At 54.1% G+C, this 56,781-nt stretch carries 45 protein-coding genes (1 of these 45 cut by a window edge); 30 read left to right on the top strand and 15 right to left on the bottom strand.

From position 1 onward, the window contains the following. Positions 1-133: 133 nt before the first annotated feature. The 10 genes from livK to ugpQ all read left to right on the top strand — a co-directional run bounded on the left by livK (position 134) and on the right by ugpQ (position 10,183). On the top strand, positions 134-1,243 hold the full coding sequence (gene livK / locus NNO04_RS06910; RefSeq protein WP_271444042.1) for a high-affinity branched-chain amino acid ABC transporter substrate-binding protein LivK: 1,110 nt from the start codon (positions 134-136) through the stop codon (positions 1,241-1,243). 47 nt (positions 1,244-1,290) lie between these two features. Next, positions 1,291-2,217: a high-affinity branched-chain amino acid ABC transporter permease LivH gene (livH, locus tag NNO04_RS06905; protein ID WP_271444041.1), complete on the top strand. Its 927-nt coding sequence runs from the start codon at positions 1,291-1,293 to the stop codon at positions 2,215-2,217. Next, positions 2,214-3,491: a branched chain amino acid ABC transporter permease LivM gene (gene livM / locus NNO04_RS06900; protein ID WP_271444040.1), complete on the top strand. Its 1,278-nt coding sequence runs from the start codon at positions 2,214-2,216 to the stop codon at positions 3,489-3,491. Before livH ends, livM begins: the two co-directional genes overlap by 4 nt. Then, positions 3,488-4,255, top strand: a complete 768-nt coding sequence (gene livG, locus NNO04_RS06895) for a high-affinity branched-chain amino acid ABC transporter ATP-binding protein LivG (RefSeq protein ID WP_192614236.1) — start codon at positions 3,488-3,490, stop codon at positions 4,253-4,255. Before livM ends, livG begins: the two co-directional genes overlap by 4 nt. A 1-nt stretch (position 4,256) precedes the next feature. Next, positions 4,257-4,970: a high-affinity branched-chain amino acid ABC transporter ATP-binding protein LivF gene (livF, locus tag NNO04_RS06890; RefSeq protein ID WP_192614237.1), complete on the top strand. Its 714-nt coding sequence runs from the start codon at positions 4,257-4,259 to the stop codon at positions 4,968-4,970. 248 nt (positions 4,971-5,218) lie between these two features. After that, entirely contained in the window at positions 5,219-6,535 is a 1,317-nt protein-coding gene (gene ugpB, locus NNO04_RS06885; RefSeq protein WP_271444039.1) for a sn-glycerol-3-phosphate ABC transporter substrate-binding protein UgpB, read from the top strand. A 100-nt stretch (positions 6,536-6,635) separates the two neighbouring features. Next, complete coding sequence (gene ugpA / locus NNO04_RS06880; RefSeq protein ID WP_203359696.1) at positions 6,636-7,523, top strand: sn-glycerol-3-phosphate ABC transporter permease UgpA; 888 nt, start codon at positions 6,636-6,638, stop codon at positions 7,521-7,523. Continuing rightward, complete coding sequence (ugpE, locus tag NNO04_RS06875) at positions 7,520-8,365, top strand: sn-glycerol-3-phosphate ABC transporter permease UgpE (protein ID WP_271444038.1); 846 nt, start codon at positions 7,520-7,522, stop codon at positions 8,363-8,365. Before ugpA ends, ugpE begins: the two co-directional genes overlap by 4 nt. A 1-nt stretch (position 8,366) precedes the next feature. Then, positions 8,367-9,437, top strand: a complete 1,071-nt coding sequence (locus NNO04_RS06870) for a sn-glycerol-3-phosphate import ATP-binding protein UgpC (protein WP_271444037.1) — start codon at positions 8,367-8,369, stop codon at positions 9,435-9,437. Continuing rightward, complete coding sequence (gene ugpQ / locus NNO04_RS06865) at positions 9,434-10,183, top strand: glycerophosphodiester phosphodiesterase (RefSeq protein WP_271444036.1); 750 nt, start codon at positions 9,434-9,436, stop codon at positions 10,181-10,183. The genes NNO04_RS06870 and ugpQ overlap by 4 nt, the downstream gene beginning before the upstream one ends. On the opposite strand, the gene NNO04_RS06860 is transcribed toward ugpQ, so the two are convergent. Then, the gene (locus NNO04_RS06860; RefSeq protein ID WP_271444035.1) at positions 10,164-10,544 is read right to left on the bottom strand and encodes a DUF2756 family protein; all 381 of its coding nucleotides are present in this window, start codon (positions 10,542-10,544) and stop codon (positions 10,164-10,166) included. The genes ugpQ and NNO04_RS06860 overlap by 20 nt on opposite strands. 121 nt (positions 10,545-10,665) lie before the next feature. On the opposite strand from NNO04_RS06860, the gene ggt reads away from it, so the two are divergent. After that, positions 10,666-12,411 carry a gamma-glutamyltransferase gene (gene ggt, locus NNO04_RS06855; RefSeq protein WP_271444034.1) on the top strand — a complete coding sequence of 582 codons (1,746 nt, stop codon included), beginning with the start codon at positions 10,666-10,668 and terminating at the stop codon, positions 12,409-12,411. An 81-nt stretch (positions 12,412-12,492) separates the two neighbouring features. Here ggt and yhhY read toward each other — a convergent pair whose 3' ends face one another. Further along, a complete protein-coding gene (yhhY, locus tag NNO04_RS06850; protein ID WP_271444033.1) occupies positions 12,493-12,981 on the bottom strand; it encodes an N-acetyltransferase in 489 nt (162 codons plus the stop codon). A gap of 488 nt (positions 12,982-13,469) precedes the next feature. On the opposite strand from yhhY, the gene NNO04_RS06845 reads away from it, so the two are divergent. From NNO04_RS06845 to gntU, 5 genes are all read left to right on the top strand, one after another. Continuing rightward, positions 13,470-14,507, top strand: a complete 1,038-nt coding sequence (locus NNO04_RS06845; protein ID WP_271444032.1) for an oxidoreductase — start codon at positions 13,470-13,472, stop codon at positions 14,505-14,507. Positions 14,508-14,630: 123 nt separating this feature from the next. Further along, positions 14,631-15,326 carry a quercetin 2,3-dioxygenase gene (gene yhhW / locus NNO04_RS06840; protein WP_271444031.1) on the top strand — a complete coding sequence of 232 codons (696 nt, stop codon included), beginning with the start codon at positions 14,631-14,633 and terminating at the stop codon, positions 15,324-15,326. 134 nt (positions 15,327-15,460) lie between these two features. Continuing rightward, entirely contained in the window at positions 15,461-16,456 is a 996-nt protein-coding gene (gene gntR, locus NNO04_RS06835) for a gluconate operon transcriptional repressor GntR (RefSeq protein WP_271444030.1), read from the top strand. Positions 16,457-16,596: 140 nt separating this feature from the next. After that, a complete protein-coding gene (gene gntK, locus NNO04_RS06830) occupies positions 16,597-17,124 on the top strand; it encodes a gluconokinase (RefSeq protein ID WP_271444029.1) in 528 nt (175 codons plus the stop codon). A 3-nt stretch (positions 17,125-17,127) separates the two neighbouring features. Next, the gene (gene gntU / locus NNO04_RS06825; RefSeq protein WP_271444028.1) at positions 17,128-18,468 is read left to right on the top strand and encodes a gluconate transporter; all 1,341 of its coding nucleotides are present in this window, start codon (positions 17,128-17,130) and stop codon (positions 18,466-18,468) included. Positions 18,469-18,573: 105 nt separating this feature from the next. Here the strand turns inward: gntU and yhgN are convergent, their stop codons facing one another. Then, entirely contained in the window at positions 18,574-19,167 is a 594-nt protein-coding gene (yhgN, locus tag NNO04_RS06820) for an NAAT family transporter YhgN (protein ID WP_162380655.1), read from the bottom strand. Positions 19,168-19,358: 191 nt separating this feature from the next. On the opposite strand from yhgN, the gene asd reads away from it, so the two are divergent. The 6 genes from asd (at position 19,359) to glgP (ending at position 30,105) form a co-directional block, all read left to right on the top strand. Continuing rightward, a complete protein-coding gene (gene asd, locus NNO04_RS06815; protein WP_271444027.1) occupies positions 19,359-20,465 on the top strand; it encodes an aspartate-semialdehyde dehydrogenase in 1,107 nt (368 codons plus the stop codon). Positions 20,466-20,735: 270 nt separating this feature from the next. Beyond that, entirely contained in the window at positions 20,736-22,922 is a 2,187-nt protein-coding gene (glgB, locus tag NNO04_RS06810; RefSeq protein ID WP_271444026.1) for a 1,4-alpha-glucan branching enzyme, read from the top strand. Beyond that, positions 22,919-24,892 carry a glycogen debranching protein GlgX gene (glgX, locus tag NNO04_RS06805; protein WP_271444025.1) on the top strand — a complete coding sequence of 658 codons (1,974 nt, stop codon included), beginning with the start codon at positions 22,919-22,921 and terminating at the stop codon, positions 24,890-24,892. The genes glgB and glgX overlap by 4 nt, the downstream gene beginning before the upstream one ends. A 17-nt stretch (positions 24,893-24,909) precedes the next feature. After that, the gene (glgC, locus tag NNO04_RS06800) at positions 24,910-26,205 is read left to right on the top strand and encodes a glucose-1-phosphate adenylyltransferase (protein ID WP_271444024.1); all 1,296 of its coding nucleotides are present in this window, start codon (positions 24,910-24,912) and stop codon (positions 26,203-26,205) included. Further along, complete coding sequence (glgA, locus tag NNO04_RS06795; protein WP_271444023.1) at positions 26,205-27,638, top strand: glycogen synthase GlgA; 1,434 nt, start codon at positions 26,205-26,207, stop codon at positions 27,636-27,638. The genes glgC and glgA overlap by 1 nt, the downstream gene beginning before the upstream one ends. A gap of 19 nt (positions 27,639-27,657) precedes the next feature. Beyond that, on the top strand, positions 27,658-30,105 hold the full coding sequence (gene glgP, locus NNO04_RS06790; RefSeq protein ID WP_271444022.1) for a glycogen phosphorylase: 2,448 nt from the start codon (positions 27,658-27,660) through the stop codon (positions 30,103-30,105). 138 nt (positions 30,106-30,243) lie between these two features. Here glgP and glpD read toward each other — a convergent pair whose 3' ends face one another. Continuing rightward, on the bottom strand, positions 30,244-31,752 hold the full coding sequence (gene glpD, locus NNO04_RS06785) for a glycerol-3-phosphate dehydrogenase (protein ID WP_271444021.1): 1,509 nt from the start codon (positions 31,750-31,752) through the stop codon (positions 30,244-30,246). A 187-nt stretch (positions 31,753-31,939) separates the two neighbouring features. On the opposite strand from glpD, the gene glpE reads away from it, so the two are divergent. The 3 genes from glpE to NNO04_RS06770 all read left to right on the top strand — a co-directional run bounded on the left by glpE (position 31,940) and on the right by NNO04_RS06770 (position 33,973). Continuing rightward, complete coding sequence (gene glpE, locus NNO04_RS06780; RefSeq protein WP_271444020.1) at positions 31,940-32,266, top strand: thiosulfate sulfurtransferase GlpE; 327 nt, start codon at positions 31,940-31,942, stop codon at positions 32,264-32,266. Between the two features lie 44 nt (positions 32,267-32,310). After that, a complete protein-coding gene (glpG, locus tag NNO04_RS06775; RefSeq protein WP_271444019.1) occupies positions 32,311-33,141 on the top strand; it encodes a rhomboid family intramembrane serine protease GlpG in 831 nt (276 codons plus the stop codon). Between the two features lie 73 nt (positions 33,142-33,214). Next, positions 33,215-33,973: a DeoR/GlpR family transcriptional regulator gene (locus NNO04_RS06770; protein ID WP_162383311.1), complete on the top strand. Its 759-nt coding sequence runs from the start codon at positions 33,215-33,217 to the stop codon at positions 33,971-33,973. Between the two features lie 55 nt (positions 33,974-34,028). Here NNO04_RS06770 and malT read toward each other — a convergent pair whose 3' ends face one another. After that, a complete protein-coding gene (malT, locus tag NNO04_RS06765; RefSeq protein ID WP_271444018.1) occupies positions 34,029-36,734 on the bottom strand; it encodes an HTH-type transcriptional regulator MalT in 2,706 nt (901 codons plus the stop codon). 633 nt (positions 36,735-37,367) lie between these two features. On the opposite strand from malT, the gene malP reads away from it, so the two are divergent. After that, positions 37,368-39,761 (top strand): maltodextrin phosphorylase, encoded by a 2,394-nt coding sequence (gene malP / locus NNO04_RS06760; protein WP_271444017.1) that lies wholly within the window; start codon positions 37,368-37,370, stop codon positions 39,759-39,761. 9 nt (positions 39,762-39,770) lie between these two features. After that, positions 39,771-41,858, top strand: coding sequence for a 4-alpha-glucanotransferase (gene malQ / locus NNO04_RS06755; RefSeq protein WP_271444016.1), 2,088 nt, complete (start codon positions 39,771-39,773; stop codon positions 41,856-41,858). Positions 41,859-41,911: 53 nt separating this feature from the next. On the opposite strand, the gene gntT is transcribed toward malQ, so the two are convergent. The 3 genes from gntT to gntX all read right to left on the bottom strand — a co-directional run bounded on the left by gntT (position 41,912) and on the right by gntX (position 44,862). Beyond that, a complete protein-coding gene (gene gntT / locus NNO04_RS06750) occupies positions 41,912-43,228 on the bottom strand; it encodes a gluconate transporter (protein WP_162383307.1) in 1,317 nt (438 codons plus the stop codon). Positions 43,229-43,544: 316 nt separating this feature from the next. Next, on the bottom strand, positions 43,545-44,120 hold the full coding sequence (gene nfuA, locus NNO04_RS06745) for a Fe-S biogenesis protein NfuA (protein ID WP_271444015.1): 576 nt from the start codon (positions 44,118-44,120) through the stop codon (positions 43,545-43,547). A 58-nt stretch (positions 44,121-44,178) separates the two neighbouring features. Beyond that, the gene (gene gntX, locus NNO04_RS06740) at positions 44,179-44,862 is read right to left on the bottom strand and encodes a DNA utilization protein GntX (protein ID WP_271444014.1); all 684 of its coding nucleotides are present in this window, start codon (positions 44,860-44,862) and stop codon (positions 44,179-44,181) included. A 37-nt stretch (positions 44,863-44,899) separates the two neighbouring features. Between gntX and bioH the strand changes: the two genes are divergently transcribed. Continuing rightward, on the top strand, positions 44,900-45,670 hold the full coding sequence (bioH, locus tag NNO04_RS06735; protein WP_271444013.1) for a pimeloyl-ACP methyl ester esterase BioH: 771 nt from the start codon (positions 44,900-44,902) through the stop codon (positions 45,668-45,670). A gap of 51 nt (positions 45,671-45,721) precedes the next feature. Here bioH and feoC read toward each other — a convergent pair whose 3' ends face one another. From feoC to greB, 5 genes are all read right to left on the bottom strand, one after another. Beyond that, a complete protein-coding gene (gene feoC, locus NNO04_RS06730; protein WP_271444012.1) occupies positions 45,722-45,958 on the bottom strand; it encodes a [Fe-S]-dependent transcriptional repressor FeoC in 237 nt (78 codons plus the stop codon). Between the two features lie 11 nt (positions 45,959-45,969). After that, positions 45,970-48,288, bottom strand: coding sequence for a Fe(2+) transporter permease subunit FeoB (gene feoB / locus NNO04_RS06725; protein ID WP_271444011.1), 2,319 nt, complete (start codon positions 48,286-48,288; stop codon positions 45,970-45,972). 18 nt (positions 48,289-48,306) lie between these two features. Next, complete coding sequence (gene feoA, locus NNO04_RS06720; protein WP_162380549.1) at positions 48,307-48,534, bottom strand: ferrous iron transporter A; 228 nt, start codon at positions 48,532-48,534, stop codon at positions 48,307-48,309. A gap of 487 nt (positions 48,535-49,021) precedes the next feature. Then, on the bottom strand, positions 49,022-51,346 hold the full coding sequence (locus tag NNO04_RS06715) for a Tex family protein (RefSeq protein ID WP_271444010.1): 2,325 nt from the start codon (positions 51,344-51,346) through the stop codon (positions 49,022-49,024). Between the two features lie 97 nt (positions 51,347-51,443). Next, positions 51,444-51,917, bottom strand: coding sequence for a transcription elongation factor GreB (greB, locus tag NNO04_RS06710; RefSeq protein ID WP_162380547.1), 474 nt, complete (start codon positions 51,915-51,917; stop codon positions 51,444-51,446). Positions 51,918-52,144: 227 nt separating this feature from the next. Between greB and ompR the strand changes: the two genes are divergently transcribed. Together ompR and envZ are read left to right on the top strand one after the other, a co-directional pair. Then, positions 52,145-52,864 carry an osmolarity response regulator transcription factor OmpR gene (gene ompR, locus NNO04_RS06705; RefSeq protein ID WP_001157751.1) on the top strand — a complete coding sequence of 240 codons (720 nt, stop codon included), beginning with the start codon at positions 52,145-52,147 and terminating at the stop codon, positions 52,862-52,864. Continuing rightward, entirely contained in the window at positions 52,861-54,213 is a 1,353-nt protein-coding gene (envZ, locus tag NNO04_RS06700) for a two-component system sensor histidine kinase EnvZ (RefSeq protein WP_271444009.1), read from the top strand. The genes ompR and envZ overlap by 4 nt, the downstream gene beginning before the upstream one ends. Positions 54,214-54,332: 119 nt before the next feature. Here the strand turns inward: envZ and pckA are convergent, their stop codons facing one another. Both pckA and hslO read right to left on the bottom strand, forming a co-directional pair. After that, positions 54,333-55,952, bottom strand: a complete 1,620-nt coding sequence (pckA, locus tag NNO04_RS06695) for a phosphoenolpyruvate carboxykinase (ATP) (protein ID WP_271444008.1) — start codon at positions 55,950-55,952, stop codon at positions 54,333-54,335. A gap of 389 nt (positions 55,953-56,341) precedes the next feature. Then, positions 56,342-56,781: the 3' portion of an Hsp33 family molecular chaperone HslO gene (gene hslO, locus NNO04_RS06690; protein WP_271444007.1), read on the bottom strand. It continues 439 nt past the right edge of the window; 440 of the gene's 879 nt are visible here — the last part of the coding sequence; the start codon falls outside the window, past its right edge; the stop codon is at positions 56,342-56,344.

The raw sequence follows: 56,781 nt of genomic DNA, 5'->3' as shown, positions 1-56,781 counted from the left end.
GCATTTTCTTAAAATACATCGCTAAACCATTAATGGGATTGATAAAAGTAGCGAAGTTCAAAAAAAGCACAGACTGCTTTTTGACCATATAAATACAAAATATAAATCACATCACAAATGGGGATTCTCAGAAATGAAACGGAATGCGAAAACGGTCATCGCAGGGGTTATTGCATTAGCGATATCGCATGCAGCAATGGCTGAGGATATTAAAGTGGCGGTCGTCGGGGCGATGTCCGGACCGGTGGCGCAATGGGGAGACATGGAATTTAATGGTGCGCGTCAGGCCATTAAAGACATCAATGCCAAAGGCGGCATCAAAGGCGACAAGCTGGTCGGCGTTGAGTATGACGATGCCTGCGATCCGAAACAGGCCGTGGCGGTGGCGAATAAGATCGTCAACGACGGCATTCAGTATGTTATTGGCCACCTGTGTTCTTCTTCCACTCAGCCTGCGTCTGACATCTATGAAGAAGAAGGCATTCTGATGATCACCCCAGGGGCGACGAACCCGGAGCTGACGCAGCGCGGCTATGAACACATCATGCGTACGGCGGGGCTGGACTCTTCTCAGGGGCCGACTGCCGCCAAATACATTCTTGAAACCGTGAAGCCGCAGCGTATTGCCATCATTCACGATAAGCAGCAATACGGCGAAGGGCTGGCGCGTTCGGTGCAGGATGGCCTGAAAGCGGGCAACGCCAATATTGTCTTCTTTGACGGGATCACGGCCGGCGAGAAAGATTTCTCTGCGCTGATTGCGCGTCTGCAAAAAGACAACATCGACTTCGTCTATTACGGCGGTTACTACCCGGAAATGGGCCAGATGCTGCGCCAGGCGCGTGCTGTCGGCCTGAAAACGCAATTTATGGGACCGGAAGGCGTGGGCAATGCGTCATTGTCTAACATCGCGGGTGAGGCGGGCGAAGGCATGCTGGTGACGATGCCAAAACGCTATGACCAGGACCCGACAAACAACGCTATCGTCGCTGCGCTGAAAGCGGAGAAGAAAGATCCTACGGGTCCGTACGTGTGGATCACCTACGCTGCGGTTCAGTCACTGGCGACGGCCCTGGAGCGTAGCGGCAGCAAAGAGCCGCTGGATTTGGTGAAAGATCTGAAAGCACACGGGGCTGATACCGTGATTGGGCCGCTGAAATGGGACGAAAAAGGCGATCTAAAGGGATTTGAATTTGGTGTCTTCCAGTGGCACGCCGACGGGTCTTCCTCGGTAGCCAAATAATTATCCCACCGCCCGGCGTTGCCGGGCGGCATGAGAAAGGTAGTCTTATGTCCGAGCAGTTTCTCTATTTTCTGCAGCAGATGTTTAACGGCGTCACGCTGGGAAGCACCTATGCGCTGATCGCTATCGGTTACACGATGGTGTACGGCATTATCGGCATGATCAACTTCGCCCACGGCGAGGTGTACATGATCGGCAGTTACGTCTCTTTTATGATCATTGCCGCGCTAATGATGATGGGCATTGATACCAGCTGGCTGCTGGTGGCCGCCGGGTTTGTTGGCGCCATTGTGATCGCCAGCGCCTATGGCTGGAGTATTGAGCGGGTGGCCTACCGGCCCGTGCGCAACTCCAAGCGCCTGATTGCGCTGATTTCCGCCATCGGGATGTCTATCTTCCTGCAAAACTACGTCAGTCTGACCGAAGGGTCGCGCGACGTGGCGCTGCCAAGCCTGTTCAACGGTCAGTGGGTTGTCGGGTCCAGCGAGAACTTCTCTGCCAGTATCACCACCATGCAACTGGTTATCTGGATTGTCACCTTCGTGGCGATGTTGGCATTGACGCTGTTCATTCGTTATTCCCGTATGGGCCGCGCCTGCCGCGCCTGTGCAGAAGACCTGAAAATGGCGAGTCTGCTAGGGATCAATACCGACCGTGTGATTGCGCTGACCTTTGTGATCGGCGCAGCGATGGCGGCGGTCGCGGGTGTACTGCTCGGACAATTTTACGGCGTCATCAACCCGTACATCGGCTTTATGGCCGGGATGAAAGCCTTCACCGCGGCGGTACTGGGCGGTATCGGCAGCATTCCTGGCGCGATGATCGGCGGCCTGATCCTTGGCGTTGCCGAGGCGCTCTCTTCTGCCTACCTGAGCACTGAATACAAAGATGTGGTGTCGTTTGCCCTGCTGATTCTGGTGCTGTTAGTGATGCCAACCGGCATTCTGGGTCGTCCGGAGGTAGAGAAAGTATGAAACCGATGCATTTTGCGATGGCGCTGCTCTCTGCCGCGATGTTCTTCGTGCTGGCGAGCGTTTTTATGGGCGTCCAGTTAGAGCTGGATGGCACTAAGCTGGTGGTAGACACCGCAGGTGATATCCGCTGGCAGTGGGTGTTCATCGGCACGGCGGTGGTCTTTTTCTTCCAGATGCTGCGCCCGACATTCCAGAAGAGCCTGAAGAGCGTCTCCGGGCCGAAATTCATTCTGCCGGCGATTGACGGTTCAACCGCCAAGCAGAAGCTGTTCCTTGTGGCATTGCTGGTTATCGCCGTGGCGTGGCCGTTTATGGTGTCGCGCGGGACGGTCGATATCGCCACCCTGACCATGATTTATATCATCCTCGGTCTCGGGCTGAACGTCGTAGTGGGGCTTTCCGGTCTGTTGGTGCTGGGCTATGGCGGTTTTTATGCTATCGGCGCTTACACCTTCGCACTGCTGAACCACTATTACGGCCTCGGCTTCTGGACCTGTCTGCCGCTGGCGGGGCTGGTTTCTGCGGCGGCGGGCTTCCTGCTCGGTTTCCCGGTGCTGCGTCTGCGCGGTGACTATCTGGCGATTGTGACGTTAGGCTTCGGCGAAATCGTCCGTATCCTGCTGCTTAATAACACCGAAGTGACCGGTGGCCCGAACGGGATCAGCCAGATCCCGAAACCGACCTTCTTTGGCCTGGAGTTCAGTCGCACCGCCCGTGAAGGCGGCTGGGACACCTTCAGTAACTTCTTCGGCATGAAGTATGACCCGTCCGACCGCGTGATTTGGCTCTACCTGGTGGCGCTGTTGCTGGTGGTGTTCTCCCTGTTTGTGATTAACCGTCTGCTGCGTATGCCGCTGGGCCGCGCATGGGAAGCGCTGCGCGAAGATGAAATCGCCTGCCGTTCGCTGGGGTTAAACCCGACGCGCATCAAGTTGACGGCCTTTACCATCAGCGCCGCGTTTGCTGGTTTTGCCGGAACGTTGTTCGCCGCGCGCCAGGGCTTTGTCAGTCCGGAGTCGTTCACGTTTGCCGAATCGGCGTTTGTGCTGGCGATTGTGGTTCTGGGTGGGATGGGGTCGCAGTTTGCGGTGATTCTGGCGGCGATTCTGCTGGTGGTTTCGCGCGAGCTGATGCGTGACTTCAACGAATACAGCATGTTGATGCTGGGTGGCTTGATGGTACTGATGATGATCTGGCGTCCGCAGGGCCTGCTGCCGATGACCCGTCCACAGTTGAAGCTGAAAAACGGGCAACCGAAAGGAGAGCAGGCATGAGTCAGCCATTATTATCTGTTAACGGCCTGATGATGCGCTTCGGCGGTTTGCTGGCGGTGAATAACGTCAACCTGGAGCTGCACCCGCAGGAAATCGTCTCTCTGATTGGTCCGAACGGTGCGGGCAAAACCACGGTCTTTAACTGTCTGACCGGTTTTTATAAACCCACGGGCGGCACGATCACCTTACGTGACCAGCATCTGGAAGGGCTGCCGGGACAGCAAATTGCTCGTATGGGCGTGGTGCGTACCTTCCAGCATGTGCGTCTGTTCCGTGAAATGACGGTGATTGAAAACCTGCTGGTGGCGCAACATCAACAGCTGAAAACCGGCGTTTTTTCGGGGTTGTTCAAAACGCCATCTTTCCGCCGCGCCCAGAGCGAAGCGCTGGATCGTGCGGCGAGCTGGCTGGAGCGTATCGGTTTGCTGGAGCACGCGAACCGCCAGGCCAGTAACCTGGCGTATGGCGATCAGCGTCGTCTGGAGATCGCTCGCTGCATGGTGACGCAACCGGAGATCCTGATGCTTGACGAACCGGCGGCGGGCTTAAACCCGAAAGAGACCAAAGAACTGGACGAGCTGATTGCCGAACTGCGTAACCATCACAACACCACGATTTTGCTGATTGAACATGATATGAAGCTGGTGATGGGCATCTCTGATCGCATTTATGTGGTGAATCAGGGAACGCCGCTGGCGCACGGGACGCCGGAGCAAATTCGAAACAACCCGGACGTGATCCGCGCATACCTTGGTGAGGCATAAGATGGAAAAAGTCATGTTGTCTTTTGACAAAGTCAGCGCCCACTACGGCAAAATTCAGGCGTTGCACGAGGTGAGCCTGCACATTAATCAGGGTGAAATCGTCACCCTGATTGGCGCGAACGGCGCAGGGAAAACCACTTTGCTGGGGACGCTGTGCGGCGATCCGCGGGCGACCAGCGGGCGGGTGGTGTTTGATGGCAAAGATATTACCGACTGGCAGACGGCGAAAATCATGCGGGAAGCGGTGGCGATTGTCCCGGAAGGGCGTCGTGTCTTCTCACGCATGACCGTCGAGGAGAACCTGGCGATGGGCGGTTTCTTTGCCGAACGCGACCAGTTCCAGCAGCGCATCAAATGGGTGTACGAACTGTTCCCCCGTTTACATGAGCGTCGCATTCAGCGTGCGGGCACCATGTCCGGCGGTGAACAGCAGATGCTGGCGATTGGTCGTGCGCTGATGAGCAATCCGCGCCTGCTGCTGCTGGATGAACCGTCGCTGGGGCTTGCGCCAATCATCATTCAGCAAATCTTCGACACCATCGAACAACTGCGCGAGCAGGGGATGACCATCTTCCTCGTTGAGCAGAACGCCAACCAGGCGCTGAAGCTTGCCGATCGCGGTTATGTGCTCGAAAACGGTCATGTGGTGCTTTCCGATACCGGCGATGCGTTGCTGGCGAATGAAGCGGTAAGAAGCGCCTATCTGGGCGGGTAATACCGCGATGTCCTGAATCCCTGGCCGGGTAAGGTGATGTCACCACCCGGCTTTTTATTTGACTTATACGTGCCTCAGCTCCCATTTTCCTGTCACCGTGCCTTCATCGTCTTGCCATCCCACTGACGTCTTACTATCTTTTTTTTGTAATCAAAACGTTATTTTTTTGTAATTCGAGCATGTCATGTTACTTCCGCGAACATAAAACGCGTGAAATCGCGCATTCGAAACAACAAGAGAGATAATCAATGAAACCGTTACGACATACAGCCTTAGGACTGGCGCTCAGCCTGGCATTGGCTGGCCAGGCACTGGCAGTGACCTCTATTCCGTTCTGGCACTCAATGGAAGGTGAGTTAGGTAAAGAAGTTGATTCTCTGGCGCAACGTTTCAATGCTGCCAACCCGGATTACAAAGTGGTGCCCGTCTACAAGGGCAACTACGAACAGAACCTGAGTGCAGGTATTGCGGCATTCCGTACCGGCAACGCTCCGGCGATTTTGCAGGTCTATGAAGTCGGCACCGCCACCATGATGGCGTCGAAAGCGATTAAACCGGTCTATGAAGTGTTTAAAGATGCGGGCATTAGCTTTGATGAAACGCAGTTTGTACCGACAGTGTCCGGTTACTACACCGATGGTAAAAGCGGGCACCTCCTTTCACAGCCGTTCAACAGCTCGACTCCGGTGCTCTACTACAACAAAGATGCCTTCAAAAAAGCGGGCTTAGATCCGGAGCAGCCGCCGAAAACCTGGCAGGATCTGGCGGCGTACACCGAGAAGCTGAAAGCGGCTGGCATGAAGTGTGGCTACGCCAGCGGCTGGCAGGGTTGGATCCAACTGGAAAACTTCAGCGCCTGGAACGGTTTGCCCTTTGCGACCAAAAACAATGGCTTTGACGGCGCGGATGCGGTGCTGGAGTTCAACAAGCCGGAGCAGGTGAAACATATTGCGCTGCTGCAGGAGATGAACAAGAAGGGCGATTTCAGCTATGTGGGTCGCAAAGATGAGTCCACCGAGAAGTTCTACAACGGGGATTGCGCCATTACGACGGCCTCCTCCGGGTCGCTTGCCAACATCCGCCAATATGCCAAATTCAATTACGGCGTCGGCATGATGCCCTACGACGCAGACGTAAAAGGCGCGCCGCAAAACGCCATTATTGGCGGGGCGAGCCTGTGGGTGATGCAGGGTAAAGACAAAGAGACTTATGCCGGTGTAGCGAAATTCCTCAACTTCCTGGCGCAGCCGGAAAATGCGGCTGAGTGGCACCAGAAGACCGGCTATCTGCCGATCACCACCGCAGCGTATGACCTGACCCGCGAGCAGGGATACTACGACAAGAACCCCGGCTCAGATATCGCGACGCGCCAGATGCTGAACAAACCGCCATTGCCGTTCACCAAAGGGCTGCGTCTGGGCAATATGCCGCAAATCCGCACCATTGTGGATGAAGAGCTGGAAAGCGTGTGGACCGGCAAGAAAACCCCTCAGCAAGCGCTGGACTCCGCCGTTGAGCGCGGGAATCAGCTGCTACGTCGTTTTGAACAATCGACTAAATCGTAATGTGAAATGCCGGGTGGCGGCTTCGCCTTACCCGGCCTGGAAATGCGCGTAGGCCGGATAAGCGTAGCGCTATCCGGCGCTGTTCAGGAATCAAACCTCAATGTCCTCATCCCGTCCGGTGTTCCGCTCGCGTTGGTTACCCTATTTGCTGGTCGCTCCGCAGTTGGTTATCACCCTTATTTTCTTTATCTGGCCTGCGGGTGAAGCGCTGTGGTATTCCCTGCAAAGCGTTGATCCGTTTGGTTTCTCCAGCCGGTTCGTAGGACTGGAGAACTTCGTCGCGCTGTTTCATGACAGCTACTACCTCGACTCTTTCTGGACGACGATAAAATTCAGCACTCTGGTCACCGTCAGCGGCCTGCTGGTCTCGTTGTTCTTCGCGGCACTGGTGGAGTACATCGTGCGCGGTAGCCGTATCTATCAAACGCTGATGTTGCTGCCTTATGCTGTTGCGCCCGCGGTGGCCGCCGTGCTGTGGATCTTCCTGTTTAACCCCGGTCGCGGACTGATCACCCATTTTCTTGCTGAGTTTGGTTACGACTGGAACCACGCGCAATACAGCGGACAGGCAATGTTCCTTGTGGTGTTCGCCTCTGTCTGGAAGCAGATTAGTTACAACTTCCTGTTCTTCTATGCCGCGCTGCAATCCATTCCCCGTTCGCTGATTGAAGCGGCGGCTATTGATGGCGCTGGCCCGATTCGCCGTTTCTTTAAGCTTGCCCTGCCGCTGATTGCGCCAGTGAGTTTCTTCCTGTTGGTGGTCAATTTGGTGTACGCCTTCTTCGACACGTTCCCGGTGATCGACGCGGCCACCGCCGGTGGACCGGTGCAGGCGACGACGACGCTGATCTATAAGATCTACCGTGAAGGTTTTACCGGGCTGGATCTCTCGGCCTCCGCCGCACAGTCGGTGGTGCTGATGTTCCTCGTCATTGTGCTGACCGTGGTGCAGTTCCGCTATGTTGAAAGTAAGGTGCGCTATCAATGATTGAGAACCGTCCGTGGCTGACCATATTCAGCCATACCATGTTGATTCTGGGGATCATGGTGATCCTCTTCCCACTGTACGTCGCTTTTGTGGCGGCGACGCTGGATGACCAGGCGGTGTTTGCCGCGCCGATGACGCTGATCCCCGGCAGGCATCTGCTGGAAAATATGCACACTATCTGGATCAACGGGGTCGGCGTTAACAGCGCGCCGTTCTGGCGGATGATGCTCAACAGCTTTGTGATGGCGTTCAGTATCACGGTGGGTAAAATCACGGTCTCGATGCTCTCGGCGTTCGCCATCGTCTGGTTCCGTTTTCCGCTGCGTAACCTGTTCTTCTGGATGATCTTTATCACCCTGATGCTGCCGGTTGAAGTCCGTATTTTCCCGACGGTGGAAGTGATCGCCAACCTGAAAATGCTCGACAGCTATGCCGGTCTGACGCTGCCGCTGATGGCGTCGGCCACCGCGACCTTTCTGTTTCGCCAGTTTTTTATGACGTTACCGGATGAGCTGGTGGAGGCGGCGCGCATCGACGGCGCTTCGCCGATGCGCTTCTTTCGCGACATCGTCTTCCCGTTGTCGAAAACCAATCTTGCGGCGCTGTTCGTGATCACCTTTATCTACGGCTGGAACCAGTATCTGTGGCCGCTGCTGATTATCACCGATGTTGATCTTGGTACCGCCGTGGCGGGCATTAAGGGAATGATCGCCACCGGCGAAGGCACGACCCAGTGGAACCATGTGATGGCGGCGATGTTATTAACGCTTATTCCACCGGTGGTGGTTGTTTTAGTGATGCAGCGTGCCTTCGTACGCGGTTTAGTGGACAGTGAGAAATAAGATGGCAGGACTGAAATTACAGGCAGTAACCAAAAGCTGGGATGGTAAAACCCAGGTCATTAAACCGCTGACGCTGGAGGTGGCAGACGGTGAATTTATCGTGATGGTGGGTCCCTCCGGCTGTGGGAAATCGACGCTGTTGCGGATGGTCGCCGGGCTGGAGCGGGCGACCAGCGGCGATATCTGGATCGACGGCCAGCGAGTCACCGAAATGGAGCCGAAAGATCGCGGCATTGCGATGGTATTCCAGAACTATGCGCTTTATCCACACATGAGCGTGGAAGAGAACATGGCGTGGGGGCTGAAGATCCGCGGAATGGACAAAGGTCAGATTGCCGAACGCGTTAAAGAGGCTGCCCGAATTCTGGAGCTGGACGGTCTGCTTAAACGCCGCCCGCGCGAGCTTTCCGGCGGCCAGCGCCAGCGTGTGGCGATGGGGCGCGCCATTGTGCGTGACCCGGCGGTTTTTCTGTTTGATGAGCCGCTCTCCAACCTCGATGCCAAACTGCGCGTGCAGATGCGTCTTGAACTGCAACAACTGCACCGTCGCCTGAAAACTACCTCGCTGTACGTCACCCATGACCAGGTGGAGGCGATGACCCTCGCCCAGCGGGTGATGGTGATGAACAACGGTATTGCCGAGCAAATCGGTACGCCGGTGGAAGTCTACGAAAAGCCCGCCAGCCTGTTTGTGGCGAGCTTTATCGGCAGCCCGGCGATGAATCTGCTGGCGGGGCGACTCAACGGTGAAGGCACTCACTTTGAACTGGACGGCGGTCCCGTACTGCCGCTTAACGGCGAGCATCGCCAACACGCCGGGCGTAAAATGACCCTCGGTATCCGCCCGGAGCATATTGCGCTAAGCTCGCAGGCAGAAGGCGGCGTGCCGCTGGTGGTGGAGACGCTGGAGATGCTGGGTGCGGACAACCTTGCGCATGGTCGCTGGGGCGAGCAAAAGCTGGTGATGCGCCTGACGCATCAGGAGCGCCCAACCGCAGGCAACACGCTGTGGCTCCATCTGCCGGACAATCATTTGCATCTTTTTGATGGTGAAACAGGACAACGACTATGAGTAACTGGCCTTACCCCCATGTTGCTGCCCATCGCGGCGGCGGCAAACTGGCACCGGAAAACACCCTGGCGGCCATTGACGTGGGGGCGCGTTATGGGCACACCATGATCGAATTTGACGTTAAATTGTCGAAAGACGGCGAAATCTTCCTGCTGCATGACGACAATCTCGAGCGAACCAGCAACGGCTGGGGGATTGCGGGTGAGTTGGCCTGGCAGGACCTCTTGCGTGTGGATGCGGGCGGTTGGTTCAGCGGCGAGTTCAAAGGCGAACCGTTGCCGCTGCTCGCGCAGGTGGCGGAGCGCTGTCGGAAATACGGCATGATGGCCAATATCGAAATCAAACCCACCACCGGCACCGGGCCATTGACGGGCAAAGCGGTGGCGCTGGCGGCGCGTGAACTGTGGACGGGTATGACGCCGCCGCTACTCTCTTCTTTTGACATTGATGCGCTGGAAGCCGCACAACGGGCTGCGCCGGAACTGCCGCGTGGGCTGTTGCTGGATGAGTGGCGTGATGACTGGCGTGAACTGACTACGCGACTGGAGTGTGTCTCCATTCATCTTAATCATCATCTATTAAATGAAGCGCGGGTCGAAAGTCTGCGCGAGGCGGGGCTAAAGATTCTGGTTTATACCGTCAACAAACCCCAGCGCGCCGCACAATTGCTGCGCTGGGGGGTGAACTGTATTTGCACCGATGCTATCGATGTTATTGGCCCGGACTTCACCGCTGCGAGTTATTAAGCATATCGCCATTCTGACGCGGCGGCAGCATATGCTGCTGACCGCTATCCTGACGTGTTCCGCTGTTCAGCATGCCGCCGTTGGTATTCGGTAACGGTTGTTCACGTACCTGACCTTGCTGAACCCGTTGCGTATTATTGTTCATCTGCGTTTGCAGATGCTGCTGCTGAAGTTGAGTTTGTGTTTTCAGCTGTTGGTTGAGCATCCCTTTCTGCTGGATCTGCTGCGACTGCATTTGCGTCTGCATGCGTTGCTGACTGGGGATCTGATAACCTTGCTGGTTCGGGTTATTCATGGTGTTGATGGGCTGTGCAAAGACAGCAAACGGCAGTAGCGCCGCCAAAATAAAGAACCGTTTCATCGTCTTTCCTCCTCTGGGGGGATCTCTTAAGTTTACCTCTTTCTTACCCGTCACGATGGTTATTTCAGAGTTATGCACCAGGATTAGTGGGGGGCTGACCCCGAACTTCTGGAGAATCATAATGATGAAACCGACGTTTTTTCGCCGGGTGGCGCTTGCTGCTCTGCTGTCAGGAAGCTGTTTTAGTGTTATTGCTGCACCGCCAGCGCCCTCTCCGGTGTCATACGGCGTTGAAGAGGATGTGTTCCATCCTGTGCGGGCGAAGCAGGGGATGGTGGCCTCAGTAGATGCGATGGCCACCCAGGTGGGGGTCGATATTCTTAAGCAGGGCGGTAATGCCGTGGATGCCGCAGTGGCGGTTGGCTACGCGCTGGCCGTCACCCATCCTCAGGCCGGAAATCTGGGTGGTGGCGGATTTATGCTGCTGCGCACCAAAGACGGTAATACCACGGCGATCGATTTTCGTGAAATGGCGCCCGCTGGCGCCACCCGTGACATGTTCCTCGACGAACAGGGCAATCCCGACAGTAAAAAATCGCTGATCTCACATCTGGCTTCCGGTACGCCAGGGACGGTCGCGGGCTTCTCGCTGGCGCTGGAGAAATACGGCACGATGCCGCTTAACAAAGTGGTGCGCCCGGCCATGAAACTGGCGGAAGAAGGATTCATCGTTAACGATGCGCTGGCTGACGATCTGAAAACCTACGGCAGCGAAGTGCTCCCCAATCATGAGAACAGTAAAGCGATTTTCTGGAAAGACGGTGAGCCGCTGAAAAAAGGCGACAAGCTGGTGCAAAAAGATCTGGCGAAAAGTCTGGAGATGATTGCGGAAAACGGCCCGGATGCCTTTTATAAAGGGGCGATAGCAGACCAGATTGCACAAGAGATGCAGAAAAACGGCGGGTTAATGACCAAAGACGATCTAGCGGCCTATAAAGCGGTGGAACGCACGCCGATCAGCGGCGACTATCGTGGTTATCAGGTCTTCTCCATGCCGCCACCGTCCTCCGGCGGTATTCATATCGTGCAGATCCTGAATATCCTTGAAAATTTCGATATGAAGAAATACGGGTTCGGCAGCGCGGACGCGATGCAGGTGATGGCGGAAGCTGAAAAACATGCCTACGCCGATCGCTCGGAATATCTCGGCGACCCGGATTTTGTGAAGGTGCCGTGGCAGGCCTTGACGAATAAGGCGTATGCCAAATCTATTGCTGATCAGATAGATATCAACAAAGCTAAACCGTCCAGTGAAATAAAACCGGGTAAACTTGCGCCGTACGAAAGTAACCAGACCACCCACTTCTCGGTGGTGGATAAAGACGGTAACGCCGTGGCGGTGACCTACACCCTGAACACCACGTTTGGCACCGGGATTGTGGCTGGAAACAGCGGGATTTTGCTCAATAACGAGATGGACGACTTTTCTGCCAAACCGGGTGTGCCAAACGTCTACGGTCTGGTGGGCGGCGATGCTAATGCGGTGGGGCCGAAGAAACGCCCGCTGTCATCCATGTCGCCAACCATCGTAGTGAAAGATGGCAAAACCTGGCTGGTGACCGGTAGCCCTGGTGGTAGCCGGATTATCACGACTGTGCTGCAAATGGTGGTCAACAGTATCGATTTTGGAATGAACGTCGCTGAAGCAACCAATGCGCCGCGTTTCCATCATCAGTGGTTACCGGATGAGTTGCGCGTGGAGAAAGGGTTTAGCCCGGATACTCTCAAATTGCTGGAACAAAAGGGGCAGAAAGTCGCGCTGAAAGAGGCGATGGGTAGCACCCAGAGCATTATGGTCGGGCCGGACGGCGCGCTGTATGGCGCATCTGACCCGCGTTCAGTCGATGATTTAACGGCAGGGTATTAATATTAAATGCCCGGTGGCGTGACGCCAACCGGGCAACACATCAGAGTGAGTCGGATAAGGCGCTGCGCCATCCGGTAAATATCATTTCACCCGCGCCATATAATATGCATCGACATACTCGCCATTGCGTAGACCGTATTTCTTCCCGGTGCCTTCAATCTCGAAGCCATGCTTTTTGTACACCGCAATCGCTGGGGCGTTATCAACAAACACCGTTAATTCGATGCGATCCACCCGCAGCCAGTTGTCGCACATGTCGATCATGGCACGAACCAGCGCGCTGGCAACGCCGCGATTTTGCCACTGCGCGCCGACGCAAATACCAAAATCGGCGACATGGCTACGGCGCGGGCGCTGGGCGACATCAATGGTGAGATGCCCTGTCACAATATCATCAATGCAGGCAACCAGTTGTTTGATGCCAGGTCGATCGGCCAGCCGTTCCTGCCACATCTCCATAGAAGGATGAGGAACCTGTAGCGTGTTGTGATACACCTCTGGCTGGGCATGGATTTGACGGATTGCGTCGTAATCTCTCGGTTCTGCATGGCGTATCACAATGTCATTCATTCCTTCGTCCTCTGTCGTGTATATGTCCTTTTAAACATCATTGACTTTGAAATTTGAGTCAACCGTCTTTTTTTGCAAAAAGTATTGGACAGGTGCGAATGATAATGATTATTATTGACGTGCGTTCAGGGAAACCCATGCGGAGAACCTGAAAGCACGACATTGCTCACATTGCTTCCAGTATTATTTTAGCCAGCGTATCGCTGGCTTTTTTTTTGAGTGTGTTTCGGGCTAGTTTGCTTGCCAGCTTAATCCCGGGCTGTGCTCGCAATCCTCACGTACTCTATGTACGCTCCGGTTGCTGCGCGCAGGCCGTGAATAATCTGCCTGCGCCACTGACGCCCGAGGCGTGGGCATTTGTGAAAGTGGTGTGTGGGCATCTGTGTTTTGTAGACCGGATGGCGCTTATCCAGCCTACAACGTTCAATGTTTTGTCTCCCTCCTCTTTGCGCTATGGTGTAGGCAATCACCTTCAAAAGGACGTTTTCATGACCTTACACTGCGCATTCATCGGGTTCGGTAAAAGTACCACTCGCTACCACCTTCCGTATGTTCTCCATCGTAAAGACAGCTGGCACGTTGCGCATATCTATCGCCGCAGCGCGAAGCCGGAGGAGCAGCATCCGCAGTATTCTCACATCCATTTCACCAGTGATCTCGACGACGTGTTCAACGATCCGCAGGTGACGCTGGTGATTGTATGTACCCACGCTGACAGCCACTTCGATTACGCCAGACGTGCGCTGGAAGCCGGGAAAAACGTCCTGGTTGAAAAACCGTTTACCCCGACGCTGGCGCAAGCGAAATCGCTGTTTGAACTGGCAAAGAGCAAAGGGCTGACCGTTACGCCGTACCAGAATCGTCGTTTTGATTCCTGTTTCCTGACCGCCAAAAAAGCGATCGAAAGCGGCAAACTGGGTGACATCGTGGAAGTCGAAAGTCACTTTGACTACTATCGCCCGGTGGTGGAAACCAAACCTGGCCTGCCGCAGGACGGTGCGTTTTACGGTCTCGGCGTGCATACCCTGGACCAAATCATCTCGCTGTTCGGCCGACCGGATCATGTGGCCTACGACATCCGTAGCGTGCGGAACCACGCTAACCCGGATGACACCTTTGAAGCGCAGCTTTTTTACGGCAACCTCAAAGCTATCGTCAAAACCAGTCATCTGGTGAAAATCGAGTATCCGAAGTTTATCGTCCACGGGACGAAAGGCTCGTTTGTGAAATACGGTATCGACCAGCAGGAAACCAGCCTGAAGGCCAATATCATGCCCGGCGAACCCGGATTTGCGGCTGATGATTCCGTGGGGCAACTGGAGTATGTGAACGAAGACGGCGTCACCGTCAAAGAAGAGATGACGCCGGAGTTCGGTGACTACGGGCGCGTCTATGATGCGTTGTATGAGACGTTAACCACCGGCACACCGAACTACGTCAAGGAATCTGAAGTTCTCACCAACCTGGAAATCCTCGAACGCGCATTTGAGCAGGCTTCTCCAGCGACGATTGCCCTCGCCAGATAAGTAAAATCGGCTCCTCTGTGTTTGTTCATAATTTTTGAACAGAGGAGTCAATTTTCACCCTCTATGATCGCAGAAGGATTGGGTCCACACTGAGTCCATCGAAAACATCTGGGGGTGAATACAATGATCTACTTACGCAAAGCAAATGACCGCGGCCACGCCAATCATGGTTGGCTGGATTCCTGGCATACCTTCTCGTTTGCCAACTATTACGACGCGAATTTTATGGGCTTCTCGGCGCTGCGTGTCATTAACGATGACGTGATTGAGGCCGGTCAGGGTTTTGGGACTCATCCCCATAAAGACATGGAAATCCTGACGTATGTTCTGGAAGGCGCGGTTGAACATCAGGACAGTATGGGCAATAAAGAGCAGGTTCCGGCAGGCGAGTTTCAGATCATGAGCGCTGGGACGGGGATCCGTCATTCTGAATACAACCCGAGCGCCACCGAGCGTCTGCGTTTGTACCAGATCTGGATCATGCCGCAGGAAAACGGGATTACGCCGCGTTACGAACAGCGCCGTTTTGACGCGGTCCAGGGCAAACAACTGGTGCTGTCACCGGATGCGCGCGACGGTTCGCTGAAGGTGAATCAGGATATGGAACTGTATCGCTGGGCGTTGCTGAAAGATGAGCAGTCAGTGCATCAGATCTCCGCTGAGCGCCGCGTGTGGATCCAGGTGGTAAAAGGCAATGTCACCATTAACGGCACGAAAGCGTCGACCAGCGATGGTCTGGCGATTTGGGATGAGCAGGCGATCTCCATCCATGCCGACAGCGACAGTGAAGTACTGTTGTTTGATCTGCCGCCAGTTTAAATCAGTGTCATAACCTTCCCCAGGCCGGATAAAACGTGTGAACGTAGTCATCCGGCCTTTCATCGTTTGTCATTAATTTTGCATGTCCGTGATAAACTCAGGGGAATGATCCCCTTTGTGTACCTTTCAGGACGATGAAAAAGAAAAGACCCGTACTTCAGGATGTAGCCGACCGCGTGGGCGTGACTAAAATGACGGTCAGCCGTTTTTTGCGTAACCCGGAGCAGGTCTCTGTTGCGCTGCGCGGCAAAATTGCTGCTGCACTTGATGAACTGGGTTATATTCCCAATCGTGCTCCTGATATCCTTTCTAACGCCACCAGCCGTGCAATTGGCGTGCTGTTACCCTCTCTCACCAACCAGGTTTTTGCCGAAGTATTACGCGGCATTGAGGCCGTCACGGACGCCCACGGTTATCAGACCATGCTGGCGCACTATGGCTATAAACCCGAGATGGAACAGGAGCGTCTGGAATCGATGTTGTCGTGGAATATCGATGGTCTGATCCTCACCGAACGTACCCACACGCCGCGCACTCTGAAGATGATTGAAGTGGCGGGGATCCCGGTTGTGGAACTGATGGATAGTCAGTCTCCGTGCCTCGACATTGCCGTGGGTTTTGACAACTTTGAAGCCGGGCGTCAGATGACTGCCGCGATTATTGCGCGTGGTCATCGCCATATCGCCTATCTGGGGGCGCGTCTCGACGAACGTACTATCATCAAGCAGAAGGGCTATGAACAGGCGATGCTGGATGCCGGTCTGGTGCCTTACAGTGTGATGGTGGAACAGTCTTCTTCTTACTCTGCCGGTATTGAGCTGATCCGTCAGGCGCGGCGCGAATATCCGCAACTGGATGGCGTGTTCTGTACCAACGATGACCTGGCTGTCGGTGCGGCGTTTGAGTGCCAGCGTTTAGGACTCAAAATACCGGACGATATAGCGATTGCTGGTTTCCACGGACATGATATCGGTCAGGTGATGGAACCCCGTCTCGCCAGCGTGCTCACGCCGCGTGAGCGGATGGGCAGCATCGGCGCAGAACGCCTGCTGGCACGCATTCGTGGTGAAACGGTTACGCCTAAAATGTTAGATTTAGGTTTCACCTTGTCACCGGGTGGATCTATTTAACCCAACAAGTTTGAAGTAGCTCACACTTATTCACTTCTGGCACGAATGGATATTGCTTCTCTATTTGTCCGGCTGGACAATGTTACCGATAACAGTTACCCGTAACAATTCTCTGAACCTTGTACTGTGGGGGCACCGCTTTGAGCACGACTAACCATGATCACCACGTTTACGTTCTGATGGGCGTATCAGGCAGTGGCAAATCCGCTGTCGCAAGCGAAGTGGCGCATCGACTGCATGCCGCGTTTCTTGATGGCGATTTTCTCCATCCGCGCTGCAACATCACGAAAATGGCTTCCGGTGAGCCGCTGAATGACGAAGACCGTAAGCCGTGGTTACAGGCGCTGAATGATGCTGCGTTCGCGATGCAGCGTACCAACAAGGTTTCGCTAATCGTCTGTTCCGCCTTGAAAAAACATTACCGTGACCTGTTGCGTGACGGTAACCCGAACCTCTCTTTCATCTATCTGAAAGGGGACTTTGAGGTGATCGAAAACCGTCTGAAGGCGCGTAAAGGCCACTTCTTTAAAACGCAGATGTTGGTGACCCAGTTTGAAACACTGGAAGAACCGGGCGCTGATGAGGGCGATGTTCTGGTGGTGGATATCGATCAGCCGCTGGAAGATGTTGTCGCAAGCACCGTTGAGGTCATAAATAAAAGGCAGTAAGTTTTGAGTACATTAACGTTAGTTTTAACAGCAGTAGGGTCTGTTTTACTGCTGTTGTTTTTAGTAATGAAGGCGCGTATGCACGCCTTCGTTGCTTTGATGGTGGTGTCTATTGGTGCAGGTCTCTTTTCCGGTATGCCGCTCGACAAAATCGCAGCGACGATGGAAAAGGGCATGGGGGGAACCCTTGGCTTCCTGGCGATTGTGGTCGCGCTGGGAGCCATGTTCGGCAAGATTTTGCATGAGACGGGGGCGGTCGATCAGATCGCCGTCAAAATGCTCAAATCTTTCGGCCATAGCCGGGCGCATTATGCGATTGGTCTGGCGGGTCTGATTTGCGCGCTGCCGTTATTCTTTGAGGTAGCGATCGTCCTGCTGATTAGCGTCGCGTTTTCTATGGCGCGCCACACCGGCACCAACCTCGTGAAATTGGTGATCCCGCTGTTTGCCGGCGTTGCAGCTGCGGCCGCGTTTCTGCTGCCGGGGCCTGCGCCGATGCTGCTGGCCTCTCAAATGCATGCCGATTTCGGCTGGATGATCCTGATTGGCCTGTGCGCGGCAATCCCTGGCATGATTATCGCCGGGCCGCTGTGGGGCAATTTCATCAGCCGTTATGTCGAACTGACTATTCCTGACGACATTACCGAACCGCATTTGGGCGAAGGCAAAATGCCTTCCTTCGGCTTTAGCCTATCGCTGATCCTGCTGCCGCTGGTGCTGGTCGGGTTGAAAACCATCGCTGCACGCTTTGTGCCGGTCGGTTCTGACGCTTACCAATGGTTTGAATTTATTGGTCATCCGTTCACCGCGATTCTGGTGGCGTGTCTGGTGGCGATTTATGGCCTGGCAATGCGTCAGGGCATGCCGAAAGACAAAGTGATGGAAATTTGTGGTCATGCGCTGCAACCGGCGGGGATTATTCTGCTGGTGATCGGTGCAGGCGGCGTGTTCAAGCAGGTGCTGGTCGATTCTGGCGTCGGTCCTGCTTTGGGCGAAGCGTTGACCGGTATGGGCTTACCGATTGCCATTACCTGCTTCGTGCTGGCGGCGGCGGTACGTATCATTCAGGGCTCTGCGACGGTTGCCTGCTTAACGGCGGTCGGTCTGGTGATGCCGGTGATTGAACAACTGAACTTCTCCGGTGCGCAGATGGCGGCATTGTCTATCTGTATCGCGGGCGGTTCGATTGTGGTCAGTCACGTGAATGACGCCGGTTTCTGGTTGTTCGGGAAGTTTACCGGAGCAACGGAAGCGCAAACGCTGAAGACCTGGACGATGATGGAAACGATCCTCGGCACCGTTGGCGCGCTTGTCGGTATGATTGCGTTCCAGCTTCTGAGCTGAGTCTGATTGCCCGGTGGCGCTTGCGCTTACCGGGCCTGCACACAAGCACAGATCGACACCGTAGGCCGGGTAAGCGTTAGCGCCACCTGGCGTGAAACGAGTACATTACCCCTTCATCCACATCCGTACACCGTCCAGGAACATCTGGGTCGCCATCATCACCAAAATCAGCCCCATCAGGCGCTCCAGCGCGTTAACCCCTTTCTCGCCCAGCAGGCGTAAAAACAGCGACGATTGCAGTAAAATCACAAACGTACCGCCCCAGGCGATCAGTAGCGCAATCACCAGATGTCCCATCTGATTCGGGTATTGATGCGATAACAGCATCAACGAAGCAAGGATTGTTGGACCTGCCACCAGCGGAATCGCCAGCGGCACGATAAACGGTTCTTCGCCTGCCGGAAGGCCGGTGCTGTTGCCCGACGCACTGGGGAAAATCATCTTGATGGCGATTAGGAACAGAATGATGCCGCCGGAGATCGACACGGTTTCCGCGCGCAGGTTAAGAAATGCCAGAATTTTCTCGCCCGCGAACAGGAATATAAACATCACCAAAAGGGCAATGAACAGCTCGCGAACCATAATCGCGCGACGGCGTTTTGGTTCGGTATGTTTCAATACGGACATGAAAATGGGCAGATTTCCGAGCGGATCCATAATCAAGATCAATAAAACTGCCGCTGAAATGATTTCATTCATAAGTCAAATTCCCTGATAATCAATGCGGATTTTCTGCTTGCTTTGGCAGCGGGATAAGTCGCATTACTGATGGCTTCGCTATCATTGATTAATTTCACTTGCGACTTTGGCTGCTTTTTGTATGGTGAAGGATAGGCCAGTAGGATACTGGTTAGCATACACAGCACACATCTTTGCAGGAAAAAAACGCTATGAAAAATGTTGGTTTTATCGGCTGGCGCGGTATGGTCGGCTCTGTACTCATGCAACGCATGGTTGAAGAGCGCGACTTCGACGCCATTCGCCCTGTTTTCTTTTCGACTTCCCAACTTGGGCAGGCGGCACCGACGTTCGGTGGTACCACGACCGGCACACTTCAGGACGCTTTTGATCTGGAGGCGCTGAAGGCACTCGACATTATTGTGACCTGTCAGGGCGGCGATTATACCAACGAAATCTATCCAAAGCTCCGCGAAAGCGGTTGGCAGGGTTACTGGATTGACGCAGCCTCTTCGCTGCGTATGAAAGACGATGCCATTATTATTCTCGACCCGGTTAACCAGGGTGTCATCACCGACGGCTTAAACAAAGGCGTTAAGACCTTCGTCGGCGGCAACTGCACCGTGAGTTTGATGCTTATGTCTCTGGGCGGTCTGTTCGCCAACGATCTGGTTGACTGGGTTTCTGTCGCTACCTACCAGGCGGCATCTGGCGGCGGCGCACGTCATATGCGCGAATTGCTGAACCAGATGGGGCATTTGTATGGTCATGTGGCTGAGGAACTGGCAACCCCTTCTTCTGCTATTCTCGATATCGAACGCAAAGTCACTTCCCTGAGCCGGAGCGGTAATCTGCCGGTTGATAACTTTGGCGTGCCGTTGGCGGGCAGTCTGATCCCGTGGATCGACAAACAGCTTGATAACGGTCAGAGCCGCGAAGAGTGGAAAGGCCAGGCAGAGACCAACAAAATTCTCAACACCGCTTCCGTGATCCCGGTAGATGGTCTGTGCGTGCGTGTCGGCGCGCTGCGCTGCCACAGCCAGGCCTTCACCATTAAACTGAAAAAAGATGTTTCTATCCCGACCGTGGAAGAACTGCTGGCAGCTCACAATCCGTGGGCGAAAGTGGTGCCAAACGATCGTGATATCACGATGCGTGAGTTAACCCCGGCTGCCGTGACTGGCACGCTGATCACGCCAGTGGGTCGCTTACGTAAGCTGAACATGGGACCAGAATACCTGTCAGCCTTTACCGTTGGCGATCAACTGCTATGGGGTGCAGCAGAACCGCTGCGCAGAATGCTGCGTCAGTTGGCATAACCGTTAGTTAAAAACTCAGGGGTGCTGAGTCACCCCTTTTTTGCGTAATACAGGAGTAGACGCGATGTTTCATTATTTACCAGGAGTTAGATAAAGCATTGGCTATTATTTAAGGGTGGCTAAATACACTGATGTATTTAGATCTTACCTGGAGGTAGGACGGCGTAGAAAGGATGCACATTGTGCTATGCCGTTCAGGTCAAAGAAGTGTCGCTACCTGATGTCGAAGATCAGTTGGAAGGGGCGGCACCATAAAACAGGATGACAACCATGTCCGTTCGTATCGATAGAGACGTGATTAATGCGCTTATTGCAGGCCACTTTGCGGATCCTTTTTCCGTACTCGGTATGCATCAAACTGACGCTGGACTTGAGGTCCGGGCCCTATTACCTGACGCCACCGAAGTGTGGGTGATCGAACCTAAAACCGGACGTAAAGTCGGCAAGCTGGAATGCCTCGACTCACGCGGTTTTTTCTGCGGCGTAATGCCCCGGCGTAAAAATGTCTTCCGCTATCAACTCGCTGTTGTCTGGCATGGGCAACAGAATCTGATCGATGATCCCTATCGCTTTGGCCCTCTGATACAAGAAATGGATGCCTGGTTATTGTCTGAAGGCACCCATCTGCGCCCGTATGAAACCCTGGGGGCGCATGCGGATACGATGGACGGAGTGACCGGCACGCGTTTCTCCGTCTGGGCGCCAAACGCCCGGCGCGTCTCGGTAGTCGGGCAGTTTAACTACTGGGATGGGCGTCGCCACCCGATGCGCCTGCGCAAAGAGAGCGGCATCTGGGAGTTATTCATCCCCGGTGCGCAAAATGGTCAACTGTATAAATACGAGATGATCGACGCGCATGGTCACCTGCGCATCAAAGCCGACCCCTATGCGTTTGAAGCGCAAATGCGCCCGGAGACGGCATCGCTCATTTGTGGTTTGCCGGAAAAAGTTGTTCAGAGCGAGGCGCGCAAAAAGGCCAATCAGTTCGACGCGCCCATCTCCATTTATGAGGTGCATCTTGGATCCTGGCGTCGTCACACCGACAATAATTTCTGGCTCAGTTATCGTGAGCTGGCAGATCAGTTAATTCCTTACGTGAAGTGGATGGGCTTCACGCATATCGAACTACTGCCTGTTAACGAGCACCCTTTTGACGGCAGTTGGGGCTACCAGCCTACCGGCCTGTATGCGCCGACGCGTCGTTTTGGTACGCGTGACGACTTCCGCTACTTCGTTAATGCCGCGCATCAGGCGGGTCTGAACGTCATTCTCGACTGGGTGCCGGGGCATTTCCCGTCTGACGACTTTGGTTTGGCGGAGTTTGACGGCACCGCTCTGTACGAACACAGTGACCCGCGCGAAGGCTACCATCAGGACTGGAACACGCTGATCTACAACTATGGTCGCCGCGAAGTCAGTAACTTTCTGGTCGGCAACGCCCTGTACTGGATTGAACGTTTCGGGATTGATGCTCTGCGAGTAGACGCCGTTGCGTCGATGATTTATCGCGATTACAGCCGCAAAGAGGGGGAATGGATCCCCAACGAATATGGCGGTCGCGAGAACCTCGAAGCGATCGAATTCTTACGCAATACCAACCGTATTCTGGGTGAACAAGTGCCCGGCGCGGTCAGTATGGCGGAAGAGTCTACGGATTTTGCAGGGGTTTCTCGTCCACAGGACATGGGAGGGCTGGGCTTCTGGTACAAATGGAACCTCGGCTGGATGCATGACACGCTCGACTATATGAAGCTGGATCCGGTTCATCGTCAGTATCATCACGATAAGCTGACGTTCGGCATGCTGTACAACTACACCGAAAACTTTGTTCTGCCGCTGTCGCATGACGAAGTGGTCCACGGCAAAAAATCCATTCTGGATCGCATGCCTGGCGATGCCTGGCAGAAATTTGCCAACCTGCGTGCTTATTACGGCTGGATGTGGGCCTTCCCCGGTAAGAAGTTACTGTTTATGGGCAACGAGTTTGCCCAGGGGCGCGAATGGAACCACGACGCCAGCCTTGACTGGCATCTGCTGGAAGGTGATGACAACTGGCATCACGGCGTCCAGCGGCTGGTTCGCGATCTGAACCACACTTACCGTCACCATAAAGCGCTGCATGAGCTCGATTTTGATGGATATGGATTCGAATGGCTGGTGGTGGACGACAACGAACGTTCGGTGCTGATTTTTGTCCGTCGGGACAAAGCGGGCAACGAAATTATTGTCGCCAGCAACTTTACACCGGTCCCGCGTCCTGGCTATCGCTTCGGTATTAATCAGCCGGGGAAATGGCGCGAGATAATGAATACAGACTCCATGCACTATCACGGCAGTAATGCCGGTAATGGTGGGGCTGTACACAGCGATGAAATTGCCAGTCACGGTCGCCAGCACTCGCTGAGCCTCACATTGCCGCCGTTAGCCACCATCTGGCTGATGCGGGAGGGGGAATGAGCCCACTGGCCATCGGCAACGCCACGCCGCATGGCGCGACTTACGATGGTCGTGGCGTTAACTTTACGCTCTTTTCAGCACATGCAACGCGCGTAGAACTGTGCGTTTTCGATGCGCAGGGGGGCGAGCAGCGCTATGAGCTACCGGGGCGGAGCGGCGATGTCTGGCACGGTTATCTGGCCGATGCCAGACCCGGTCTGCGTTACGGCTATCGTGTGTATGGTCCGTGGAAACCTGAGCAAGGGTTGCTTTTCAATCCGGCGAAATTGCTGATTGACCCTTACGCTCGCCGGGTGGAAGGCGAACTGAAAGATCATCCCGAGTTGCATGGCGGATATGATGCGCCGGATCGCCGTGACAGCGCCTCCTTCGCGCCAAAATGCGTGGTGGTGGCCGACCATTATGACTGGGAAGATGATGCCCCACCGCGTACGCCGTGGGGCAATTCGGTGATCTATGAAGCGCATGTGAAGGGGCTGACGTATCTGCATCCGGGTATCCCTAAGGAGATCCGCGGCACCTACAAAGCGCTCGGTCACCCGGTGATGGTCGCCTATTTCAAACAGTTGGGGGTAACCGCCCTGGAGTTGTTACCGGTGGTGCATTTCGCCAGTGAACCGCGTTTACAACGGCTGGGGCTGTCGAACTACTGGGGTTATAACCCAATGGCCATGTTCGCGCTTCATCCGGCATATGCCTGCTCCCCGGACACTGCGCTCGATGAGTTTCGCGACGCGGTAAAAGCGCTGCATAAAGCCGGAATTGAAGTCATTCTCGACATCGTTCTTAACCATAGTGCGGAGCTGGATCTCGACGGTCCGTTCTTCTCCCTGCGCGGAATCGACAACCGTAGCTATTATTGGATTAAGGAGGATGGTGATTACCACAACTGGACCGGTTGTGGTAACACGCTCAACTTAAGCCATCCTGGCGTGGTGGAGTATGCGTGCGAGTGCCTGCGTTACTGGGTTGAGACGTTCCATATTGATGGTTTTCGTTTTGACCTGGCCTCCGTCATGGGACGTACGCCTGAGTTTCGTCAGGATGCGCCCCTGTTTAACGCCATCAAAAGCTGTCCGTTGCTTTCAAATATCAAGCTTATTGCTGAGCCGTGGGATATCGGTGAAGGGGGATATCAGGTCGGTAATTTCCCGCCGCCGTTTGCCGAGTGGAACGATCATTTCCGCGACGCCGCCCGGCGTTTTTGGTTGCAACGCAATTTATCGCCTGGCGATTTTGCGCAGCGTTTTGCCGCCTCCAGCGATGTGTTTAAACGCAATGGCCGTAAACCCAGCGCAACAGTAAATCTGATTACTGCGCATGACGGATTTACGCTCAGAGACTGTGTTTGTTTCAATCAGAAACACAATGAGGCAAACGGTGAGGAAAATCGCGACGGCACCAACAATAATTATAGTAACAATCATGGTAAAGAAGGATTAGGCGGTACGTTAGATCTGATTGAGCGGCGACGCGACAGCATTCATGCCCTGCTGACGACGTTGTTGCTCTCTCAGGGCACGCCGATGTTGCTTGCGGGTGATGAGCATGGTCACAGCCAGCATGGCAACAACAATGCTTACTGTCAGGATAATGTTTTAACCTGGCTGGACTGGCAGCAGGCGAACAGTGGGTTAGCCCTGTTCACTGCCGCGTTGATTCATCTTCGCCAGAAGATCCCTGCGTTAACCCGGGACAACTGGTGGGAAGAGAACGACGGCAATGTTGAGTGGCTTAATCAGTACGCACAACCCTTGAGTGCGGATGAGTGGCAAAACGGGCCGAAACAGATGCAAATTTTGCTGTCGGGTCGTTTTCTGATCGCGATAAATGCCACGCTTGAGGTAACAGATATCGTTTTACCTGAAGGGGAATGGCACGCTATTCCCCCATTTGCTGGAGAGGATAATCCAGTGATTACGGCTGTCTGGCAGGGACCTGCGCACGGACTGTGTGTGTTCCAAAGATGATAAAAAAGGAGTTAGTCATGGTGAGTTTAGAGAAAAACGATCGTTTAATGTTGGCGCGCCAGCTGCCATTGAAATCTGTTGCCCTGATCCTGGCCGGTGGACGTGGTTCACGTCTGAAAGACTTAACCAACAAACGCGCCAAGCCAGCCGTTCACTTTGGCGGCAAATTCCGCATTATCGATTTTGCTTTATCCAATTGCATAAACTCTGGGATCCGCCGTATTGGCGTCATCACGCAGTATCAGTCCCATACCCTGGTGCAGCATATTCAACGTGGCTGGTCATTCTTCAGTGAAGAGATGAACGAGTTTGTTGACTTGCTACCCGCTCAGCAAAGGATGCAGGGCGAAAACTGGTATCGCGGCACGGCGGATGCCGTCACCCAAAACCTGGACATCATTCGACGCTATAAAGCGGAATATGTGGTGATCCTCGCGGGCGATCATATCTATAAGCAAGATTACTCTCGCATGCTGATAGACCATGTTGAGAAAGGGGCGCGTTGCACCGTGGCATGTATGCCGGTGCCTATCGAAGAAGCCAGCGCATTTGGCGTGATGGCTGTTGATGAGAGCGACAAAATTATCGAGTTCGTGGAAAAACCGGCAAATCCGCCGGCGATGCCAAACGATCCGACCAAGTCCCTTGCCAGTATGGGCATCTATGTTTTTGATGCCGATTACCTCTACGAACTGCTGGCGGAAGATGATGAGAATGACGCCTCCAGCCACGACTTCGGCAAAGATATTATTCCGAAAGTGACCAAAGCTGGCCTGGCTTATGCACATCCATTCCCCTTGTCCTGCGTGCAGTCTGACGCCGATGCCGAACCGTACTGGCGCGATGTCGGAACCCTGGAAGCGTACTGGAAAGCAAACCTCGATCTGGCTTCTGTCACGCCAGAGCTCGATATGTACGACCAGGAATGGCCGATCCGTACGCATATGGAACCGTTGCCGCCTGCGAAATTTGTGCAAGACCGTTCAGGTAGTCACGGGATGACGCTCAACTCGCTGGTTTCCGGCGGCTGTATTATTTCCGGTTCGGTGGTGGTGCAGTCGGTTCTGTTCCCGCGGGTGAGGGTGAATTCGTTCTGTAACATTGATTCGGCAGTCTTATTGCCAGAAGTTTGGGTCGGGCGTTCCTGCCGTTTGCGCCGTTGCATCATCGATCGCGCTTGTGTGATCCCTGAAGGCATGGTGATTGGTGAGAACGCGGAAGAGGATGCGCGTCGTTTCTACCGCTCAGAGGAAGGCATTGTGCTGGTTACGCGTGAGATGCTGCGCAAATTGCAGGTCAATCAGGAGCGATAATGCAGGTTTTACATGTATGTTCAGAGATGTTCCCCCTGTTGAAAACCGGGGGACTGGCGGATGTGATTGGCGCATTGCCAGCAGCACAAATTGCCGATGGCGTGGATGCCCGCGTATTGCTTCCTGCATTTCCTGACATTCGTCGGGGGGTAACCGATGCACAGGTGGTCACCCGACGCGACACCTTCGCAGGAAGGATCACGCTGCTGTTCGGGCATTACAATGGTGTCGGTATCTACCTGATTGATGCCCCCCATTTGTATGACCGTCCCGGTAGCCCGTATCACGACACCAACTTATTTGCCTACACCGATAACGTACTGCGTTTTGCGTTGCTGGGTTGGGTTGGATGTGAAATGGCCTGCGGCCTTGATCCATTCTGGCGCCCGGATGTGGTGCATGCGCACGACTGGCATGCAGGTCTGGCACCGGCTTATCTGGCTGCGCGCGGCCATCCGGCGAAATCGGTGTTCACCGTACACAACCTGGCCTATCAAGGCATGTTTTATGCAAAGCATATGGATGACATCCAATTGCCGTGGTCGTTCTTTAATGTGCACGGACTGGAATTTAACGGACAGATTTCATTCCTGAAGGCGGGTCTGTATTACGCCGATCATATTACGGCGGTTAGCCCGACCTACGCGCGTGAAATCACCGAAGCGCAATTTGCCTACGGAATGGAAGGTTTATTGCAGCAGCGGCATCGTGAAGGACGTCTTTCCGGCGTGCTGAACGGCGTGGACGAGAATATCTGGAGCCCGGAAACCGATCTCCTGCTGGCGTCGCGCTACACGCGTGATTCACTGGAAGAGAAAGCGGAAAACAAACGGCAGTTGCAGATTGCGATGGGGTTAAAGGTTAATGACAAGGCCCCGTTGTTTGCAGTCGTCAGCCGCCTGACCAGCCAGAAAGGCCTGGATCTGGTGCTGGAAGCCTTACCCGGTTTGTTAGAGCAGGGCGGGCAACTGGCGTTGCTTGGCGCAGGCGACCCGATACTGCAGGAAGGATTTCTTGCCGCGGCCGCAGAACATCCGGGGCAAGTCGGCGTGCAGATTGGCTATCATGAGGCGTTCTCACATCGCATTATGGGTGGCGCGGATGTCATTCTGGTGCCAAGCCGTTTTGAACCGTGCGGCTTAACGCAGTTATATGGTTTGAAGTACGGTACGCTGCCCCTGGTGCGGCGCACTGGTGGGTTGGCTGATACCGTGTCGGACAGTTCTCTGGAGAACCTGGCAGACGGCATAGCCAGTGGTTTTGTATTTGAAGATAGTAATGCCTGGTCGCTGCTCCGGGCGATCCGACGTGCTTTTGTATTGTGGTCCCGGCCTTCGCTCTGGCGTTTTGTCCAACGGCAGGCAATGGCTATGGATTTTAGCTGGCACGTGGCGGCGAAGTCATACCGCGAGCTTTACTATCGTTTGAAATAGTTATCCAGGAATCACTTATATGAATGCTCCATTTTCTTATGCATCGCCCACACTCAGCGTAGAGGCTCTTAAGCATTCTATTGCCTATAAGCTGATGTTTACGATTGGCAAAGATCCGGTCATTGCCAATAAACATGAGTGGCTGAACGCTACATTGTTCGCGGTGCGCGATCGTCTCGTGGAGCGCTGGCTGCGTTCTAACCGTGCTCAACTGTCACAGGAAACCCGTCAGGTGTATTACCTGTCGATGGAGTTCCTGATTGGCCGCACCCTTTCCAATGCGCTGTTATCGTTAGGTATTTATGATGACGTTAAAAATGCTCTGGAAGGCATGGGGCTGGACCTTGAAGAACTGATTGATGAAGAGAACGACCCGGGCCTCGGTAACGGCGGTCTCGGGCGTCTGGCCGCGTGTTTCCTTGACTCGCTGGCAACGCTGGGTCTGCCAGGGCGTGGATACGGTATTCGCTACGACTACGGCATGTTCCGACAGAACATTGTCGATGGGCGACAGAAAGAGTCTCCGGACTACTGGCTGGAATACGGTAATCCCTGGGAGTTCAAACGTCATAACAAGCGTTATAAAGTGCGTTTTGGCGGGCGTATCCAGCAGGAAGGCAAGAAGACGCGCTGGATTGAGACCGAAGAGATTCTGGCCGTTGCCTATGACCAGATCATTCCGGGTTACGACACCGATGCCACCAACACGCTGCGCTTGTGGAATGCGCAGGCCAGTAGCGAAATCAACCTCGGTAAATTTAACCAGGGTGACTACTTTGCGGCGGTGGAAGACAAAAACCATTCCGAGAACGTTTCCCGCGTCCTCTATCCGGACGATTCGACCTACTCGGGGCGTGAGCTGCGTTTGCGCCAGGAGTACTTCCTGGTCTCTTCGACGATACAGGACATCCTGAGTCGCCACTACCAGTTGCACAAAACCTACGACAATCTGGCGGATAAAATTGCTATCCACCTCAACGACACCCACCCGGTGCTGTCGATTCCTGAAATGATGCGTCTGCTGATCGACGATCACAAATTCAGTTGGGATGACGCGTTTGAAGTGTGCTGCCAGGTCTTCTCTTACACCAACCACACGTTGATGAGTGAGGCGCTGGAAACCTGGCCGGTGGATATGCTGGGTAAAATTCTCCCGCGTCACTTGCAGATAATCTTTGAGATTAACGACTACTTCCTGAAAACGTTGCAGGAGCAGTATCCCAACGATACCGCTCTGTTAGGACGCGCGTCGATCATTGATGAGTCTCATGGTCGTCGCGTGCGTATGGCGTGGCTGGCGGTGGTGGTGAGTCACAAAGTGAATGGTGTCTCCGAGCTGCACTCCAACCTGATGGTACAGTCGCTGTTTGCCGATTTTGCGAAGATCTTCCCGACGCGATTCTGCAACGTCACCAACGGTGTGACGCCACGTCGCTGGCTGGCGCTGGCAAACCCGGCTCTCTCCGATGTACTCGATGAGAACATTGGTCGTACCTGGCGCACGGATCTCAGCCAGTTGAACGAACTTGAGCAACACTGCGATTTCCCGCTGGTGAACCATGCGGTGCGTCAGGCGAAGCTGGAGAATAAAAAACGTCTGGCAGCGTTGATAGCTCAGAATCTGAATGTGGTTGTGAATCCGAAAGCGCTGTTTGATGTGCAGATCAAACGTATTCACGAGTACAAACGTCAATTGATGAATGTGCTGCATGTGATCACCCGTTACAACCGTATTAAGGCAGAGCCGGATGCAGAGTGGGTGCCGCGTGTGAATATTTTCGCGGGGAAAGCGGCATCCGCTTACTACATGGCGAAGCACATCATTCACCTGATCAACGATGTCGCGAAAGTGATCAACAACGATCCGCAGATTGGCGACAAGCTGAAGGTGGTGTTTATCCCTAACTACAGCGTCAGCCTGGCGCAGGTGATCGTTCCTGCCGCCGACTTGTCTGAGCAGATTTCACTGGCGGGGACGGAAGCTTCCGGCACCAGTAACATGAAATTTGCTCTCAACGGCGCGCTGACGATCGGGACGCTGGACGGCGCCAACGTTGAGATGCTGGAGCATGTGGGTGCGGAAAATATCTTCATCTTTGGTAATACGGCGGAAGAGGTGGAAGCGCTGCGTAGCAAGGGCTACAAACCTCGCGAGTATTACGAGAAGGACGAAGAGCTGCATCAGGTGCTGACGCAAATTGGCAGCGGTGTGTTCAGTCCGGAAGAACCTACGCGATACCGTGACCTGGTGGACTCGCTGATCAACTTTGGCGACCACTATCAGGTGCTGGCGGATTACCGCAGTTATGTTGACTGTCAGGATAAGGTCGACAAACTGTACCTGCGTCCGGAAGAGTGGACCGCGAAGACCATGCTCAACATCGCCAATATGGGGTATTTCTCCTCTGACAGGACGATCAAAGAGTATGCCGACACCATCTGGCATATTGATTCGGTGCGGTTGTAATACACGATGCCGGGGGCGCTTCGCTTGCCCGGCCTACGGTTATGCACGCTTGTAGGCCGGATAAGGCGTTAGCCGCCATCCGGCAAAAGGCCCGGTGGCGATGACGCTTACCGGGCCTACAGTTTTATAGCGTGTGTCTTAAGAAGCTAACGACAGCTGGCGTTTATCCATATACTCCGCCAGCCAGTGGGTGATACGGGACTGCTGTTCGGCGTTGAGCCACATCCCTTCTTTGGTACGACGCCACAGTGCATCTTCCGCACGACGTACCCACTCATGCTCGACCAGGTACTTCAGTTCCGCTTCGTAGAATTCGTGACCGAAATCTTCGCCTAAGTCAGCAACAGACGTTGCTTCACCCAAGATCCACTCCGTATTACTGCCGTAGGTGCGTGAGTAGTGGCGCGCCAGCGATTCCGTAAGGAAAGGGTAGCGACGGCGCAGTTTTGCTGCGTAATCTTCACGATCATTGCCAATTTCACCGCCCGGCAGGATGCACTCTTTGGTCCAGGCCGGGCCAATACCCTGATAGTAAGATGCCAGTTTTTCCACCGCGTGTTCAGCCAGCTTGCGATAGGTGGTCAGCTTGCCGCCAAACACAGACAGCAGCGGGGCTTTGCCGTTTTCGTCGTGAATATCCAGCGTGTAGTCGCGGGTGATGGCCTGCGGCGAATCGGATTCGTCATCACACAGCGGACGTACGCCAGAGTAAGTCCAGACGATATCGTCGCGTCCCAGTTGTTTCTTAAAGTGCGCGTTGTAAACCTTCAGCAGGTAATTGATTTCACTTTCGTCAATTTTCACCGCTTTCGGGTCGCCGTTATATTCAACGTCGGTGGTGCCGATAATCGAGAACTCATCCATCCACGGGATCACAAACACAATACGTTTGTCTTCATTTTGCAGGATGTAAGCCTGCTTCTGAGTGTGGACGCGTGGCACCACGATGTGGCTGCCCTTGATCAGGCGGATACCGTACGGTGAAGGCAGATGCATGCCGTCGTCGAAGAACTGCTTCACCCACGGGCCCGTCGCGTTGACCAGACCCCGCGCCTGCCAGGTGTATTTTTTACCGGTATCGATGTCTTCCGCTTCCACAATCCACAGACCGTTTTCGCGGCGGGCGGAGGTCGCGCGGGTACGGGTTAACACTTCTCCCCCTTTGCGAACCACCATTTGGGCGTTTGCCAGAACCAGTCGCGCATCGTCTACCCAGCAGTCAGAATATTCGAAACCGCGCACGATCTCAGGTTTCAGCACAGAATCTGCGCCAAAACGCAAACCGGTTGAACCGGGTAAACTGGTGCGTTTGCCCAGGTGATCGTACATAAAAAGACCAACGCGGATCATCCACGCCGGACGCAGGTGCGGGCGGTGCGGTAGACGAAAACGCATTGGGAAGGCGATATGCGGCGCCATTTTCAACAGCACTTCACGCTCGGCCAGCGCTTCGCTGACCAGGCGGAATTCGTAGTGTTCCAGGTAGCGTAAGCCACCGTGAATGAGTTTAGAACTGGCAGAGGAGGTGGCGCAGGCTAAATCCTGCGCTTCCAGCATCAGCACGGATAAACCGCGTCCAGCGGCGTCTGCCGCGATACCGGCACCATTAATGCCCCCGCCTATCACAATCAGATCTTTGGTTTCCATGCTGTCCTCTGCGCTTTCGTTATAGCTCAAAAATGTTCGTTATCGAAAATAATAGCAAATAAACGCGCCATTGGTAACATCGAAAAAACATTTTAGAGTGATACATATAACATTATGGTGTTTACCTGCCGTCTGAACGTACACTGAGCGGTAATATGGCTTATCGGCAATGAAAGAAAGAGAATCTATGGAACAGTTTGAATGTATTAACGTTGAAGAAGCCCACCAGAAACTGCATCACGGAAAGGCGGTACTGGTCGATATCCGTGATCCGCAAAGCTATGCAATGGGACATGCACCGCAAGCGTTTCATCTGACCAATGACTCGCTGGGCACGTTTATGCGTGAGCATGACTTCGATAGCGTAGTGATGGTGATGTGCTACCACGGAAATAGCAGCAAAGGGGCGGCGCAGTATCTGCTCCAGCAAGGCTATGACGCGGTCTACAGTATTGATGGCGGTTTTGATGCCTGGCACCGCCATTTTCCCTCAGAGGTGGCATACGGCTCGTAAGCCTTTATACTGTCCTCTTTTGTGTGGACGAAGCGACAGCAACGATGTTGATGATTACCTCTTTTGCTAACCCCCGCGTGGCGCAGGCATTTGTTGATTATATGGCGACGCAGGGCGTTATCCTGACGATTCAACAACATAACCAAAGCGACGTTTGGCTGGCGGATGAATCTCAGGCCGCACGCGTACAGGCGGAGCTGGCGCGATTTCTCGAAAATCCGGGCGATCCGCGTTATCTGGCGGCGAGCTGGCAGTCCGGTCATACCGACAGCGGGCTCCACTACCGCCGTTTTCCTTTTATTGCCACGCTGCGTGAACGGGCAGGTCCCGTCACCTGGCTGGTCATGGCGGCATGTATACTGGTGTTTCTCGCGATGAACATCATGGGCGATCAGACGGTGATGCTTTGGCTGGCCTGGCCGTTTGACCCATCGCTGAAATTTGAGTTCTGGCGCTATTTCACACATGCATTCATGCACTTCTCGCTGATGCACATACTCTTTAACCTGCTGTGGTGGTGGTACCTCGGCGGGGCGGTCGAAAAGCGTTTAGGCAGCGGCAAACTGGTTGTTATTACGGTGATCAGCGCACTGCTGAGCGGTTATGTGCAGCAGAAATTTAGCGGTCCGTGGTTTGGCGGGCTTTCGGGCGTTGTTTACGCGCTGATGGGGTATGTCTGGCTGCGCGGGGAACGCGATCCGCAAAGTGGTATATACCTGCAGCGTGGTTTGATTATTTTTGCGTTGATTTGGATAGTGGCCGGGTGGTTTGACGTGTTTGGGATGTCGATGGCGAATGGCGCGCACATCGCCGGGCTGGCGGTAGGTTTGGCAATGGCATTGGCTGATACTGTTAATGTGCGAAAACGAACGTAGAAATTCGCCCACAGGCTATCTTATTTATCCGTTTGTGCCTGCTGGACGAATTTCATAATTCCAGGGAATCAGAATGAAACAAACACAACGACATGACGCAATCATTGAACTGGTAAAAAAACAGGGATACGTCAGCACCGAAGAGTTGGTGGAGCACTTCTCTGTCAGCCCGCAGACGATTCGCCGCGATCTCAACGATCTGGCCGATCAAAACCTGATTCTGCGCCACCACGGTGGTGCGGCGCTGCCTTCCAGTTCCGTGAACACGCCGTGGCACGATCGAAAAGCAACGCAGACGGCGGAAAAAGAGCGCATCGCGCGTAAAGTCGCCACGCAAATACCGAATGGCTCCACGCTGTTTATCGACATCGGCACAACGCCGGAAGCAGTCGCGCATGCGCTGCTGGATCACAGCAATCTGCGTATTGTGACCAACAACCTCAACGTGGCGAACACGCTGATGGTGAAAGAGGACTTTCGCATTATTCTGGCCGGCGGTGAGCTTCGCAGCCGTGATGGCGGGATCATTGGCGAAGCAACACTCGATTTTATCTCACAGTTCCGCCTCGACTTTGGCATTCTGGGGATCAGCGGTATTGATAGCGATGGCTCATTGCTGGAGTTTGATTATCACGAAGTACGCACCAAACGCGCGATCATTGAGAATTCACGCCACGTCATGCTGGTGGTGGATCACTCGAAGTTTGGTCGTAATGCGATGGTGAATATGGGCAGCATTAGTCTGGTCGATGCGGTCTATACCGATACCATGCCGCCCGCTGGCGTGATGCAGGTGATTGCCGAGCACCATATTCAGTTGGAACTGTGCTAAAAAGTTGGGCCTACAAACGCGTAGGCCCAATAAGCATCAACACCACGATCCTGAACTACACGCCATAACCCATCATCTTCAACAATTGTTGTGCGTGCTGCACCGCATCCTGTCGGTGTGCGACGCCAAGTTTCTGGTACAGATTGCGAATGTGCGTTTTGATGGTGGTGGCGGCAACCGCCAGCTCGCCTGCGATTTGTTCATTGCTGTATCCGGAATAGATAAGCCCCAGAACCTGCCATTCACGCTGTGTCAGCGGGCTGGTGCGGATCAGCTCCGGCACATCCGGGTGCGTGAGCAGACGCTCAACAAAACCCTCGTCAAAATGGGCGAATTTATGTCGGTGATGCTGGTTAATCTCTCGCAGGATACGCTGTGCACGGTGTTGATCGAGTTCCGGCAGCGTGTTGAGCTGAAGCAGTTGGCGTAGTTGTTGCGCCATCGCTTCCCCTTCAATCACAAAGTGGCTGATAAAACCGGTACGATTCGCCAGTTGCAGCGCCTCAAGCAGCACGCGCTGGGCGTCATTTTTACGTCCGGCCTGCCAGTACAGTTGATTGAGTAGCAGCAGGTTGCGGTTCAGGTCGCTCATCAGACGCAGACTACGTGCATTTTCGTTCAGCTCTTCCAGCACAATTTCTGCGGGTTCGAACTCACCTAACAGGATCTGCACCCTGGCGATGTTACGCCACTGGCTTTGCAGGAAGTGGTTGTTGGCAACCTCCGGTTTTGGCGTGTGTCGCAGCCAGTGAGCGGCCGATTTTTTATCGCCCGTCATCTGCCAGTAAATCACCCGGACTTTATCCGCATTGGAGATCCAGTCACTGTGATACTGGCCGTTGCCCAGCAGGTTTTCCAGCCGGTTCAACTGGCTACGGGCATTATCCAGATCGCCACGCGCCAGCGAGCATTGCACGAGGAGCGCCAGGCACTGCAACTGCTGCTGTGGCTGGAAGCCGGAGAGCACATCAATGCCGCTACGGGCTGAGGCTTCAGCCTCATCCAGACGCGCCCACGCCCACAGGAGTTGTGCGCGAATACGCACCAGGAATTCGTGCATTGGCAACTGTTCCAGGTGCTGATCTTTGATCAACTGGAACGCTTTCTCTTGCGTTTCCCAGGCCGCTTGCAGGAAGCCCTGGGCAAACAGAATTTCACTTTGTTGGATAAGGCTCCACAGCGCGTAGTGCCAGACATCATGGTGACGCGCCATTTGCTCCGTTTGCTGCATTAACGACAGCGAACGGGCAAGGTCGCCTTTACAGTGCAGAACTTCACCGTGTACAGAAGTGGCGACAATCCGGCTATAGAACCAGGCAATCGGCAGTTCGTCCAGCGCCAGTTTTGCCAGCCGCTCTGCTTCATCCGGGTTGCCGTCGTTGATCGCCACCTGCGCGCGCAACGCGTTAAACTCCGCGTGCAGTGTCCCGTCCATGACGCCGTTGATCTCTTGCTCGGCGCGCGCCAGCAGCGTGTTGACCTCGCTGTAACGGTGCTGGCTTTGCATCAGCCAGGCTTGCAGCAACACCAGCCGGGGATTTTCCAGCAGGCTTTCCCACGGCAGCGCTTTCAGTGACTCTTCCAGCAACGCCAGTTCACTGTGGTTGAACAGTCCCCACGCATGGTTAAGCAGGATGTCGCGCAGCATATGCGCGTCGCCTGCTGCCAGCGCATGGTGAATGGCTTCGCTGGGGAACCCCTGCGCCATCCAGCTTTCGGCGGCGGCGTGGTGAATCTCCGGCAGTTCGGTCGCCAGTTCCCACTGGCAACGCTGACGTAAAAAGTTGCCGAACAGCGGGTGATAGCTAAACCATTCGCCGGTGTCATCCATCCGTTGCAGGAACAGGCCCTGGCGCTCAATCTCTTCCAGGCGCATTTGGCCGTTTTCTTCACCCGTAACACGGGCGATGAGCGCGTCGTTCATCGAGCGTAACACGGCGCTTTTTAACAGGAAGTGACGGGTGGCGACATCGACGCTGTCCAGCACTTCATCCACAAGATAATCAGACAAGTGGCTGGCGTTGATCCCTGCCAGGCGACGTGCCGACTGGTGAGCAGGACTATTGTTCTGGCGGGCGGAAAGGGCAATAAGCTGTAGCGCTGTTGCCCAGCCTGCGACGTCATCACACATCCGACTGCTTTCAGCGGCTTCAATCGGGGAGGATAAACGACGGTCAAAAAACTGTTTGGCTTCCTGGTGGTTGAAGGCTAATTGCTGACTGCCTATTTCCAGGAGCTGATCGCGCACGCGCAGATTCGCGATGCCCAACTGCGGTAAGTTGCGCGACAGTACCACCAGCGTGAGGTTTTCAGGCTGATGGCGCAGGAAAAAACGCATCGACTCATGGATCACCGGGTTAGAGATGAGATGGTAATCGTCGATGACCAGATACAGCGGGCGATGCCACTCTGCCAGTTCAATGAACAGCTGGGCAAAAAGTGACGTCAGGCTGGCGTATTGGCGTTTTTGCACCATCACTTCACTGGTCGAGCAATGCCCGCCAGTAGCTTGCTGGATAGCGGCAATCAGATAGCTGGCAAATCGCTCTTGCTGATTGTCACCTTCATCCAGTGAGAACCAACCTAGCTCATTTTTTCCGGCCGCCCATTGTGAAATGAGCGTGGTTTTCCCGTAACCAGCAGGACTTGTGATTAGGGCTAACCTGAAATTGTTCGCGCCGGAAAGTTTAGCCAACAGGCGCTCACGAACCACTGTATGGTCGAGTCGAACCGGACGACTTAATTTAGACGGAATCAACATAGTTAATCACTTCACTGTGAGGAAATGGGGGAAAAACGATTTTTTTTGCGCTTCGTAATTAATAGATATAAGGTCGGACAGAAACCGGTTTAATGCAAGTTAAGCGGACTTTTTGTGCTCCTGATTTTGCACTATGTCACAAATATTAATATATCTGGTTGGAAGCTCTCATTTGTCGTCTGAATGTGCGTGGGGACTGGATTGTTGCCTGGTTCTGCTGGTGTCAGAGAATGCTGCACCCTCCGTAAGGCGACAGAAATTTTAATGAAAATCGGCATTTTTCCTGCGCGGGGAACCGATATTTATAGAGAAATGATGGGTCAGAACTAATATTTTAGGTTAGAAACTATTTCTGTATTTACATGTTCTTTCTAAATGATATTCCACAATTTTTTATCGCCGCTGTTTATTCTCATCAATAATGCGTAAAACACAGTATGGCTTGCAGAGATCTGTACGGTCATTCTGCATCTTGAAGAGTCATCGTACGACTGTTAAGTGGTGGCGATCACAATTTTATGCTCATCCCCACTACTCCTCCCCGCCTAATCCCCGGTGGGAGGAGGAAGGTCAACAACGAGCCAGGCAAACTAGCAATAACGTTGTTTTATTACCTGAGGATCCGGAATTCCTATGTCACAGCCTACCTTTAATAAAGAGCAATTTCAGGCTGCCCTGACGCGTCAGTGGCAGCGTTTCGGTTTACTGTCGGCTGCAGAGATGACGTCTCGTCAATGGTGGCAGGCTGTTAGCGGCGCACTGGCTGAGTTACTCAGCGCGCAACCCGCGGCAAAACCGGCGAAAAATCAGCGCCACGTTAACTACATCTCAATGGAGTTTCTGATTGGCCGTCTGACAGGTAACAACCTGCTTAACCTGGGCTGGTATCAGGAGGTGAGCGATGCGTTGAAAGCGCACGACATCAACCTGAGCGACCTGCTGGAAGAAGAAGTTGACCCGGCGCTGGGTAACGGCGGTCTGGGGCGTCTGGCGGCGTGCTTCCTTGACTCGATGGCTACCGTGGGCCAGTCCGCGACAGGCTATGGCCTGAATTACCAGTACGGCCTGTTCCGTCAGTCTTTTGCTGATGGGCAGCAAATGGAAGCGCCCGATGACTGGCATCGCGGCAGCTACCCCTGGTTCCGCCATAACGAAGCACTGGATGTTCAGGTCGGTATTGGCGGTAAGGTGAGCAAAGACGGTCACTGGGAACCTGACTTTGTGATCACCGGTCAGGCGTGGGATTTGCCCGTGCTTGGCTATCGCAATGGGATGGCGCAACCGCTACGTCTGTGGCAGGCGACCCATGCACATCCGTTTAATCTGACCAAATTTAACGATGGCGATTTCCTGCGGGCGGAACAGCAGGGCATCGACGCAGAAAAACTGACGAAAGTGCTGTATCCGAATGACAACCACACCGCAGGCAAAAAGCTGCGTTTGATGCAGCAGTACTTCCAGTGCGCGTGCTCCGTGGCTGATATTTTGCGCCGCCATCACCTGGCCGGTCGCAAGTTGCATGAGCTGGCCGATTTCGAAGTGATTCAACTGAACGACACTCACCCGACTATCGCTATTCCGGAGCTGCTGCGCGTACTGCTCGACGAGCACCAGATGAGCTGGGACGATGCGTGGGCGATCACCAGCAAAACCTTCGCTTACACCAACCACACTCTGATGCCGGAAGCGCTGGAGTGCTGGGATGAGAAACTGGTGAAAGCGCTGCTGCCGCGCCATATGCAGATCATCAAAGAGATTAATGACCGCTTTAAGACGCTGGTGGATAAAACCTGGCCGGGCGACAAAGCGGTGTGGGCGAAGCTGGCAGTGGTTCACGACAAACAGGTGCGCATGGCGAACATGTGTGTGGTGAGCGGCTTTGCGGTAAACGGTGTGGCAGCGCTGCACTCGGATCTGGTGGTGAAAGATCTGTTCCCGGAATATCACCAGTTGTGGCCGAACAAATTCCATAACGTGACTAACGGCATTACGCCGCGTCGCTGGATCAAACAGTGCAACCCTCAACTTGCCGCGCTGCTCGACAAGTCGCTGAAGAAAGAGTGGGCGAACGATCTCGATCAACTGATCAACCTGGAGAAATTTGCCGACGACGCGAAATTCCGCCAGACATATCGCGAGATTAAACAGGCGAACAAAGTCCGTCTGGCCGAGTTTGTGAAAGTGCGTACCGGGATTGAAATTAACCCGCAGGCGATTTTTGACATCCAGATTAAGCGTCTGCACGAATACAAACGCCAGCATCTGAACCTGCTGCATATTTTGGCGCTCTACAAAGAGATCCGCGAGAACCCGACAGCAGATCGTGTGCCGCGCGTGTTCCTGTTTGGCGCGAAAGCGGCGCCGGGTTACTACCTGGCGAAGAACATTATTTTTGCGATCAACAAGGTGGCGGAAGCTATCAATAACGATCCGAACGTGGGTGACAAACTGAAAGTGGTCTTCCTGCCGGATTACTGTGTCTCGGCGGCGGAAATGCTGATCCCGGCGGCGGATATCTCTGAGCAGATCTCGACGGCCGGTAAGGAAGCGTCTGGCACCGGTAATATGAAGCTGGCGCTGAACGGTGCGCTGACCGTCGGTACGCTGGACGGGGCGAACGTCGAAATCGCCGAGAAGGTGGGCGATGAAAACATCTTTATCTTTGGTCATACCGTAGAAGAGGTGAAAGCGCTGAAAGCCAAAGGTTACGACCCGGTGAAATGGCGTAAAAAAGACAAAGTGCTGGATGCGGTGCTCAAAGAGCTGGAAAGCGGGAAGTACAGCGGCGGCGATAAACACGCGTTTGATCAGATGCTGCACAGCATGGGCAAACAGGGCGGTGATCCGTATCTGGTGATGGCAGACTTTACCGCCTACGTTGAGGCGCAAAAGCAGGTCGATGTGCTGTATCGCGACCAGGAAGCCTGGACCCGTGCGGCGATTCTGAACACGGCGCGTTGCGGCATGTTTAGCTCGGATCGTTCCATCCGTGATTATCAGAGCCGTATCTGGCAGGCGAAACGCTAAGGAAACGCGATGGAAAGCAAACGTCTGGATAATGCCGCGTTAGCGGCGGGGATCAGCCCCAATTATATCAATGCCCACGGTAAACCGCAGTCGATTGGCGCCGAAACCAAACGGCGTTTGCTTGACGCCATGCATCGCACCACCGCCGCCACGAAGGTGGCGGTGACTCCCGTGCCCAATGTGATGGTCTATACCGCAGGCAAAAAGATGCCGCTGGCGGTAGAAGGAAGTGGGGAGTTTAGCTGGATACTGACCACCGAAGAGGGGGCGCAGCACAAAGGGCACGCCACGGGTGGCAAAGCATTTCATCTTCCGGCGAAGCTGCCGGAGGGGTATCACACGCTGACATTAACTCAGGGCGAACAGCGTTCGCACTGCCGGATTATTGTGGCGCCGAAGCGCTGCTATGAACCTCAGGCGCTGCTGACAGGCCAAAAACTGTGGGGGGCATGTGTACAGCTCTACACCCTGCGATCCGGTACGAACTGGGGGATTGGCGATTTCGGCGATCTGAAAGCCATGCTGGTGGATATCGCGAAGCGTGGCGGTTCATTCATTGGCCTGAATCCCATTCATGCGCTCTATCCGGCGAATCCCGAAAGCGCCAGTCCGTACAGCCCTTCTTCGCGCCGCTGGCTGAATGTCATCTACATTGACGTGAATGCGGTGGAAGACTTCCGCCAGAGCGAAGAGGCGCAGGCCTGGTGGCAAATGCCGGAAACGCAACAGAAGCTGCAACGTGCGCGGGATGCCGAATGGGTGGATTACACCGCCGTGACGGCGCTGAAAATGACGGCGTTGCGTATGGCGTGGAAACGTTTCGCGGTTCGCGATGACGAGCAGATGACTGAGTTTCGTCACTTTGTCGAACAGGAAGGCGAAAGCCTGTACTGGCAGGCGGCGTTTGACGCGCTGCATGCTTATCAGGTGAAAGAGGACGCATTGCGCTGGGGCTGGCCGGTGTGGCCGAAGGCGTATCAGTCGGTGGATTCTCCACAGGTAAAACAGTTCTGCAAACAGCATCAGGATGAGGTGGATTTCTATCTCTGGTTGCAGTGGCTGGCGTATAACCAGTTCGCCGCCTGTTGGCAAACCAGTCAGGGATTTGACATGCCGATTGGCCTGTATCGTGATCTGGCTGTGGGCGTCGCAGAAGGCGGTGCGGAAACCTGGTGTGACCGTGAATTGTATTGCCTGAAAGCCTCTGTCGGCGCGCCGCCGGATATCCTCGGCCCGCTCGGTCAGAACTGGGGGTTGCCGCCAATGGATCCCCACATTATCACGGCGCGCGCCTATGAACCGTTTATCGAGCTGTTGCGCGCCAATATGCAAAACTGTGGGGCGCTACGTATCGACCATGTGATGTCGATGCTGCGTTTGTGGTGGATACCCTACGGTGAAACGGCGGATCACGGCGCCTACGTCCATTATCCGGTGGACGATCTGCTCTCCATTCTGGCGCTGGAAAGTCAACGTCATCACTGTATGGTGATTGGCGAAGATCTTGGCACCGTACCGGTGGAAATCGTCAGCAAACTGCGTAATAGTGGCGTCTATTCTTACAAGGTTCTCTATTTTGAAAATGACCATGAGAAGACCTTCCGTGCGCCGAAAGCGTACCCGGAACAATCAATGGCTGTCGCGACGACGCATGACCTTCCTACGCTGCGTGGTTATTGGGACAGCGGTGATCTGACGCTGGGCAAGACGCTGGGACTTTATCCGGATGAGGGGGTTCTGCGTGAGTTGTATCAGGACCGTGAGCAGTCGAAGCAAGGGCTGCTGGATGCCTTGCATAAGTATGGCTGCCTGCCAAAACGCGCAGGGCATAAGGCATCGCTGATGTCGATGACGTCGACGCTCAATCGTGGTCTGCAGCGTTATATTGCCGACAGTAACAGCGCGCTGCTGGGATTACAGCCGGAAGACTGGCTGGATATGGCGGAGCCGGTCAACATTCCGGGAACCAGCGAACAGTACAAGAACTGGCGTCGTAAACTGACTATCCCTCTTGAAAAGATGTTTGCCGATGATGAGGTGAACAAGCTGATTAAGGATTTGGATAAGCGGCGAAAAGCGGCGAGTAAGCGGAAATAAAAACGAAAAAGCCGGGGAAATCCCCGGCTTTTTCTTGTCCGTAACCTGGGAGGTTAAACCACCATGCCCAGCAGCAGACATCCTACCAGACCGCAGACAGAGATAATGGTTTCCAGCATTGACCATGATTTGATGGTCTCGCCGATGGTCAGGTTGAAATACTCTTTGAACAGCCAGAAGCCTGGATCGTTCACGTGGGAGAAAATCACGCTACCAGAACCGACGGCAATAACCATCAGCTCAGGGCTGACGCCAGTGGTGGCGATCAACGGTGCTACGATACCACCCGCAGTAATGGCGGCAACAGTCGCTGAACCCAGCGCGATACGCAGGACGGCAGCGATAGACCACGCCATCAGAATCGGGGAGATATTGGTTTCGTGCATCATAGAAGCGATGTACTTATCAACGCCGCTATCCACCAGAACCTGCTTGAACGCACCGCCACCACCGATGATCAACAGCATCATGGCAATGATTTTGATGGAAGAGGACAGAGTCTCGTTAATCTGATCCATGGAGCGACCACGGTTCAGACCGAAGGTGAACATCGCAATCAGAACCGCAATCAGCGTCGCCATGACCGGGTCGCCGAGGAATTCTGCGACAGCCAGGAAAGGGTGACCTTTCGGCAGGCTCATCTCTGCAATGGCGCGGAATGCCATCAGGATCACCGGCACCAGAGAAGTCCAGACGCTGACGCCGAAGCCAGGCATCTCTTCTTCAGTAAAGGTTTTGGCGCTGTACAGGCCTTCCGGAATTGGTTTGTCGATACCTTTCAGGCAGCGAGCAAATACAGGACCGGCCAGAATAACGGTCGGGATTGCCAGAATGGTGCCGAACAGCAGGGTTTTACCCATATCAGCATGGAAAATGGTCGCAATGGCAGTCGGACCCGGGTGTGGCGGCAGGAAGCCGTGGGTCACGGAAAGCGCGGCCGCCATCGGCACGCCGACAAACAGCAACGGAATATTCGCTGCCGCCGCAATGGTAAACACCAGTGGCAGCATCAGCACGAAGCCCACTTCGTAGAACAGGGCAAAACCGACGGTGAAGCCCGTTAACACGACAGCCCACTGGATGTGTTTTTTACCAAATTTGGCGATCAACGTGGTGGCGATACGCTGCGCGCCGCCACAATCTGCCAGCATTTTGCCCAACATGGCGCCGAAACCCATAATCAGGGCGAGACTGCCCAGGGTTCCACCAACACCAGCCTTGATGGAGCTAATCACTTTAACCAACGGCATTCCTTGCATCAGACCGACTGCAAGTGCTACCAGGACGAGAGCGATAAATCCGTTCATTTTGAAGCGGATCATCAGAAGGAGTAACAAGATTACACCGATAGCAACGATGACTAATGGCATGATTTACCTGGCCTTTACTTTGTTATGGGTAACGTCAGTGTTTAGATGACAAAATCCGGTTTTCCCAACAGGGAACAGAACCGCAGCGGCACCAGTACTGAGTGCCTTCGAAACTCTTTAGTTTAGTCGGCTGTTATGGGGTGGTTAGGTGCCCATACGAATGATACGGGTAACATGTATGAGTTGAGAATCACCCAGGCAGGCAAAATTTAAATAATGGGATGCAGGTCATATTATGGGGTGGGATTTTGCAGGAAAGAGAAGGCAAAAATAGAGGCCCGGTGAGCATGGTGCGTCACCGGGCAAGAGTCGGCACTTAGTAGTAAGAGTGCTCGCCTCGCTGGTGTTCGGTCAGGTCGCGAACGCCTTTCAGTTCAGGGAACTCATTCAGCAGCTGTTTTTCGATGCCTTCTTTCAGGGTGACATCAACCATAGAACAGCCGTTACAGCCGCCGCCAAACTGCAGAATGGCGTAGCCTTCATCAGTGATCTCCATCAGCGTTACGCGACCACCGTGGCCCGCCAGCTGTGGGTTGATTTGTGACTGGATCGCGTATTCCACACGTTCCATCAGCGGCGCATCATCAGCAACTTTACGCATTTTCGCGTTTGGCGCTTTCAGCGTCAGTTGAGAGCCTAACTGGTCGGTCACAAAATCAATTTCGGCATCCTCCAGATACGGAGCACTCAGCTCATCGACATAGGCAGTGAGCAGGTCAAATTTGATGGCGGTGTCGGTTGCTTCCACGGCGTCCGGCGGACAATAAGAAACGCCACACTCAGCGTTAGGCGTACCGGGATTGATCACAAATACGCGGATTTGTGTCCCTTCTTCCTGATTTGCCAGCAGTTTGGCAAAGTGCGCTTGTGCAGCCTCGGAAATATGGATCATAGTAATGGCCTAATAGTTGACTATTTTAGTTGGTTATAATACGCCCATCATCGAGGCTCTACAAGGTTCGACACAGGCACCATACCTGGACAGTCGCTGCGCCGTTGCGTAAAAGCAGCTGCGCAATCTCCGCGACGGTACTTCCGGTAGTGACGACATCATCCACAATAACCATATGGAGTCCCTGCACCGGCAATTCAAGGCGGAATGCGTTTTTCAGGTTATGTTTGCGTAATCTGGCGCTGAGATGGTGCTGTGTGGCCGTTGCCCGAACCCGCGTCACGGAATGGCTATCCCAGGCGCATCCCAGCCAGCGCGCCAACGGGCGGCACAAGAGATCGCTTTGATTAAATCCCCTGCGCCAGTGACGGCGCTGCCAAAGCGGCACGCTGACTATCCGGTCAGGTAACCGTAGGCCAGTGGCGCGGCGCGCCAGTAATACTTCCTGCAATAGCAGTCGCGAAAGGGCGACGGCAACTTCACAGCGGCGGGAAAATTTAAGCTGGTGGATAAGCGAACTCAGCGGCGGTGCATAGTCGCTAACGGTGACCAGTCGTTGCCAGGGCGGCGATTTTTGCAGACAGCGTCCACAGGGGAGAGTGGCGTGTGTGGCCGGTAAACCGCATTGTGGGCACAGGCAAACGCGGCAGCGTACCGAGTGCGCGCATACTGAACAAATTCCCCAATGACCGAGCGCCAGCGGCATTCGGCATAGCCAGCATAAACCCGGTACTGTTAGCATATGATCATCCTTGTTAGCTAAAAGAGAACAGTAACTGATGAATGACATCTGGTGGCAGACCGAAGGTCAGGGAAATTGTCATCTTGTGCTGCTGCACGGATGGGGTTTGAATGCAGAAGTCTGGAATTGCATAAGTGCGGAACTGGCTTCGCATTTCACCCTTCATCTCGTTGACTTACCGGGGTTTGGCCGGAGTCAGGGATTTGGCGCGATGACCCTCGAGGCGATGGCGGAATGCGTGCTGAAACAGGCGCCGGATAAAGCGGTTTGGCTCGGCTGGAGTCTGGGAGGACTGGTCGCCAGCCAGGTGGCGTTAACGCATCCTGAACGTGTTCAGGCGTTGGTCACCGTGGCATCATCGCCACGTTTTAGCGCTCATGAAGAGTGGCCGGGTATCAAACCGGAAATTTTAGCCGGTTTTCAACAGCAACTGAGTGAAGACTTCCAGCGGACGGTGGAGCGTTTTCTGGCGTTACAAACGCTGGGAACGGAGACGGCGCGTCAGGATGCGCGTGCTCTGAAAAAAGCCGTACTGGCGCTGCCCATGCCGGAAGTCGAGGTACTGAACGGCGGTCTGGAAATCCTCAAAACCGTCGATCTCCGTGAGCCGCTAAAAGAGCTGACCATACCGTTTTTGCGCCTGTACGGTTATCTGGATGGCCTGGTGCCGCGAAAAGTGGTGCCGATGCTGGACGCGTTATGGCCGGAGAGTGAATCATTGATATTTGCGAAAGCGGCCCATGCGCCGTTTATCTCGCATCCTGATACGTTTTGTCAGGCGCTGATAGCGTTGAAAGATAAACTGTAACAGCAACGTGTTGCCCGGCGATGTGATTTTCGCCGGGCCTTGTGCGGTGAACTATCGTAACGCCCACCACTCCCGGAGGCACGCTTTCCCCTCCGGGCAGCTCTTACAACTTCCGGAGAGGCACCCGTCGGCGTCCTCCTGAATACGCACGGCTTTACCCATGTTCTCCAACTGACTCAGCATCGCATCAATCATGGGTTGCGGGGTATTAAGTGTGTGGCTAATTTGCTTAGCCTCCATCCGTCCCCGCAGTGCCAGTAAATCACGAACCTGAATAAGTGAAGCCATTATTCGCAGCCTTAGTGGCAGTCGCCCGTTGAACTGGCGCAGCAGGAACTTGCCGTTTTACGCGTAGCCAGCAATTCGATATCCACGCGGCTACGGGCGCGACGCAACAGACCCAGAACCACAATGTTGAACAGGATGACAGCCAGAATGCAGACCAGACTGTAGGTCGGGTGCTGGCTGTAGCTGGCCACCTGATAAAACACCGTCGACAGCGAATAGGCGATGTTCAGACCCCACAGAATGGAGAAGCCCATCCAGCCACGGCTGGATTCACGGGCGATAGCGCCCATCACCGAGATGCACGGTACATACAGCAGGACGAAAATCAGATAGCTATAGGCGGCTGCCGCACTACCAAATTTGGCACCCATCACGCCCATTGCGCCTGTCGCCATTTCGCCGTCGCCTTTGCTGGCTTCAATCGGGTTCGCCAGTACGCTGAGGCTGAAGGTATCTTTCAGGCTCTGCCAGGTTTCGTCTACCGCGCCCATCAACTCATTACCGAGGTGGAACTCTGCGGGGTTGAACTCTTCTTCCTGGATGTTTTCTGCGGTGTAGAGCGTGTTGAGCGTACCGACCACGACCTCTTTCGCCATTGCACCGGTAAACAGGCCTACTGTTGCCTGCCAGTTATCTTCATGAACACCAATCGGTTTAAAGATAGGGGTGATCACGCGGCTTACGGAAGCAAGAGCGGAGTCGTTGATGTTATCGACGATTTTCCCGTTCAGGGAGAAGCTGTTAAATGCGCTGAGGAAAATACTGACGATGATGATCACTTTACCAGCGCGCAGGACGAAGCCTTTCAGACGCTGCCAGGTTTGAATGACCAGACTCTTGATGTGCGGAACATGGTAGACCGGCAGTTCCATCACAAACGGAGAGGCTTCGCCACGCATGATGGTGTGTTTGAGCATCAGACCGGTCAATACCGCCATCACAATACCGAGCACATAGAGTGAGAAGACCGCCAGCGCGCCATTCTGACCAAAGAATGCAGCCGCAAAGACCGCAAAAATCGCCAGCCGTGCGCCACAGGACATAAACGGCGCCATCATGATGGTCATCAGGCGTTCACGCGGCGCATCCAGGGTACGCGCGCCCATCACCGAAGGGACGTTGCAACCAAAGCCTACAATCAGCGGCACGAAAGATTTACCCGGTAGTCCCAGCGCTTGCATCAACCGGTCCATCACAAACGCTGCGCGCGCCATGTAACCGGAGTCTTCAAGGAAGGAGAGGAACAAGTACATCATCCCAATCTGCGGCACCAGCGGCAGAACGGTGTTGATCCCACCGCCAAGACCCTGCGCCAGGAAGATAGTTAACCACTCCGGGAAGTGAAGGGTGTAGCCAATCCACTGGATGCCATGCACAAACAGCGCGACCGAGCCGACATCAAACAGCGGCTGTAACGCACCGCCGATGTTAATGGCGAGCAGGAACATCAGGTACATAACGAACAGGAAAATCGGCAGGCCGAGGAAGCGGTTAAGGATGATTTTATCCACCGCCGTGGTGAAACGGCTGGGTTCTGCCGTCAGCGTATTGCTCACCACGTCGCAGATGGCGGCAATGCACTGGTAACGCGCGTCGGCGATATGCAGCGCCGGATCTTCCATCGTTTCGCTTAAACGCGCTATTGAGGCATCCAGACTTTGGGCTGCGTCACCGGCATATGCGCGGCTATAGATATCGCCTTCCAGCATCTGCAGGCCGAGCCAGCGACGCTGTTGCAGCGGCATCTCCGATGACATGGCCTCTGCCAGTGTATTGGCTTCACGTAACAGCGGCTGGGCATAATGCACCAGTTCAACGCTGTCATTGGCCTGATGACGGTCGATGGCTAATTTCAGTGCTTCAATCCCGCGACCCCGTGTAGAGACCAGCGGGACGACAGGGCAGCCAAGGCGTGCGGACAGGGCATCAATATCAATACGGATCTGCTGTTTTTCAGCAATATCCAGCATGTTGAGCGCCACAATGCAGGGAATGCCTAATTCAAGCAGTTGTAACGTCAGGTAGAGATTGCGCTCAAGGTTTGAGGCGTCGACCACGTTGATGAGCAGGTCAGCGTCGCCGCTCAGAATGTAATGACAGGCAATTTGCTCATCAAGTGAGGTTTGCGACGAAATGGTGGTCAGCGAATAAGTACCGGGTAAATCGACCAGCGTGACTTGGTTATCGGTCGTGGAGAACTGACCCTCTTTACGTTCGACGGTAACGCCAGCCCAGTTGCCCACGCGTTGACGCGCACCGGTGAGCTGGTTAAATAAGGTTGTCTTGCCGGAATTTGGATTGCCAATTAAACCAATGGTTAATTTTTTCATTTTTATAGACTCACTGTATTAACAGGAAACCGCTTCCACTTCTAATAAGGCCAGATCTTTTTTACGCAATACCAGGCTAACACGACGCGTTTCGATATGAATAGGGTCGCCTAAGGGTGCAACGCGCACCACATTAAAAGAGGAGCCGGGCAGCATGCCAAGAGAAAGCAGTTTTTGACGGTACGCCGGACTGATTTCACGGGCAAAACCGGTAATTTTCCACGCAGTGTCTGGAGTAAATTGCATAGGAGCCTACTTTGTTTCTCGCTAACTGGATGTTTACCTCATGCGGTGCGCAGAGCGGAGGGCATGAGACCAGATGATTAGCCAACGAAGGAAAGATTAAATAACCAACAGTACAATGATAATGAGAATGGTTTCTATCATCAATACTTAAAATGTGATCGAATGTTGTTTTGCATAATAAATTGAGCCTCTCTTGATGTGGCTCAACATTTATTCCGCTTATGGATAGGTAATGCCATTCGGCAATAATTAACCCTCTTAATGTTTAATTAATGTTTTATGTGTTAATGATGTGATAATTAAAAGTATCATTCTCACCTGATGAAATTAATTAACAGATTCATTCTGCATACTTTAATTGTTAAACCCTAAATGGATTTTCTTGCCGGGAATGAAAGAGGGAGAAACGCCGGAAATCTGAGAAAACGGAATGCTGCTTCTGGCGCGAGAGGTGTGCCAGAAGCAGGAAAACGCAAGCAAACGGGCGTTAGCGTTTTTTACCCATCGCTGCGGCCAGTGCGTCCATCATGGCGCTGTTGCCGGCAGGTTGAGCGTCGCGAGCGCGCGGTTTCGCCGCCGGACGATTACTCTGGGCACGTTCGTTACCGCCGTTACTGCGACGGGCGTTCGTTTCACCAGGCTGTTCGTCCAGACGCATGGTCAGGGCAATACGCTTACGTTGCAGGTCCACTTCCAGCACCTTCACTTTAACGATATCACCCGCTTTCACCACGGTATGGGGATCCTCGACGAACTTGTTCGACAGGGAAGAGATATGCACCAGACCGTCCTGATGAACGCCGATATCCACAAACGCGCCAAAGTTGGTCACGTTGGTGACTGCGCCTTCCAGGATCATGCCTGGCAGCAGATCGTTCATGGTCTCCACACCATCGGCAAACTGAGCGGTTTTAAACTCCGGACGCGGGTCGCGACCCGGTTTTTCCAGCTCTTTGATGATATCGGTGACGGTCGGCACCCCGAAGCGTTCGTCAGTAAAGTCAGACGCTTTCAGATTACGCAACTCGCTGCTGTTACCCATCAGGTCGCGCAATGACTGTTCGGTAGCTGCCAGAATGCGTTCGACGATGGGGTACGCTTCCGGGTGAACAGTGGAAGCATCCAGTGGGTTATCGCCATGGTTGATACGCAGGAAGCCCGCACACTGTTCAAAGGCTTTTGGTCCCAGACGGCTCACCTTCAGTAACTGTTGACGGTTCTGGAACTGGCCATTCTCATCACGCCAGCTCACGATATTCTGTGCCATCATTCGGGTCAGACCTGCCACGCGGGTTAACAGTGGCACGGAAGCGGTGTTCAGATCGACGCCGACGGCGTTTACGCAGTCTTCGACCACTGCGTCCAGTTTACGGGCGAGCTGCGTCTGGCTAACATCATGCTGGTACTGGCCCACACCGATGGATTTCGGATCGATTTTTACCAACTCGGCCAGCGGATCTTGCAGGCGTCGGGCGATAGAAACCGCGCCACGCAGCGAAACATCGAGGTCCGGGAACTCCTGAGCAGCCAGTTCGGAAGCTGAGTAAACGGATGCACCGGCTTCGCTGACAATCACCTTCTGCGCGGTCACTTTCGGGAACTGTTTCTGGACGTCGAGGAAGAAACGCTCGGTTTCACGTGATGCGGTGCCGTTGCCGATGGCGACCAGTTCAACGTTGTATTTTTCGCACAACGCGGCAACCGCGACGGCGGCTTTCGCTGCCTGACCGGTATGTGGATAAATGGTATCAGTAGCGACCAGTTTACCGGTGCCGTCGACAACGGCGACCTTCACCCCTGTACGCAGACCCGGATCGAGACCCATAGTGGCACGCAGACCGGCTGGCGCTGCCATCAGCAGATCGTGCAGGTTACGGGCGAAGACGTTAATCGCTTCATCCTCTGCGCGCTCGCGCACGGTCCCCATCAGCTCGGTTTCGAGGTGCATCAGCACTTTAATACGCCATGTCCAGCTCACTACGCCTTTACGCCAGCTGTCCGCCGGAGCATTATTCAGGCGCAGGCCGAGATGGTCCTGGATGATCTGTTCGCAGTGGCTCTCTTTCGGTGGCTCGTCGAATTGCGGATCGGCATTCAGCGAGAGCTGTAATACGCCTTCGTTACGACCACGGAACATCGCCAGCGCGCGGTGAGACGGCACGGAGGAGATGGGTTCGTGATGGTCGAAGTAGTCGCGGAATTTCGCGCCTTCTTCCTCTTTGCCTGCCACTACGGTTGCTACGATATGGGCGTTTTTCCACAGATAATCACGCACTTTCGCCAGCAAAGCCGCATCTTCGGCAAAACGTTCCATCAGGATGTAACGTGCCCCATCGAGTGCCGCTTTGGTGTCAGCCACGCCTTTTTCAGCGTCGATATAGTTGGCGGCTTCTGTTTCCGGGTCGTGGGACGGGTCGGTCCACAACAGGTCGGCCAGCGGCTCAAGGCCTGCTTCGATGGCGATTTGCCCACGGGTACGGCGCTTCGGTTTATAGGGCAGGTAGAGATCTTCGAGTTCGGTCTTACTTAATGTACCGTTGATGGCATTTGCCAGCGCATCGGTCAGTTTGCCCTGCTCGGCAATAGATTTGAGGATCGACTGACGTCTGTCTTCCAGTTCGCGTAAATACCCCAGACGCGTTTCCAGGTTACGCAGTTGCGTATCATCCAGACCGCCGGTGATTTCCTTACGATAACGTGCGATAAACGGCACGGTGTTCCCTTCGTCAAGCAGGCGAACGGCAGCTTCTACCTGTTCGGCGCGTGCCTGAATTTCGCCCGCAATAATGCGGCAGAAAGAATCATTCATCATGGATTGGCTTCATCTACTGAGTAAAAATCAGGGAATAGTTATACGGACTGACTGGCAAAAATGCCAGTCATCCACAGGTGCTTCGGATTGTTCCTGCTTATTTTACGTATTCGATCGTATTAACGTACCAGCTCGCTTCGCCCGCAGGCGTGTTCACCACGGCGAGATCGCCCACCTCTTTTTTCAGTAGCGCGCGCGCCATGGGCGAGTCGATAGAAATGTAATCCTTACGGCCGAAAATTTCATCGTAACCGACGATACGAAAGCGACGAATATCACCGTCGTCATTTTCGATTTCCACCCACGCGCCGAAGAACACTTTGCCTTCCTGCTGCGGGGAGTAGTCGACAATTTTGAGATTTTCCAGACATTTGGTCAGATAACGGACACGACGATCAATCTCCCGTAGTCGCTTTTTATTATACTGATAGTCGGCATTCTCGCTGCGGTCGCCAAGACTCGCGGCCCAGGTCACTTTTTTGGTGACTTCAGGGCGCTCTTCACGCCAGAGATAATTTAGCTCTTGTTTGAGTTTTTCGTACCCTTCCCGGGTGATCAGGGGCGTTTTCATCTTATTGATTTACCTTCGACGCTGTGATTGTGCGCACAATTAGTATTACGCGATCTCATCAACAGAATAAATAATGTGCCGCAAGTTTCATTGTATACTTAAGCTGCTGTTAAATATGCTTTGTAACAATTTAGCCTGGAATTCATACCAGAATTCACTGGTGACGAACGTGAGCTTTCTTAAGAATACACACTTACAATTGTTGCGAACCTTTGGGAGTAAAAACAATGCAAGAGAATTATAAGATTCTGGTGGTAGATGACGACATGCGTCTGCGCGCGCTTCTGGAGCGTTATCTGACCGAGCAGGGCTTCCAGGTTCGAAGCGTCGCCAACGCTGAGCAGATGGATCGTCTGCTAACCCGCGAATCCTTTCACCTCATGGTACTGGATTTAATGTTGCCAGGTGAAGATGGCCTGTCGATTTGCCGCCGTCTGCGCAGCCAGAGCAACCCGATGCCGATCATCATGGTCACGGCGAAAGGGGAAGAAGTGGACCGCATCGTCGGCCTCGAAATCGGTGCGGACGACTACATCCCTAAACCGTTCAACCCGCGTGAACTGCTGGCGCGTATTCGCGCGGTGCTGCGTCGTCAGGCGAACGAGTTGCCGGGTGCGCCGTCTCAGGAAGAAGCTGTTATTGCTTTCGGGAAGTTCAAACTGAATCTGGGCACCCGCGAGATGTTCCGCGAAGACGAGCCTATGCCACTGACCAGCGGTGAGTTTGCGGTTCTGAAGGCGCTGGTGAGCCACCCACGTGAACCGCTGTCGCGCGACAAACTGATGAACCTGGCGCGTGGTCGTGAATACTCCGCCATGGAACGTTCCATCGATGTGCAGATTTCTCGTTTACGTCGCATGGTGGAAGAAGATCCGGCACACCCACGTTATATTCAGACCGTTTGGGGTCTGGGCTATGTCTTTGTGCCGGACGGTTCTAAAGCATGAGGCGAATGCGCTTCTCGCCACGAAGTTCATTTGCCCGCACGTTGCTACTCATCGTCACTTTGCTGTTTGTCAGCCTGGTGACGACCTATCTGGTGGTGCTGAACTTTGCGATTCTGCCGAGCCTCCAGCAGTTTAATAAAGTCCTGGCCTACGAAGTTCGTATGCTGATGACGGATAAACTGCAACTGGAGGACGGCACGCAGCTTGTTGTGCCTCCCGCGTTCCGCCGGGAAATTTACCGTGAGCTGGGCATTTCTCTCTACTCTAACGAAGCCGCTGAAGAGGCTGGCCTTCGTTGGGCGCAACACTATGAATTCTTAAGTCATCAGATGGCGCAGCAGTTGGGGGGCCCTACGGAAGTTCGCGTTGAGGTCAATAAAAGCTCGCCCGTCGTTTGGCTAAAAACCTGGCTATCACCCAACATTTGGGTACGCGTGCCGCTGACCGAAATCCATCAGGGCGATTTCTCCCCACTGTTTCGCTATACGCTGGCGATCATGCTCATGGCGATAGGCGGCGCATGGCTGTTTATTCGTATCCAGAACCGACCGCTGGTGGATCTCGAACATGCGGCGCTGCAGGTCGGGAAGGGCATTATTCCGCCGCCGCTGCGCGAGTATGGCGCGTCGGAGGTGCGCTCCGTGACCCGTGCTTTCAACCATATGGCGGCGGGCGTGAAGCAACTGGCTGATGACCGTACGTTGCTGATGGCGGGGGTGAGCCACGATCTGCGCACCCCGCTGACGCGCATTCGTCTGGCCACTGAAATGATGGGCGAAGAAGACGGTTACCTCGCGGAGTCCATCAACAAAGACATTGAAGAGTGCAACGCCATTATCGAACAGTTTATCGACTACCTGCGTACCGGGCAGGAAATGCCGATGGAGATGGCCGATCTTAATGCTGTCCTGGGCGAAGTCATTGCGGCGGAAAGCGGCTACGAGCGTGAAATCGATACCGGGCTGCAGCCAGGCATTATTCAGGTGAAGATGCATCCGTTGTCGATTAAGCGTGCGGTCGCCAATATGGTGGTCAACGCGGCACGCTATGGTAATGGCTGGATTAAAGTCAGTAGCGGGACGGAACCTCATCGCGCCTGGTTCCAGGTTGAGGATGATGGTCCGGGTATCAAGCCGGAGCAGCGCAAACACTTGTTCCAGCCGTTTGTACGCGGCGATAGCGCCCGCAGCACCAGTGGTACCGGATTGGGTCTGGCGATTGTGCAGCGTATTATTGATAACCATAACGGGATGCTGGAGATTGGCACCAGTGAGCGGGGCGGACTCTCTATTCGTGCCTGGTTACCGGTTCCGATGGCTCGCATTCCGGCGACAATCAAAGACGTGTAGAAAATAGGTGTGAAAAAGGGAGGCTAAATGCCTCCCTTTGTTTTTCTGAACAGCCTGATGGCTGTTCGTGTTGTGCCAGGCCGGATAAGGCATTTATGCCGCCATCCGGCACATTCGACTTACAGCTTCGGACCGGCGCTTACCAGCGCCGCGCCTGCCGGGGTATCGGTGTATTTCTCGAAGTTATCAATAAACAGTTTTGCCAGCGCGGCAGCTTTTTCCTGCCACTGTTCTGGTGAAGCATAGGTGTTACGTGGATCAAGAATGCGGGCATCCACACCCGGCAGCTCGGTAGGGATTGCCAGGTCAAACATCGGCAGACTGAAGGTTTCCGCGTCGTCCAGGGAACCATTCAGGATGGCATCGATGATAGCGCGAGTATCTTTGATGGAGATACGTTTGCCAGTACCGTTCCAGCCGGTGTTTACCAGGTAAGCCTGCGCGCCTGAGGCCTGCATACGTTTTACCAGCACTTCTGCGTACTGTGTCGGGTGCAGCGACAGGAATGCTGCGCCGAAACAAGCGGAGAAGGTCGGTGTGGGTTCAGTAACGCCGCGCTCAGTCCCTGCCAGCTTAGCGGTAAAACCAGACAGGAAGTGATACTGCGTCTGGTTTGCCGTCAGACGGGAAACCGGCGGCAGTACGCCGAACGCATCAGCGGTCAGGAAGATCACTTTGGTAGCATGACCCGCTTTGGAGATCGGTTTGACGATGTTATCGATGTGATAGATCGGGTAAGAAACGCGGGTATTCTCGGTTTTGGAACCATCATCAAAATCAATGGTGCCATCGTCGCGGACCGTCACGTTTTCCAGCAGCGCATCACGGCGGATTGCGTTATAGATCTCCGGTTCAGCCTCTTTAGACAGCTTGATGGTCTTCGCGTAGCAACCACCTTCAAAGTTAAACACGCCGTCGTCATCCCAGCCGTGTTCGTCATCGCCAATCAGACGACGTTTCGGGTCGGTAGAGAGAGTGGTTTTGCCTGTGCCGGAAAGACCAAAGAAGACCGCGACATCGCCTTTCTCGCCCACGTTGGCGGAGCAGTGCATGGAAGCAATACCCTTCAGCGGCAGCAGGTAGTTCATCACTGAGAACATCCCTTTCTTCATTTCACCGCCGTACCAGGTACCGCCAATCAATTGAATGCGTTCGGTCAGGTTGAAAGCCACGAAGTTCTCGGAGTTTAATCCCTGTTCTTTCCACTGTGGGTTGGTGCATTTCGCGCCGTTCATCACGATAAAATCAGGCTTGAAGCTGACCAGTTCTTCATCGCTCGGGCGGATGAACATGTTTTTGACGAAGTGAGCCTGCCAGGCAACTTCCGTAATAAAACGTACAGAAAGGCGGGTATCGGCGTTTGCACCGCAGAAGGCATCAACGATGAACAGACGCTTGCCGGAGAGTTGTTGGGTCACCAGACCTTTCAGATGCTGCCAGGTTTCCTGGGCGAGCGGTTTGTTGTCGTTCTTCCCTTTGCCTTTGTCGGACCACCAGAGCGTATCACGCGTGGTGTCATCACGGACAATGTACTTATCCTTTGGCGAACGGCCGGTAAAAATACCGGTATCAACAGCAACGGCGCCGAGGTTCGTTAGCACACCACGCTCATAGCCTTCCAGGGAAGGGTCCAGCTCTTCCTGGTACAGCGTTTCGTAGCTTGGATTGTAAACGATATCCTGAACGTCATTGATACCATAAGCCTTGAGATCTTGCGGGGTTAAACTGTTAACACGCATTTCACTGCTCCTTAGCCAATATGTATTGCCTGAAATATTAAGGTTTTTTCGGGTTTGTTTAACGCGACAAGGCTCATAGATTTACGCATCTGGAAAAAATCACGATTGACTGAAAACGCTGCGACTCCTGTCACGAAGCGGCGATTATTATGGCAGGAAACACTTTTTTGTTGTGGAAAATGTTCCTAAAACGTTAAACAGAAGTGTATCTGGCGGAAATATTGTGACTGTAATCGCATTCATAGAAGAAAATTACGTAACGACAATGTTTAAATTATCGATTCACGTCGAAATAAAAAGCGAGAAGTTGAGAGAAAAATGTGAGGAATGCCGGGCGGCGTTACTGCACACCCGGCCTGTCGCGTCGCCATCCGGCGTCTTAAACGCGATTAATGTACCTGCGGATCGGCAGGAGAGGCGTTGCTACGGATCTCTGCAATATCCATCGCATTGAACAGATAGTGGCTACCGCAATAATCGCAGTGCATATCGATCTCGCCTTCTTCAGCCAGGATGCTGTCGACTTCTTCATCCGGCAGCGTTTTCAGCGCGCCTGCACAACGTTCACGCGAACAGGTGCATTTAAACTCAACATCCTGTGGATCGTAGAGTGTGACCTCTTCTTCGTGATACAGACGCCACAGTATTTCGGTCGCAGGCAGCGTCAGCAGTTCTTCAGTTTTGATGGTTTCCGTCAGCGTCGCCAGATGATTAAAATCATCTGTCTGGGCATTCTGGGCAGGCATTACCTGCAACAGCATGCCACCTGCCGCCGGTTTACCCTCAATGTCGCCCGTGCGAATAAACAGGCGTGTGGGTAACTGTTCAG

Source organism: Citrobacter sp. Awk 4 (genome assembly GCF_028069725.1).
In the GTDB taxonomy this organism is placed as follows: Bacteria; Pseudomonadota; Gammaproteobacteria; order Enterobacterales; family Enterobacteriaceae; genus Citrobacter_D.
This window is presented reverse-complemented; position numbering and strand designations above follow the sequence as displayed.

Bases quoted from the DNA above. Each gene is read 5' to 3' on its own strand.
- livG (WP_192614236.1), top strand. From the start codon at position 3,488: ATGAGTCAGCCATTATTATCTGTTAACGGCCTGATGATGCGCTTCGGC.
- malT (WP_271444018.1), bottom strand. From the start codon at position 36,734: ATGTTGATTCCGTCTAAATTAAGTCGTCCGGTTCGACTCGACCATACA.
- ugpA (WP_203359696.1), top strand. From the start codon at position 6,636: ATGTCCTCATCCCGTCCGGTGTTCCGCTCGCGTTGGTTACCCTATTTG.
- glgC (WP_271444024.1), top strand. From the start codon at position 24,910: ATGGTGAGTTTAGAGAAAAACGATCGTTTAATGTTGGCGCGCCAGCTG.
- gntR (WP_271444030.1), top strand. From the start codon at position 15,461: ATGAAAAAGAAAAGACCCGTACTTCAGGATGTAGCCGACCGCGTGGGC.
- NNO04_RS06715 (WP_271444010.1), bottom strand. From the start codon at position 51,346: ATGATGAATGATTCTTTCTGCCGCATTATTGCGGGCGAAATTCAGGCA.
- glpD (WP_271444021.1), bottom strand. From the start codon at position 31,752: ATGGAAACCAAAGATCTGATTGTGATAGGCGGGGGCATTAATGGTGCC.
- livH (WP_271444041.1), top strand. From the start codon at position 1,291: ATGTCCGAGCAGTTTCTCTATTTTCTGCAGCAGATGTTTAACGGCGTC.
- glgA (WP_271444023.1), top strand. From the start codon at position 26,205: ATGCAGGTTTTACATGTATGTTCAGAGATGTTCCCCCTGTTGAAAACC.
- livM (WP_271444040.1), top strand. From the start codon at position 2,214: ATGAAACCGATGCATTTTGCGATGGCGCTGCTCTCTGCCGCGATGTTC.
- yhgN (WP_162380655.1), bottom strand. From the start codon at position 19,167: ATGAATGAAATCATTTCAGCGGCAGTTTTATTGATCTTGATTATGGAT.
- malQ (WP_271444016.1), top strand. From the start codon at position 39,771: ATGGAAAGCAAACGTCTGGATAATGCCGCGTTAGCGGCGGGGATCAGC.
- bioH (WP_271444013.1), top strand. From the start codon at position 44,900: ATGAATGACATCTGGTGGCAGACCGAAGGTCAGGGAAATTGTCATCTT.
- asd (WP_271444027.1), top strand. From the start codon at position 19,359: ATGAAAAATGTTGGTTTTATCGGCTGGCGCGGTATGGTCGGCTCTGTA.
- ugpB (WP_271444039.1), top strand. From the start codon at position 5,219: ATGAAACCGTTACGACATACAGCCTTAGGACTGGCGCTCAGCCTGGCA.
- glgX (WP_271444025.1), top strand. From the start codon at position 22,919: ATGAGCCCACTGGCCATCGGCAACGCCACGCCGCATGGCGCGACTTAC.
- glpG (WP_271444019.1), top strand. From the start codon at position 32,311: ATGTTGATGATTACCTCTTTTGCTAACCCCCGCGTGGCGCAGGCATTT.
- greB (WP_162380547.1), bottom strand. From the start codon at position 51,917: ATGAAAACGCCCCTGATCACCCGGGAAGGGTACGAAAAACTCAAACAA.
- pckA (WP_271444008.1), bottom strand. From the start codon at position 55,952: ATGCGTGTTAACAGTTTAACCCCGCAAGATCTCAAGGCTTATGGTATC.
- glpE (WP_271444020.1), top strand. From the start codon at position 31,940: ATGGAACAGTTTGAATGTATTAACGTTGAAGAAGCCCACCAGAAACTG.
- feoC (WP_271444012.1), bottom strand. From the start codon at position 45,958: ATGGCTTCACTTATTCAGGTTCGTGATTTACTGGCACTGCGGGGACGG.
- ggt (WP_271444034.1), top strand. From the start codon at position 10,666: ATGATGAAACCGACGTTTTTTCGCCGGGTGGCGCTTGCTGCTCTGCTG.
- ugpQ (WP_271444036.1), top strand. From the start codon at position 9,434: ATGAGTAACTGGCCTTACCCCCATGTTGCTGCCCATCGCGGCGGCGGC.
- nfuA (WP_271444015.1), bottom strand. From the start codon at position 44,120: ATGATCCATATTTCCGAGGCTGCACAAGCGCACTTTGCCAAACTGCTG.
- NNO04_RS06770 (WP_162383311.1), top strand. From the start codon at position 33,215: ATGAAACAAACACAACGACATGACGCAATCATTGAACTGGTAAAAAAA.
- malP (WP_271444017.1), top strand. From the start codon at position 37,368: ATGTCACAGCCTACCTTTAATAAAGAGCAATTTCAGGCTGCCCTGACG.
- ompR (WP_001157751.1), top strand. From the start codon at position 52,145: ATGCAAGAGAATTATAAGATTCTGGTGGTAGATGACGACATGCGTCTG.
- NNO04_RS06860 (WP_271444035.1), bottom strand. From the start codon at position 10,544: ATGAAACGGTTCTTTATTTTGGCGGCGCTACTGCCGTTTGCTGTCTTT.
- yhhW (WP_271444031.1), top strand. From the start codon at position 14,631: ATGATCTACTTACGCAAAGCAAATGACCGCGGCCACGCCAATCATGGT.
- gntX (WP_271444014.1), bottom strand. From the start codon at position 44,862: ATGCTAACAGTACCGGGTTTATGCTGGCTATGCCGAATGCCGCTGGCG.
- gntT (WP_162383307.1), bottom strand. From the start codon at position 43,228: ATGCCATTAGTCATCGTTGCTATCGGTGTAATCTTGTTACTCCTTCTG.
- livF (WP_192614237.1), top strand. From the start codon at position 4,257: ATGGAAAAAGTCATGTTGTCTTTTGACAAAGTCAGCGCCCACTACGGC.
- feoB (WP_271444011.1), bottom strand. From the start codon at position 48,288: ATGAAAAAATTAACCATTGGTTTAATTGGCAATCCAAATTCCGGCAAG.
- ugpE (WP_271444038.1), top strand. From the start codon at position 7,520: ATGATTGAGAACCGTCCGTGGCTGACCATATTCAGCCATACCATGTTG.
- glgP (WP_271444022.1), top strand. From the start codon at position 27,658: ATGAATGCTCCATTTTCTTATGCATCGCCCACACTCAGCGTAGAGGCT.
- livK (WP_271444042.1), top strand. From the start codon at position 134: ATGAAACGGAATGCGAAAACGGTCATCGCAGGGGTTATTGCATTAGCG.
- glgB (WP_271444026.1), top strand. From the start codon at position 20,736: ATGTCCGTTCGTATCGATAGAGACGTGATTAATGCGCTTATTGCAGGC.
- NNO04_RS06870 (WP_271444037.1), top strand. From the start codon at position 8,367: ATGGCAGGACTGAAATTACAGGCAGTAACCAAAAGCTGGGATGGTAAA.
- feoA (WP_162380549.1), bottom strand. From the start codon at position 48,534: ATGCAATTTACTCCAGACACTGCGTGGAAAATTACCGGTTTTGCCCGT.
- envZ (WP_271444009.1), top strand. From the start codon at position 52,861: ATGAGGCGAATGCGCTTCTCGCCACGAAGTTCATTTGCCCGCACGTTG.
- yhhY (WP_271444033.1), bottom strand. From the start codon at position 12,981: ATGAATGACATTGTGATACGCCATGCAGAACCGAGAGATTACGACGCA.
- NNO04_RS06845 (WP_271444032.1), top strand. From the start codon at position 13,470: ATGACCTTACACTGCGCATTCATCGGGTTCGGTAAAAGTACCACTCGC.